We start from the raw sequence: 55,863 nt of genomic DNA, 5'->3' as shown, positions 1-55,863 counted from the left end.
TGCGCAAGGTCCACGCGCACGATGAGGGTGTCGCTCGGGCCGACGGCGACCACGCCCAGCAAGGCTTGTTCGGCTTCCAGGCGCTGGATGCTGGCCTGGGGGGTACGTCGTGCAAGCGCCTTGGCGACGGCAAGACGCGTTTCAGGTGCCAGCAGAGGCAGATGCGCGAGCATCGGCTGCCCGAGCTCCGATCTGCTCAGGCTGGCGCGAATCTGTCCGTTGGCGTCGACCAGCCAGGCGTGGCTCAGACCACGGTGCAGTGCAAGGCTGCTCACGAGTCGGCGGATCTGCAGCGGCGTTCCATGTTCGGACTGGCTCTCCAGCCTGGTCTGTTCCAGGGTCAGGCGTTCGGCAAGGCGCAGGCGCTCGGCGTGCTCGACCTCTCTTTCCAGGACGCCCATCTGCACCCAATAGAGTATGCCCAGCGCGATGACGGCAAGCAGGGACAGCACGATAGGCAGAACCAGTCGGGCGGGGAATGCGAGCAGGGGGTTGCCGATCCTCACCGTGCGGCTCCGGTGTCAGTGGTCAGGGCCACCCAGTCGGGCGGGCGCTGGAGCAGGCCAAGCCCTTGAAGATGGCCTGCAAGCGGGCCTGCAGACAGTGCGAGCGCTTCGGCGTCCAGTCGCTGAGCGCTCTCGGCGGCAGGAATGAAGCGGAGCCCGTCCAAGGTGGCGAGGTATTGTTCGACCGTCAGGTCCGCGGCGGGAGAGAGTAGGGCGGCCGCTGCGGGCAGGTCGGCCTCGAGAGCGGCCAGCCCGGTCCGCCAGGCGGCCCGTAGCTGCTGAACGCGATGTTCGACGAGGTCTGCGCGGACGACGAGCACGTCCACGATTTCTCCCGGCAGCTCGGCGCTGTCGAAGATCACCCTCAAGCCTGCGGCAAGCAATTGGCTCCTGATGGGTTCGAAGGTGATGACCACGTCTGCCCCGCCGTCCTGCACCATGGCGGCGTGTTGCGAGGCTTCGCCGTGCACGGTGTGAACGTCATCTCGCGTGAGACCCGCAGCGGTCAGCAAGCGTGCCAGCATCAGGCTGCCAAGCGCGCTTTCTTCGAGGGCGATACGTTTGCCGCGGAGTTCCGCCAGGCTCGAGATGCCGGGGCGTGCGAGCACGGCGTCGGCGCCTCTGGAGTCGCTCAGCAGGGTGACGATGCGAAGTTCCGTGCCTTCGTCGGCCAGGCGCAGTGCTTCGTCCAGGGTCAGTGCGGCGGCGTCGGCGAGCCCGTTGCGCAGGGCGCGCTTGCATTCGGTTGCCGATGGCAGTTCGATGACCTGAAGCGTGGCCGGGTCGATCAGCCCGCGCTCGCGGGCGAGCACCAGTGGGTCGTAGCCGACCCAGGGATTGACGGCCACGCGGAGGGGCGGCTCGGGTACTTTCGCGCACGCCAGGGCGAGCACGGAGACGAGCAGGGCAAGCAGCAGGCGTGTGGTCATCGGCCATGGCTCCGCAGCCATGTCTCGAGTTCGGCTGGCGGTAGCGGGCGTGCGTAGAGGTAGCCTTGATGTTCGACGCAGCCGAGCGAGGCGAGGATGCTCGCTTGTGCGTCCGTCTCCACGCCCTCGGCCAGTACCTCCAGGCGTAGCGTACGTGCCATGGCGACGATGGTGGCGACGATGGCCTTGTCGTCGGCCGAGCGCTCGAGGCTGCGGACGAAGCTCTGATCGATCTTCAGTTTGTCGATGGAAAAGCGCTTGATATAGGCGAGCGATGAATAGCCGGTGCCGAAGTCATCGATCGCCAGGCGCAAGCCCAACTGTTTCAGTGCGCTGAGCGTTGCAATCGTGCGCGGGGCTTGCTCCATGAGCAGGCTCTCGGTGAGTTCGAGTTCGAGGCAGTGCGGGGGCAGGCCGGAGATCGCCAGTGCAGTCTTCACTTCCTCGACCAGGCCGTCGTCCATGAACTGGCGAGCGGATAGGTTCACCGCCACCGTGCCGAGCGCCAGGCCCTGCTCACGCCACGCCTGGGCCTGCACGCAGGCCGCCCGCAACACGAAGGCACCGAGTCGAACGATGAGGCCGGTCTCTTCGGTAAGCGGGATGAAGCGCCCTGGGGGCACCAGATCCTCCCCCGGGGGCTGCCAGCGTACCAGTGCCTCGACGCCCAGCGCCTTGCCTGTCGTCGCGTCGACGAGCGGTTGGTAGTGGAGCAGGAACTCGCCGCGGTCCAGCCCATGGCGCAGCCGTGTTTCGAGCGACAGGCGTTCGGCCGCAGCGCGGGTCAGTGCGTGGGTGTGGAAGCGGTAGGTGTTGCGCCCCTGCTGCTTGGCCAGATACATCGCCGCATCCGCATGCTGGACGAGCTCGGTTGCGGTCAGGGCGTCGTCCGGGTAAAGGCTGATGCCGATGCTAAGGCCGATGAACACCTCATGGCCCGATGGCAGTGCGAAGGGGGTGTGGAGCAGTTCGATGAGCGATTGCGCAACGGCGACTGCGTGGCCGGGCTGGGTCACGGATTCGACCAGGAGCAGGAATTCGTCGCCACCGAGGCGTGCAAGGGTATCTTCGTCGCGCAGCCGGCTCGACAGGCGTTGGGTCAACTGCACAAGCAGTTCGTCACCGACCGGGTGGCCGAGGCTGTCATTGACGGTCTTGAAACGGTCAAGGTCGAGGTAGAGCACGGCGACCTTGTTGCCGTGTCGTTCGGCACGATCGATGGCGTTCTGCAGCCGTGACTGCATCAGCAGTCGGTTGGGCAGGTCGGTAAGCGGGTCATGGTGTGCGAGATGCTCGAGCCGCGCTTCGAAGGATTTCAGCTCGCCGATGTCGGTGAACACGCCCACGTAACGATGCGGCTCGCCCTTGTCGTCCTTGACGGTGCTGATCGACAGCCACTGCGGGTAGATCTCGCCACTCTTGCGCCGGTTCCAGACCTCGCCGTGCCAGTGGCCGGTTTCGCCGAGCGTCTTCCACAAGGACTGGAAAAAGCTGCGCTCGTGGCGCCCGGACTGCAGCATCGATGGGTTGCGGCCCAGGGCCTCTGTCTCTGCGTAACCGGTGATCTCTGAGAATGCGCGGTTGACTGCGACGATGCGGGGTTGCAGGTCGGTGATGAAAACGCCGTCGCGGGTGGCAGAAAAAACCGCAGCAGCCTGCTTGAGCGCCTCGCGGTCCCTGACCTTGATGATCGCCAGCGACGTCAGACGGCCGAACTCTTCCATCAGCGCGAGTTCGGCAGCCCCCGGCGCGCGCGGCCTGCGGTGGTAGATGCCGAAGGTGCCGATCACCCTGCCGGTGTCGTCCTTGAGCGGTATCGACCAGCAGGCGGCCAGGCCCGCCTTGCGTGCAATTGCGAGATAGGGCTGCCAGTAAGGGTGGTGCTCTATCTCGCTGACGATCACCGGCTTGCCCAGCCAGGCCGCGGTGCCGCAGGAGCCGTCGCCTTCGCCAGGCGTCAGGCCATCGACTGCTGCGTTGTAGTCTGCCGGCAGCGAGGGCGCTGCGGCGGTGTGGAGCTTGCCGTCGGTGTCGATCAGCAGGATCGACACCAGCATGTCCTGGTCGAGCTCTTCGAGGCGGCGAGCCAGGTCGGCGAGGATGTCCGCGAGTGCGCGCCCGGAGAGGACCTCGTCGAGCACGGCGACGCGTGCGCGTTGCAGGACCTCGTCGCGTTTTTCCGTGGTTACGTCCAGCCAGACGCCGACAGCCTCCTGCGGCTGACCGTCGGCCGCACGTACGAGCCGCAACTGGTCGCGGATCCAGCGTGTCTGGCCGTGGGCGTCGGCGAACCGGTACTCGTGCACCAGGCTCTCGATGGCGGACAGTGAGGCCGAGCGGGCAATTGCGGCAGCGCGGTCGTCTGCATGCAGCTTGCTCGCCCACCATCCGGGCTGCAGCGCCTCGCTGACGGTATAACCCAAGTGGCGGGTGATGTTCTCGCTGACCCAGGTCGCACGCGGAATGCCGGCGTCAAGCGACAGGCTGTAGAGGATCGTCGGGCTGGCATCGATCAACCGGCTGAGGCGATCGCTGGTTGCGCGCAGGGTTTCGCGCTCGCGCTTGAGTTCGGCCTGGCGCTGCACCTTCTCCAGGATGGCCGCCACCTCGAACAGGTAGCCTTCATGCTTGGCGAGGTAGTCGTCTATGCCCATGCCGAGGGCTTTGGCAGCGAGGTCTTCACTGCCCTGGCCGGTTATGAGCACGATCGGGAGGTCGAGCCGCCGGACTCTGCGCAGGGTGCGTACGAGCTCGAGCCCGTCCATGCCCGGTAGCCGGTAGTCGGTAAGGATGACGTCGAACGCCGTGGATTCGTCCGGTCCCGCCGGCAGCAGATCGAGGGCTTCGTCCGCCGTGCTCGATACCGTCAGCCGGATGTGGGGTGCGTGCTCGGCAAGATGGCGGGCGAGCAGGTCGGCATCGAAGCCGTTGTGTTCGACATAGAGCACGCGTAGCCCGCGCCCTTGCCAGTCCGCCGCGCCGCGGCGACGGGCGAGGGCCGCATCGATGCTGTCAGCAAGGTGGTCGAGATAGTCGTTGCGTTTGACGAGGTAGTCGTCGGCACCCGCCTTGAGGGCGGCAACCGCCGAATCCTGATCACCCGAGCCGGTCAGCATGACGACCGCGATCGGCAAGCCGTTCTCACGCACGTGTGAAAGCACTTCCAGGCCGGAGCCGTCGGGGAGGGCGAGGTCGCAGAGGACGAGGTCGAACGGCTCCGATTCGGCCAGGTATTCGAGCCCGCGTGCCAATGTGTCGGCGTGGGTCAGTTCGACCTGGGGCGCCGAGCGTGCGAGCACGCGGCGGGCCAGGTCGGCATCGGCGCTGGAGTCCTCGATGTAGAGCACCCGCATGTCGATCACTTTGGTCGTTCGTTGAGGACGCACCAGTACAGCTCGATCTGCTGCGCAACCTCCATGAAGTTGCCGAAATCGACCGGCTTGACGATGTAGGAGTTGGCGCCCAGTGCGTAGGCGGCGGTGAGGTCGCGGTCCTCGCGCGAGGTGGTGAGGATGACGACCGGGATACGCTGCAGCGCCGAATGCGCCTTGATCTCCTTGAGCACGGTAAGGCCATCCACGCGCGGCATGTTGAGATCGAGCAGGATCACTGCCGGCTTCTGCTCGCCTGCCAGCCAGCGCGGGATCCATTCGAGCGCTTCCTCGCCGTCGCGGGCGACAAGCACGGTGTTGGCGAGCTTGCGCCGAGCGAACGCCCGCAACGTCAGGTCGACATCGATCGGGCTGTCCTCCACGAGCAGGATGGGCGGAAATTCCGAAGTCATCGTTTGCTGTCTCCCCTCTTGTGCGGTCTCCACACGGTCCTCGCGGTGCATGACGTGGGCGTGATGCAGGCGATTATAGACAGGGCGGCCGGCTGCATGGTGCCCCGGCGCCGCGTCATCGGTTATCTTTCGCGCATGAACATTCATGCCCATCCTTCCATGCTGCGTCTCGCCTGCTTCGGCGCTGGCCCGATCTTCGATACCTTGAGTCTCGTTCTCCTTGCGGGCGGAGGCAAGGGGTGATGCCGGGCCTGGCATACTGGATCGGCGTGATGCGCCGTACGGTGCGACTGTGGCTTGACGCACAGGTGTTCGTTCATGCCGCCGCGCTGGCCTTCTTCACGCTGTTCTCGATTGCGCCGGTGGTGATCATCGCGGTCACCATTGTCGGACTGGTGCTTGGTGAGAGCGCAGCGCAAGGCGAGGTGGCGGCGCAACTCGAGGCCGCCATCGGCGCCCAGGCCGCCTCGGCGATACAGTCGGCGGTGAGCAACAGCCGTATCGAGCAGAGCGGCCTGCTGCCGTCGGTGGCGGGCTTTGCCGCCATCCTGTTTGGCGCGACCACGGTCTTTTCGCAGATGCAGACGTCGCTCAATGCGATCTGGGGGGTGGCGCCAAGGCCGACACGCAACAGCGTGTTCATCTACGTCAAGACACGCCTGCTGTCGCTGGCCGTGGTGCTGGGCATCGGCTTCGTGCTGCTCGTGTCGCTTACGGCCAGCGTCCTCGTGCGTGCGCTGATCGCTTTCGCACAGGACTGGCTGCCGGTACCTGCCGCGCTCGTGCTGGGCATGGACTGGGCCGTCTCCCTGGTGGTCATCACCTTGCTGTTCGCCACCATCTTCAGGGTCTTGCCCGACGTCGTGCTGTTGTGGCGCGACGTGCTCCTCGGCGCTTTCGCAACCGCGCTGCTGTTTGCGGTCGGGCGTTCGCTGATCGCGCTGTATCTGGCCACGACGGCGACTGCCTCCACCTATGGTGCGGCGGGGTCCTTGGTGATGCTGCTGCTATGGGTGAACTATTCGGCGCTGATCCTGTTGCTGGGAGCGGCTTTCACACGGGCGCATGTCGAAGCGCGCGGACGTATCGTACGTCCGCGCGCTTCGGCCGTCTGTGTGCACAGGCAGCTCGTGGAGGACTGAGGACGCTCCTCAGTGCCGCAGCAGATGCAGCTTGAAGTGGTGCTTGATGAAGGCCTGAAACTTTGTGACGCCCTCGAGCGCGAGGCGGAACTCGCCTTGCTCCATCGCGTTGAGCTGGTCGAGCGCGATGTAGTTGCTTGGCTCGACGCCCTGGCGCAGTGCATCGACATGGCCGCGCAGGCGCATCAGCACGAGGAAGTCGAAGGCCGCGCGCAGGTCCGCGGCGGCGTCTTCCTTGAGCGCGCCCCCGGCGACCAGCGCCTCCATGCGGTCGTGGGTGCTGCCATCCAGCTTGCGTGCCTCGATGGCGAGCGCCTTGATGCCGTCCGTGATGGCGAAGATGCCGGCCTTCTTGACGTCCACCTTGCCGCTATACGGTCCGGACTTCTCGACCTTGATGCGGCCGAACCAGCCTAGTGGAGGCAGGAAGTTCGTCATGTTCTGCGCCATGCGCATCAGGAAGCCCTGGTCGTTGCTCATGTGACGGAAGGCATGCTGGCGCAAGGCCTCGACCAGGTCGGCGCGGCCGTACAGCGCGCGCAGGTCCATGAACATGCTGCCGGTCATCACGTTCTCGGGTGTCGGGGTGGACAGCCAGCGGTTGAGCTCTTGCTTCCAAGCCCCGAGGCTGCGCCGCCAGGCGGGGTTGCGCGCCATGATGCCGCCCGAGCAAGGCGGGACGCCGATCGAAATGAGGGCGTCGATGAGCTCGTGCGAAAACGCTTCCAGACGAGCGACCTGCGCCGGATCCAGGCCGTCGTCGTAGATGATTGCGTTGTCCTGGTCGGTCGACAGGGTCTGCTCGCTACGGCCTTCGGAGCCCATCACGACGAAGGCGAAGTCCTCGGTGAGGTCGGGGAAGCGGGTGCCGCGCAGCAGGTGGATCAGGCGGATCAGCACCTGGTCGTTGAGGTTCGCGATCAGCTTGACCATGTCGCGGATCGGAATCCCGGTGCCGGACAGGTGTACAACCAGCTTCTGGATGCGTTCGTGCAGCAGGCGCAGGCTGTCGATCGAGTCCGCTTTTTCGATGTCCAGCACCAGTTGGTGCGGCGAGTGCGCCTGAAGGCGGAGGATATCGGTGTCGGTGATGATGCCTGCCAGCTCGCCCCCGGGTGTCACCACCACCAGGCGGTGGATCTTCAGCCTCGACATGCGGTAGAGCGCTTCGTACAGCACGTCGTCCTCGCCGATTACCGCCAGCGGGGCATTCATGATGTCGGCAACGTGGAGCGTATTGGGGTCGCGACCCTGGGCGACAACCTTGTTGCGCAGGTCGCGGTCGGTCAGGATGCCCAGCGGGCGGCCATCGCCGACGACGACGACACTCGAGATATTGCGCTCGCGCATGCGCGCGACGACATCGACGACGCCGTCGGCCGCGGCACAGGTCACCACGTTGCGCTGGCAGAAATCCCTGATCGGACGGAAAAACTGGTTTTCTTCGGCCATGCGCGGGCGGTCCTGATTGCAGTCGATAGGGTTGTCATTATAACCCCACCCGCATCATGGAGACCCCGCCGCGCTTGTGCTTGTATCAGGCGGTGGTTGCAAGCGTCTGGGTGAGCAGCATGCCCGGGTCGATGGAGATGACCTCGCCGACCATGATCAGTGCCGGCGCGCGAATGCCGCGCTCGCGAACGTCATTGGGCAGGTCGGCAAGGGTGCTATGCACACCGCACTGGGCTGGGGTGGTGGCGGCGTGGATCACCGCGGCGGGTGTCGTTGCCGGCAGCCCGTGGGCAATCAGTTGCGTGCAGATCGCCTCGAGCGCGCCCAGCCCCATGTAGATCACCAGCGTCTGACGCGGGCGCGCAAGCGCTGGCCAGTCGAGATCGACCGTGCCGTCCTTGAGGTGGCCGGTCGCGAACACCAGCGTCTGGGCGTGTTCACGGTGGGTAAGAGGAATCCCCGTACAGGATGCCGCACCTGCTGCCGCGGTGATTCCAGGCACGATTTCGCAGCGGATTCCGGCCGCCTGTACTGCCTGCATCTCCTCGCCGCCACGACCGAAAATGAAGGGGTCGCCTCCTTTGAGACGCACGACGTCCAGGCCCTCGCGTGCCAGGTCGACGAGCAACTGGTTGATTGCATGCTGCGGCAGTGCATGGTTGCCGGCTTCCTTCCCGGCATAGACACGGCGTGCCGCAGGCGGGATGAGGGCCACGATGGCGTCGCCGACGAGGTGGTCATATACGACCGCCTTGGCGTTGGCGATCAGGCGGGCAGCCCGGAGCGTGAGCAGCTCGGGGTCGCCGGGGCCTGCGCCCACCAGATGCACCTTGCCGACTGCCGGTGGCGCCTGGTCCAGGGATGCGGGTGCCGCACCCGACGAGTCGCCGCCGCGGCTTCGTGCCGGGGTGTCGCCGGGTGCCCGGGATGAGCGGCTCGTGCGACGGCTTGCCAGCGCGGCGGTGGGAGTGTGGTGAGCTGCATACATGGTTGTGACTCCGGCGAGGCGTGTATTAGGGGCAGTCTGTGCTTGCGAGATCGGTGCCGGAGCGGCTTTCCGGGCACCTGCCCGTGTCATGCAACGGGCTTTCTTCGGACCATAAACCCCCTGTACAGGAAGGGTTTCGACCGTGTCGCAACTTTATCCTTACGCCTCATGTGGAAAATTAATTCACATCAAGGATCACGAACTGCCTCGAAAACCATACTGCCGTCACCGTGTTGTTTCACATCCCGTGTCGTAAAGGAGAGGGAAATGCAAAACAAGAGCTTGATCGGTAAAACGCTCGCCATGGCAATCCTGCCGCTGGCGATGAGCAGCGCCTGGGCGCAGGAAGCGCCCAAGCTGACTGCCGAGGAAATGGAGCAGGGCAAGCTGATCTACTTCGAGCGCTGTGCCGGCTGCCACGGCGTGCTGCGCAAGGGCGCCACCGGCAAGAACCTCGAGCCGGCGTGGAGCAAGACCATGCCCGACGGCACGAAGATGGAAGGCGGCACCCTCAAGCTGGGTACCGACCGTCTCGAGAAGATCATCGCCTACGGTACCGAAGGCGGCATGGTCAACTACGACGACATCCTCACGCCGGAAGAAATCAACCTGATGGCGCGCTACATCCAGGTCGAGCCGCCGATCCCGCCCGAGTTCTCGCTCAAGGACATGAGGGATAGCTGGAAGCTTCTGATTCCGGTTGATCAGCGTCCGACCAAGCAGATGAACAAGATCAACCTGAAGAACGTGTTCGCAGTCACGCTGCGCGACGCGGGCAAGCTGGCGCTGATCGACGGTGACACGCACCAGATCTGGAAGATTCTCGACACCGGCTACGCGGTGCACATCTCGCGCCTGTCGGCCTCGGGTCGCTATGTGTATACGGTTGGTCGCGACGGCCTGACCACCATCATCGACATGTGGTTCGAAGAGCCGACCACCGTGGCGACCATCCGCCTCGGTTCGGACGCGCGCTCGGTTGATACCTCGAAGTTCAAGGGCTACGAAGACAAGTACCTGATCGGTGGTACCTACTGGCCGCCCCAGTACTCGATCATGGACGGCGAGACGCTTGAGCCGTACAAGATCGTCTCGACCCGCGGCCAGACCGTCGATGGCGACTACCACCCCGAGCCGCGCGTGGCTTCGATCGTGTCCTCGCACATCAAGCCCGAGTGGGTTGTGAACGTGAAGGAAACCGGCATGATCCTGCTGGTCGACTACACCGACATCAACAACCTGAAGACCACCACGATCAACTCCGCCAAGTTCCTGCACGACGGCGGCTGGGACATGAGCAAGCGCTACTTCCTGGTTGCTGCCAACGCCTCCAACAAGGTGGCCGCGGTCGATACCAAGGATGGCAAGCTGGCTGCGCTGGTTGATACCGCGAAGATCCCGCACCCGGGTCGCGGCGCCAACTTCGTGCATCCGCAGTTCGGTCCGGTGTGGGCAACGGGTCACCTGGGTGATGACGTGGTCTCGCTGATCTCGACCGCGCACGACGACAAGAAGTTCGCCAAGTTCAAGGAGCACAACTGGAAGGTCGTCCAGGAGCTCAAGATGCCGGGCGCTGGCAACCTGTTCGTCAAGACGCACCCGAAGTCGAAGAACCTGTGGGCCGACGCACCGATGAACCCGGAGCGTGAGATCGCCGAATCGGTCTATGTGTATGACCTGACCGACCTGTCGAAGGAGCCGAAGCGTCTGGACGTCGCCAAGGATTCCGGCCTGCCGGAAAGCAAGGCGATCCGTCGCGCCACCCACCCCGAGTACAACGAGGCCGGTGACGAAGTGTGGATCTCGCTGTGGGGCGGCAAGACCGACCAGTCGGCCATCGTGATCTACGACGACAAGACGCTCCAGCTGAAGAAGGTCATCACCTCGCCCGAGATGGTGACGCCGACCGGCAAGTTCAACGTCTATAACACGCAGTTCGACATCTACTGATCGACCGGTTCGATCGTAGCCTGAAAACCCCCCGCGCTTCGGCGCGGGGGTCCGAAGGGTAAAAGCTCCATGTCAGATCGAGACAGCAACACCAAACAAGAACAATCCGGCGGCCTCATGGCCCGCCTGCGCCGCCCCTCGAAGAAGTCGCTGGGCGGTCTGCTCGCTGTCGGTATTGTCGTAGGCATCCTGTTCTGGGGCGGCTTCAACACCGCCATGGAGGCCACCAACACCGAGAAGTTCTGTATCTCCTGCCACGAAATGCATGACAACGTGTACATGGAGTACAAGGAGACCATCCACTACAGCAACCGGACCGGCGTGCGCGCCGTATGTTCCGATTGCCACGTGCCGAAGGACTGGACCTACAAGATGATCCGCAAGATCCAGGCTTCGCGCGAAGTCTGGGGCAAGATCACCGGCACCATCGACACCCGCGAGAAGTTCGAGGCCAAGCGCCTGGAGCTAGCACGCCGCGAATGGGCGCGCATGAAGGCGAGCGATTCGCGCGAATGCCGCAACTGCCACAGCTTCGACAGCATGAACAAGGAGTCCCAGAAGCAGCGTGCGCGCAAGCAGCACGAGATGGCGCTCGAGGACAAGATGACCTGCATCGACTGCCACAAGGGTATCGCGCACCACAAGCCCGAAGGCATGACCGAGGAAGACGAGGAGTGAGCCTCCTCGTGCAGCACAGGCCAACCCAAGCACAGTGAGGGAATGACGATGAAGAAGACGATGATTGCCGGCGCCGTGGGCGCACTCCTTGCCCTTGGCGCTGGCGGCGCCTTTGCCGCCGCACCGGACTGGGGCAAGGTCGAGGCCAAGGACATCACCCTGTTCTACCCCGGCGTGTCGGCGCTCGAGTGGATTCAGACGGGCAAGGATCACGGCGGCGCGCGCGCGCTGCGCAAGGGTGAGACCTGTGCCGACTGCCACAGCGACGAAACAGCCGACATGGGCAAGAAGATCGCCAGCGGTCAGAAGCTCGAGCCAAACCCGATTCCGGGCAAGGCACCGGCCATCCCGGTCAAGGTCCAGGCTGCGCATGACGGCGAGAACCTCTACCTGCGCTTCTCCTGGAAGCAGCCTGCCGCCTCCGGCGCGGCCAAGATGGACGAGGCCAACCCGGTCAAGATCGCCTTCATGCTCGAGTCGGGCGGCAAGGTCGAGCTTGCCGACCAGAGCGGCTGCTGGGCCACCTGCCACCAGGATTCGCGCACCATGCCGGGTGCGGATGACGCCAAGAAGAAGTACGTCAAGGGTGGCTCGGTTGCCGAAGGCAAGTTCTACGACCTCTACCAGTGGCGCAGCGGCGAGAACAAGGGCTTCAATGGCCACGTCGCCGACACCCGCGTGATGGAAGGCGGTACGGCGCTGGTGAGCGCCGAGGGCAAGCAGGACGGCGATACCTGGTCGGTGGTGTTCACCCGCAAGCTCGCGGGCGGCGAGGGCGACGTCACGCTCGAGTCCGGCAAGAGCTACAACTTCGGCTTTGCCATCCACAACGACAACTCGGCTGGTCGCTACCATCACGTCTCGCTCGGCTACAAGCTGGGTGTGGATGCCGATGGCGATGTAAAGGCGGCCAAGCAGTAAGGCTCGACCCTCGGTACTGCGCCGAGGTAGTACAGGCCATGGCTCAGGCGGAAATCCGGGGGTGCCCGGGTTTCCGCCTGTTTGTTGGTGAGCCCGGACGCGCATCGCTTGCCGCCACGGGTTTTTGATCAAGGAGTGGTGATCATGATGATGCGTTCATGGCGGGCGGTGGCGGGCGCAGTGCTGTTTGCGCTCGGTATCTCGGCGCCGGCGATGGCAGCCGAGCACGAAGTCCTGATCGAGAGCTACGCGTTCACGCCGATGGAGTTGCGCGTGAAGACGGGCGACACCGTGGTCTGGGTGAATCAGGAGAAGCGCGTCAGCCACTCGGTGTACTTCATCGCTGCGAACCAGGAGTCCGAGCGCTTCTTCCCCGGTGAGCGCTGGTCGCACCGCTTCGAGCAGGCTGGGCGCTTCGAGTACCGCTGTGGGCCGCATCCGGAGATGCTCGGCGTGGTCATCGTCGAGGACTGAGGCGCGCCGCAGGGACACGACAACCTCACATCCCGTGGGGTTGATTCGAGTCAAGGTTAATGAAGGGGCGAAGGTTCATCCTGTTTCCGACTGATCGACCGTCGGAAGAACGAGATGAAACTACCGCCCCTTGTCGCCCATGTTGCCGTGTTCATCGGCGCCGCGTTGGTCTCCGCGTTTGCTGCGGCCAACGAGTCTCAGCCGGCGCCGCCCGATGCCGAGCGTGCCCGCGAACTCGTGCACATCGTCCGCCAGGACTGTGGGTCCTGTCATGGCCTGACCCTCAATGGCGGGCTGGGGCCCGCACTTACGATCGAAGCCATGGCGGACAAGCCTGCCGAGAGCATGGTGGCCACGATCATCGGTGGGCGCCCGGGCACCCCCATGCCACCGTTCCGAGGCATCGTGACCGAGTCCGAGGCCGAGTGGATCGTCGATCAGTTGATGCGCGGATTCCCGCCTGACACCGGTTTGCCGCCCGTTCAGGCGCGGAACTGATCCACTCGCAGAGCGCCGGCGCAGTGCCTTCGTCAGTCGGCCGGGGCAGCTCTTCAAGGCCGCTCGCCCATTTCGTTTTCTCCAGCTTCCTCAACATTCCAATTCCACCCTCGTTCGCGTATCGCGCCCGAGCTTGATTGACGGAGTCCGCATGTCATCGCAGAAACCTCGCCTCGCACCGCCCGTCCTGTGGGGTGTCGTGCTCTCCGCAATGGTGTTCCTCCTTTCAGCCTGTGCGTCGACGCCGCCCGCTGCGCTGCGCGGCACGGGCGACCTCGGCGTCGTCATCGAGCGCGCGGACGGACGGGTCAAGATCGTCGAGACAAGCGGGCGCAGCGTACTCGCCACCGTAGAGGGCCTTGGCGACCTGTCGCACGCCTCGGTGGTGTTCTCGCGCGATGCGCGTTATGCGTATGTCTTCGGTCGCGACGGTGGCCTGACGAAGGTCGACCTGCTCGAGGCCAGGATCGCCGGCCGCGTCGTCCAGGCGGGCAACGCCATCGGCGGTTCGATCTCGCACGACGGCAGCCTCGTGGTGGTGCAGAACTATGAGCCTGGCGGGATCAAGGCCTTCGATGCACATACGCTCGAATTGGTCGCCGACGTGCCAGCCACGACCGAGGACGGTCGTCGCTCCAAGGTGGTGGGCCTTGCCGACCTGTCGGGCAAGCGCTTCATCTATGCGCTGTTCGAGGCGGGAGAGATCCGCATCACCGACTTCGCCGATCCGCGCAATCCGGTCACGCAACGCTTCGCGGGTGGTAACCAGCCCTACGATGCGCTGGTGACGCCCAACGGCCGCCATTACATCGCTGGCCTGTTCGGGGAGGACGGCCTGGCCTTGGTCGATCTGTGGAACCTGGACAAGGGCAGCAGCAAGATCCTCGACGGCTATGGCCGGGGTGAGCAGCCGCTGCCGGTCTTCAAGATGCCGCACCTGCGTGGGTGGTCGGTGGCAGGAGGGCGTGCCTACCTGCCCGCGATCGGGCGTCATGAGGTGCTGGTGGTCGACACCACGACCTGGCAGGAAGTCGGGCGCATCCCGGTCAAGAGCCAGCCGGTGTTCGCAATGGCACGCCCCGACGGTCGCGAGATCTGGGTCAACTTCGCGTTTCCCGACAATGGCTGGGTGCAGGTGATCGACACCGTCAGCGGCCAGGTCACCCATACCCTCCAGCCCGGGCGCGGCATTCTGCATATGGAGTTCCTCTCCAAAGGGCACGAAGTGTGGCTGTCCGCGCGCGATGACAATCGCGTGGTGATCTACGACACGGCCACCAAGACGCCCATCGGCGGCTTCGATTCGTTGAGCCCGAGCGGCATTTTCTTCACGACGCGCGCGGCGCGCACGGGGTTCTGATGCCGCGCAAGCTTTGCCTGCCCGCGGGCGTCGGCGACATCGGACTGCGCCTGCTCAACGACTGGCAGCGCGACTTCCCGCTCGAGAGCCGGCCGTTCGCACGGATCGCTGCGGCCGTCGGCATGGACGAGGGGGATGTGATCGATGCCTACGGTGAGTTGCGTACCAAGGGCGTGGTGAGCCGCATTGGCGCCGTGTTTGCGCCCCGACGCTTGGGCGCGAGCGCACTTGCCGCGATGGCGGTGCCGCCCTCGCGGCTCGAGGCGGTTGCAGCGCGTGTCAGCGCCGAGGCGGCGATCAACCACAACTACCAGCGCGAGCATCGTTACAACCTCTGGTTCGTGGTGACGGCGTCGTCCGCTGCGCGCCTGCAGCAGGTCGTGGCCGGCCTCGAGCGTGATACCGGCTGCGCGGTGATCGTGTTGCCCTTGGAGGAAGAGTTCCATATCGACCTGGGTTTCGATCTACGCGAACCGGCGGGCGAGGGCGCGTGCAACAGCCCGGCGGGGCGTCGCCGCGAACGCGCGTCGATCGTGCTCGACGGCGACGCTGCCTGCGCGCTACCCGCCATCGAGCGCGAGTTGGTCACTGCCTTGCAGGGGGGGCTGGCGCTGGAGGCTCGTCCATTCGAGTCCCTTGGCAAGAAGGTCGGGCTGAGCGAGGCGATGACGCTGGAGTTCATCGTGCGTTGGGTGTGTGAAGGCCTGATTCGGCGCTTTGGTGTGGTGGTGCGCCACCACGAGCTCGGCATGGAGGCCAATGCGATGTGCGTTTGGGATGTCCCCGAGCAGGACGTTTCCGCGCTGGGGCGAAGCCTCGCACGCGAGCATGCGGTGACGCTGTGCTATCGTCGCCGACGGGCCTTGCCCGACTGGCCCTACAACCTGTTCTGCATGATCCATGGCAGTGCCCGCGAGGACGTGCTGGCGGCGCGTGCAGACCTCGCACAGCGCCTGGGCCTGGATGCCTATCCGAGCGCGACCCTGTTCAGTTGCCGCCGCTTCAAGCAAACCGGTGCGCACTATCTCTCCCCCGGAGCCCTTGCCCATGCCTGAAGCTCGAGAACGCCCGTCTGGCAGCAAGGCCGCCGGACGCCAGGGCATCGCCGCACGCCGCGCGCCCGACGACGTCGATCGCCGGCTGATCAATGCCTTGCAGGGTGACTTCCCGCTGGTGGAGCGCCCCTTCGCGCAGGTAGCCGATGCCGTGGGCTTGAGCGAGGAGGCGCTCATTGCCCGTCTGCAGAGTCTGCTCGACGACCGTGTATTGACACGCTTCGGCCCCATGTTCCAGATCGAGCGCATGGGCGGGGCTTTCTGCCTGGCCGCAATGGCCGTGCCTGAGGCGCGTTGGGGCGAGGTTGTCGAGGCCGTCAATGCCTTTACCGAAGTGGCGCACAACTACCGCCGTGAACATGCCTTGAACATGTGGTTCGTGCTCGCGACCGAGACCCCGGGAGGCATCGCCGACTGTGCTGCGCGCATGGAAGCCGCGACCGGTTTGCCGGTGCACCTGTTCCCCAAGGAGCGCGAGTACTTTGTCGAGATGAAGCTGGAGGCGTGACGGTGAGCGATCCGATTGATTTTGCGGTGGGCGGTGCCGGGGTGCCGAGCGGCAAGCTGGGCGATGTGCAGGCAGCTGCCGACCTCGACCGTCGGCTCGTCCTCGCTACCCAGGGTGGGCTGGCCTTGGTCGCGCGCCCCTATGCCTTGCTCGCCGAGCAATTGGGCACGAGCGAAGCGTTGGTGCGTGAGCGCCTGGCGGTCATGCTGGCCGATGGTCGCATCCGGCGCATCGGTGCGGTCCCGAACCATTACGCCATCGGCTACCCTGCAAACGGCATGAGCGTCTGGGATATCGATGACGACTGCATCGATGCGGTCGGCGAGCGGGTCGGGGGCTTGCCCTTCGTCACCCACTGCTATCGGCGTCCGCGCCACCTGCCGGACTGGCCCTACAACCTGTTTGCGATGGTGCATGCGGCGACGCGCGAAGCAGCGCTCGAGCGCGTTGGCGAGATCGCAGCAGCGATCGAGCGTGACTTCCCGGGTGTCTGCCGTAGCCGCGACGTGCTGTTTTCGGCCGGGATCCTGAAGAAAACAGGCTTGCGCATCGGCGCTTGAGGAACTCGCCGAAGGGCGCAGCAGCGCGATTTGCTGCGCCAGGCCGGCCCCTTGACCGGCGTCATTTTTCCCGCCACCAAGGTCGGCTGTAATCGCGGCAACAAGGAGGCTTCCATGTTCCGCATCTCCCAATTCATCCGCGAACTCGACCACCCGACCCCCGCCGGCCCGCGCCGTAACCCGCCCGGGCCGGTGGTCATCTGGAACCTGATCCGGCGCTGCAACCTCACCTGCGAGCACTGCTATTCCATCTCTGCAGACAAGGACTTCCCGGGCGAGCTGAACACCGCCGAGATCTTCAAGGTCATGGATGATCTCAAGGCAGCGCGCGTGCCGGTGCTGATCCTGTCGGGCGGCGAGCCGCTGTTGCGGCCGGACATCTTCGACATTGCCCGTCGTGCCAAGGGCATGGGCTTTTATGTCGGCCTGTCGTCCAATGGCACCTTGATCGACGAATCGAACATCGACGCCATAGACGAGATCGGCTTCGACTACGTTGGCGTGAGCCTGGACGGAATCGGCGCCACCCACGACCACTTCCGCCGCAAGCAGGGGGCCTTCGAGGCCTCGATGCACGGCATCCGCCTGTGCCGGGACCGTGGCATCAAGGTCGGCGTGCGCTACACCATGACAGAGGGAAACGCCCACGATCTGCCCGCGCTGTTGAAGCTGGTCGAGGACGAGCGCATCGACAAGTTCTACTTCTCGCACCTGAACTACGCCGGCCGCGGCAACAAGAACCGCGCAGGCGATGCTCGCCACCGCACCACGCGTGAGGCGATGGAACTGCTGTTCGAGACCTGTCTGGACCTGCACCGGCGCGGCATCGAAAAGGACTTCGTCACCGGCAACAACGACGCCGATGGCCCCTTCCTGCTGCACTGGGTGCAGCGCCGATTCCCTGACAAGGCCGCACACGTTGAGGCCAGGCTGCGCCAATGGGGCGGCAATGCGAGCGGGGTGAATGTCTCGAATATCGACAACCTCGGCATCGTGCACCCCGACACCATGTGGTGGCATGTGCCGCTGGGCAACGTTCGCCAGCGTGCCTTCGGCGAGATCTGGAACGACCTGAGCAATCCGCTGCTCGCCGGCCTCAAGCAGCACCCACGCAAGCTCGAGGGGCGCTGCGGCGCCTGCCGTTATCTGGACATCTGCAATGGCAGTTCGCGGGTGCGTGCCGAGCAGGTGACTGGCAACCCCTGGGCGGAGGATCCGGCCTGTTATCTGGATGACGAAGAGATCGGCGTCAGCGCCGATGACTACGGCGCCGAGCGCGTCGTCACCACGCCCTGGGTCCGCCTCAACAAGGTGTCCGCATGAAGCCGCTCCGTTCCGTCGCCGCCGTTGTGGCGGGTCTCGCCCTTGCCTTCCCTGCGGCGCAGTCCGTTGTTGCCGCTTCGCCCGCAGCCGTTACGCCGGTTGTCGATGTTGCCGCACTCTATGAGCAGCACTGTGCCGCTTGCCACGCCTCGAGCCGATTGGGCGGGATGGGGCCGGCGCTGCTGCCCGAGAACCTGTCGCGTCTGCGCAAGGGCGAAGCGCTCAAGGTGATCGCAGAGGGGCGTACGGCCACCCAGATGCCTGGCTTCGCGGCCCAACTCGGCCAACATGAGATCGCCGCGATTGCCGACTGGATCTACACACCGGTGGTGCCCGAGCCGCGCTGGTCGGATGCCGACATCACCGCCTCGCGCATCGAGCATGTCGCCCCGGCCACCTTGTCGGACAAGCCGGTGTTCGACGCCGACCCGCTCAACCTTTTCCTCGTCGTCGAGGCAGGGGACCACCACGTCAGCGTGCTCGACGGCGACAAGCTAGAGCCGATCTTCCGCTTCCAGTCGCGCTTTGCGCTGCACGGCGGTCCCAAGTTCGCAGCCGAAGGGCGGTATGTGTTCTTCGGTTCGCGCGACGGCTGGATCACCAAGTTCGACCTGTGGAACCTGAAGGTGGTGGCCGAGGTGCGTGCCGGCATCAATACCCGTAACGTCGCGGCCTCGCCCGATGGCAAGCACGTCGCGGTGGCCAACTACCTGCCGCACACGCTGGTGTTGCTCGATGGCGATCTGAACCTGATCAAGACGCTCCCCGCGATGGATCGGGATGGCAAGCAGAGTTCGCGCGTCTCGGCGGTGTACGACGCCACCCCGCGCCAGTCCTTCATCGCCGCGCTCAAGGATGTCGGCGAGGTGTGGGAGATCAGCTACACCAAGGCGGTCGAGGACATCCCGACCAGCTACATCCACGACTACACCCAGCGCGAGGGGACCTTCATCCCCGGCTATCTCAATCCGCGCCGCACCATCCTCGCCGAGGTGCTCGACGACTTCTTCTTCACCCAGGACTACTCCGAGCTGATGGGCGCATCGCGTGAGGGTGTCGGCCAGGTGGTGAACCTGGATGTGCGCAAGAAGATCGCCAACCTGCCGCTGGACGGCATGCCCCACCTGGGTTCGGGCATCACCTGGGAGTGGACCGACCCTGCCGCAGGACCTGACGCGAAGCCGCGCACGGTCATGGCGAGCACCAACCTCAAGGCGGGCGAGGTCACGGTCATCGACATGAAGACCTGGGAAGTCATCAAGCGCATCCAGACCCGCGGCCCGGGCTTCTTCCTGCGCAGCCACGGCAACAGCCGCTATGCCTTCGTCGATTCGATGATGAGTCCGGAGGCCAAGCACATCCTGCAGGTGATCGACAAGCAGACGCTGGAGGTGGTCAGGGAGATTGTCGGCGAGCCTGGCAAGACGCTTGCCCACATCGAGTTCACCCGCGATGGCCGCTATGCGCTGGCCAGCCTGTGGGAGGATGAGGGGGCGGTCATCGTTCTCGACGCGCAGACCCTCGAAGAGGTCAAGCGTCTGCCGATGAGAAAACCCGTCGGCAAGTACAACGTCTGGAACAAGATCACGCGCGAGGAAGGCACCAGCCACTGAGTGCAGCCGGCATCCGCGCAGGTGCGCGGGCGCCAGGTATGCCGCGGGTGCCTTCGCTGCAGCTGACTTCATCAACCCCAAGAGCATTACAGAGAAAATAGACATGCCGCTGATTCGCATCGACGAACCCACCACCCGCCGTATTCCGCCCGATACCTTCTCGCTCTGGGCGCTTGGTTTCAGGCCTTTCTACCTGCTTGCGGCGCTGTTTGCCGCCATCGCCGTGCCGGTATGGGCGGTGGCCTACTCGGGTGGAATCGAACTGCCGATTCCCGGGATGTGGTGGCACGCACACGAGATGATCTTCGGTTTCGCGGTGGCGGTGATCATCGGTTTCCTGTTTACCGCTGGGCGCAACTGGACCGGGCTCGATACGCCCGCGGGCCCGCCGCTTGCAGCGCTGGCGGCCCTGTGGCTGGCTGGACGGCTGGCGATGGCATTCGGCAGTGGTGCCTGGGTGGCGATCGTCGACATGGCTTTTCTGCCCGTCGCGGCAGCCCTGTTGTTGCGTGTGCTGATCAAGGCCAAGAGCAGGCGCAATTACTTTGTCGGCGTCCTGCCGGCCCTGCTCGCGCTGGCGAACCTGGTCTTCCATCTCGCCGTACTCGGCGTGCTTGCGGTCGATCCGCTGATGGCGATGCATCTGGCGCTCGGGCTGATCGTGGTACTCGAAACGATCGTCGGCGGGCGCGTGATCCCGATGTTCACCTTCAACGCCGTGCGCGGCATCAAGCAGTGGCGCGATCCGCGCCTGGACTGGGCGGCGGCGATTGCGACGGGTGTCGCGCTGTTGCTGTGGGCACTCGGGGCCGGCATGTGGGCGGGCGCGGTGTCGCTGGTCGCCGCCTTGTTGCAGGCGCTGCGGCTGGGCGGCTGGAACCCGTGGGCGACGCGAGGCGCCCCCCTGCTGTGGGTGCTGCATCTGGCCTACCTGTGGATTCCGCTCGGTCTGGCGCTGATCGCGCTCACCCAGTTCGGCATACTGCCGCGTTCGGCGGGCATTCATGCGCTTGCGATTGGCGCGACAGGTGGATTGATCATCGGCATGATCACCCGTACTGCGCTTGGACACACTGGACGCATGCTCGTGGCGGGGCCGGTGGAGACCGCCGCCTACGCGCTGGTGCTGCTGGCGGCGCTGGTTCGCGTGTTGAGCGTGGCGCTCTTTCCCGCCGCGCTGGTGGGCGGTGTGCATGCCGCGGCGACGCTATGGGCGCTTGGCTTTGCCCTCTATCTGTGGCGCTATGCGCCTTTCCTGCTCAAGGCGCGGGTTGATGGCAAGGAGGGTTGAGACCCTCGTGCCGATCGCCCCTGTGCGTGCGGTGGGGCAGGGGCGATCAGCTGCCAAGCAGTGCTGCCAGTACCCCCGGGTCGGCAACGGGCAGCGCTTCGAAGCCCGGGCGGGCGTATAGATAGCCCTGCTGCAGCCTGATTCCCATGCCGGCGAGACAGCGCGCCTCGTCGAGCGTTTCCACGCCTTCTGCAATCAGTGTGCACGGCAGTTCAGCGGCGAGGCTGACCAGGTGGCGAACGATCAATTGCCGACGGCGGTCCTGATCGATGTTGCGAATCAGGTTCATGTCGAGCTTCAACACGTCGGGCTGGAAGTATGTCAGCAGGTTGAGCCCCGCGTAGCCGGCGCCGAAATCGTCGATCGCAGTGCCAAAGCCGATTGCACGGTATTCCTCTACGATGCGGCGCAGGTGGCCGTCATTGCGCACTTCCTCGACCTCGGTGATTTCGAACTGAAGCCGCTCGAGCGGAAATCCGACCCGGTTTGCAGCCTCGATGGTGGCGCGGATGCAGGCTCGCGGTTCGTACACCGCATTAGGCAGGAAGTTGATGCTAAGCCGTGACGACAAGCCGAGCTGGTGAGCGAGTTCGATCGCCTTCGTCCGGCAACGCTGGTCGAACTGATAGCGGTTTTCGTCCGTGAGCTTGGCCAATACGCTGGCTGCACTCTCGCCATTGGGGCCGCGGACCAATGCCTCCCACGCCCACGACGAACCGCTGTCGAGGTCGATGATCGGCTGGAAGGCCATCGTAAAGTCGAAGGGCAGGGGCGGAAGTGCGCGGCAACGGCCGCAGTCGGGGAGTAAGGACTCACTTCGTGGCGCGTGCAGCGGGAATTCCGTGTTGGTCATGTGCGCTGCCTGGGTTGGGTTGTAAGTGCGACAGTAATGATGTCAAACAGGCCTCGTCAAGGTCGGGTACATGTACGAAGTGCGATAGCGGCGTCTCAGTGGGCGGCTGCACCCGAGCGAGCTGACAGGGCCGCCTCAGCCCAGGCTTCGCCTGAGTTTGCCGATGTCGGGGATATGGATCGTGCGGCCCTCGACTTCGATCAGGCCGGAGTCTGTGAGCTCGTGCAGGATGCGTGAGAAGTGCTCCTGGGTGAGGTTCAGGCGCGAGGCGATCGTGCCCTTGCTGGTCGGCAGGCGAATTGACACCCGCCCGTTGGCAATGCCGTCGCCCTCGCGCTCTTCCTCGCGCAGCAGGTAGCCAATGATGCGTTCGCGCCCCGAGCGCAGCGAGTAGCTCTCGACGTCGGCCATCAGGTGGTGCAGGCGCTGGGCCAGGCCGGCGATGATCTTGCGGCAGAACACCGGGTCGCCCGCCATTTCATCGAAGAACACCTGCTTGGCGATGTGGAGAAGACTGGCATCGGTCAGGGCCTGGGCCATCACCACGTAGGGTTTGTCCATGAACATCACGGCTTCGCCGAAGCTCTGCCCAGGACGCAGGATGTCGACGACCTTCTCGTTGCCCTCCGCAGAGGTGAACGCGAGCTTGACCTGGCCGCTGAGGATGAAGTGAAAGCCGGAGCAGGTATCGCCGCGGTGGAAAAGAATGTCGCCCCGCCCGACCTTGAGCTCGCGCACGCCACGCGCGAAGCGGGCGATGTCGTGGCAACCCAGGCCATTGAAGAGCGAGGCCTGGCTCAGCAGGCGGCACAGGCGCTCGATCTCGGGCGAAGGCTGGTCGGCGGGCGGCGTGTCGCGCAGTGCTTCGGTGCAGGGGAGGTCGCGGTAGTTCATGGCTTCACCGAGTGAGCTGGGCATAGAACATGGGCAGGCGGGCGGGGAGTTCATCGGGCTGGCGGATCACTGCGAAGCCCGCCGGACCGAACAGGTGTGGCAGGTAGCTTGCGCCCTCGCGGTCGATGGTGACGCAGAAGGGAACGATGCCATGGCTGCGGGCCTCGACGATCGCGACCCGGGTGTCCTCGATGCCGTAGCGGCCGTCGTAAAGGTCGAGGTCGTTCGGTTTGCCATCGGAGAGGATGAGCAGAATGCGGCGCGCTGCGGTCTGCTTTTCGAGGATGGTAGTGGCGTGGCGGATGGCGGCACCCAGGCGGGTGTAGTAGCCGGGCTTGATCGCCATGATGCGGCCGCGGGCGCGGTCGTCGAAGCGCTGGTCGAAGTCCTTGAGACGATGAAAGCGCACGTTGCTGCGCTTGACCGAGGAGAAGCCACACAGTGCGAAGCGGTCGCCGGTCGCCATCAGCGCTTCACCGAACAGCAGCAAGGAGTCGCGGATGACGTCGATCACGCGTGCTTCGGAGGACACCCAGGCGTCGGTTGACAAGGAAAGGTCGGCGAGTGCGAGGCAAGCCAGATCGCGCTCGCGCTTCTCCAGCGACAGGTAGAGCTGGTCGGATGGGTGGTGACCGCAGGCACGGTCGGTGGTGGCGCGTACCACAGCGTCGACGTCGAGCTCGGTGCCGTCGACCTGTCCCTTGAGCCAGCGCCGGCCCGGTGTCAGCGCGGCGAACTGACGGTGCAGGCGGCGGGCGGTGCGGCGCAGGTGTTCGGGTAGCGCGCAGGGTGCCGCACGAGGATCGTTGATCGACGGCGTCAGTTCGTTGAGGCGGACATGATCCTCGCGCAGCAGGTTCTTGCGGTAGTCCCACTCCGGCAGCGGGATGCCGTCGCCGAGGACGACGTCGTCCTCGGCGGCCGAGGGCAGGTCGAGGTCGAAGCGGACCTTGGAAGCAACACGCTCGTTGTCGCGGGTGATCGACAGGTGGTCGAGGTTGGCTGCGGCATCGGCGGCGTTGTCGTCCGGGTCGTCGTCGGTGCTGCGCTTGACCTTGATGAATTCGGCAACCGATAGCAGGCTTTCGGCGCGGAAGGGAATGATCATGCCGTGCTTCTCGGGCGCGTTCTCCTGGCGCTCGACACGGTGGGCCTGCTGGCTGGCGTCGCGACCCGGCTTGGTGCTGCCGCCCTCGGCAGCCTCGGCGCCGCTGCCGCTGCCGGCGAGGCCTGCTGCGGGCTTGGCACGGAAGTCGCTCAGCCACAGCAGCACCGGTTGCGTGGGCTGTGCCTTGACCGGCAATGCCGGTAAGGCGGCAACGCTGCCCGGTGCATGCATTGCCTGGCGCAGCAGGCGTTCGCGCTCGGCTTCGGCTGCAGGTAGCTTGGCGGGGTTGCGGCGCTGGGCGATCACGGCGTCCACCAGTCGGCGATAGCGCGGCTCGATACCTGGCCAGCGTTGTAGCGCGCGCAGGGTGGCACGCTGGTTCTCGCGCAGTTCACGACTGGCCTCGGTATCGAAGGTGCCGGTCGGCAGGGGGGCGAGTGCGGCCTCCACCTGTGCGTCACGGGTGGCATCGCCGTTGCCATGACCCGCGGCCAGTGCGGCCAGCCACAGATAGAGGTCGCGGTTGAGGCTGCGTTCTGGCAGGGCGTCGATCTCCGGCGGCAGGCGCAGGGTGGCGATGTCCATGCGGCCGCGGGCAATGCGTTCGTCTGCGCCGGCGATGCGCTGTAGCAGGCTGCGCCGCGCGCCATGGGTATCAACGGTGGCAGCGGCCACGCGCAAGCCCGGGTCGCCGCCGAGCGCGCGGAAGAACACCCCCGCGACCTTCTCGATGTCCTTGAGCCTGACCGCGGCCTTGGGGAAGTGCCCGCCCGCTGCGCGGGTGATCAGACGGTGCCAGAATAGTCCGACGTGTTCTTCCATGGTTCAGCGTTCCCTCGGTTCAGCGTTCCTTGAACGCGCGGAAACCCGCTTCGTTCTGGCGCGCGGCTTCGCCCGTCACCCAGCTCAGTAGCGGGCCTTCGGGGTTGTCGCGCTGGGTCTCGCCACAGGCGTCGATGCACTGCCGGCATTGCGTGCAGGTGAACATGTGGCGCTTGATGTTGCGCGGGCGCAGCCGCATCGGGCATACCGCGTCACAGGCCGACTGGCGCTCGGGGAGGCAGCTCGAGCAGTCGGTGGCACGAGCGCGCGCAAAGCCCACCACCATCGCGTCGCGGTTGCCCATCCAGGCCAGGCTCTGGAACAGGCCGACTGCACAGACGAAGCGGCAGAACAGGTGGCGTGCGAACAGGAACTCCAGGCTCAGCACGACCGTTGCGGCGGTGATGAAGATGAACTGGTTGCGCGTCAGTTCGCCAGCGATGAGGTTTCCATACACCTCGGCAGGTGGCAGCAGGTAGGTCAGCAGTACCACCGCCCACAGGAAGGCGAAGGCGACGGCTGCAGGTACGACGAGGCCCCACCAGCGTGCATCGACCTTGGCGCGTGAACCGTCCGGCTTCCAGGCCGGCAGGCGGTGTTTTTCCCACACGCTGGGTTTGCCCGAGGCGCGCGCCATGAGCTTGTTGATGGATTCGACCACCGAGAAGTGCGGGCATAGCCAACCGCAATACATACGCCCCCACTTCCAGGCCACCCAGAGCACCACTGCAGCGACCGTCAGCAGCGGCACGAACAGGCGCAGCATGATGCTGCCGGCGGCCTCGAGCGCGCTTGCCTGGCCGGCAAGAAATGGGTCAAGCCCGAGCCGCCACTCCATGCCCAGCAACCACGCATGGTCGGCGTTGAGATCGTAGCGAAAGAGGTCGAACACCGGTGCGAGCACGAAGAGTGCAAAAAAACCGACCTGAAAGGCCAGCCGCAAGCCCTGGCGCGGGCTGTGCGCTCCATCGTCCGTACCTGCCCGGGCGATGGGGATGATTCGGCGTGCCGGCGCGGGTGTGCTCATCACGGGCTCGCGGTACTCAGACGGGTTCGCGCGGTCCGAACACCGGGTAGCGCCAGCTGCGGCCGTTGATGGCGCGCGACAGCCCCATGACGCCAAGCAGGATCAGACCCGCATGGACGAGCAAGAAATACAGGATTCCGATGACCCAGGTCCATGGGTTGTCGAAGCCGCCGAGCAGTAGGATCGCGATGCTTGTGCACACGAGTATCAGACCGCCCCAGATGCAGGTCCAACCGGTCTGGCGCAGGTGGTTGCGCACCAGTGGGTCTTCGTGGTCGTGGAACTTGGCCCACAGCACCATCAGCACCAGGAAGGCCAGGACGGGCAGCAGCATCAGGTTGATGATGAACAGGGCCTCGGCCATCACGGCGAGTTGCGGCCCCGGCATGAGGTGCTTGAGCGGGTCCTGGCGTTGGATGTTCATGGTTTCCTTGTGACGCGTGGGATGGTGTTCAGCGGCCGAAGGTGGCGGATACCACCTCCATGAGTCCCTCTGCGATGTCGGCGTCGTCGGTCAGGGCTTCGACGATGCCGACGCGGCAGGCTGCCACCGGGTCCATGCCGTCCTTGATGAGCAGTGCGGCATAGACGAGCAAGCGTGTGCTGGCCGATTCCTCGAGGTCGCGGTCCTTGAGCGAGCGCAGCGCACCGGCGATGGCGACCAGGCGGCGAGCGAGATCCGGCGGGCAGGCGGTTTCGCCGATCAGGATCGCCTCTTCCTGTTCGGCGCGAGGGAAGTCGAAGCGCAGGCTGATGAAGCGCTGGCGGGTGGACGGCTTCATGCCCTTGAGCAGGTTCTGGTAGCCCGGGTTGTAGGACACCACCAGCATGAAGCTGGGTGGAGCCTCGATGAGCTCGCCGGTGCGGTCGATGGGCAGGATGCGGCGATCGTCGGCCAGCGGGTGCAGCACGACGGTCGTGTCCTTGCGCGCCTCGACCACTTCGTCCAGGTAGCAGATACCACCCTCGCGCACCGCGCGTGTGAGCGGACCGTCGCACCACATGGTGCGGCCCTCGCCGATCAGGTGGCGACCGACGAGATCGGCTGCGGTGAGATCGTCGTGGCAGGCCACGGTAAACAGCGGCAAGCCGAGGCGCGCGGCCATGTGGGCGACGAAGCGGGTCTTGCCGCAACCGGTGGGGCCCTTGATGAGCAGGGGCAGACGGTTCTTCCAGGCGTGCTGGAAGACCTCGACCTCGTCCGCGGCGGGTTGGTAGAAGGGGATGTCGAGGTTGGGCGTGTCGGGCTTCATTGTCCGAGTCCTTTGAGATAGGCGATGGCGATGACGGCCCACACCAGGATCATCCAGCCCATGGTGATGGCACGCCAAAGGAGGGGCGCGTGGCGCAGGGCCATGAAATCGAGAATGATCACTGCGCCTTTCCAGAAGGAGATGGCGGCGAGGGCAGCGATGGCCCAGGTGCCCGCTGCGCCGTGCGTGCCCATGCCCCAGGTGAGCAAGGTTGCGCCGATCAGCGAGAGCCACAGCCAGGTGGCGCGCTTGGGGGTGCCGTGCATGTGCGTGTCCATGGCCGGGCTCCTCAGTGGATCACGTAGACAAGGGGGAAGAGGATCAGCCACACCAGATCCACCATGTGCCAGTAGGCGGCACCGGTCTCGATCCCGTTCATGTTGCCCGGGCCGTAGCGCCCCTGGCGGGCGTTGTTCCACATCGCCACCAGGATCACGAGCCCGAGGATCACGTGCATGAAGTGAAAGAAGGTGAGCGACAGGTAGAACATGTGGAAGGGGCTGCTCGACAGGCTGATGTCGTGCGCGAAGGCAGCGGCGTACTCGCCGAGCTTGACGACGATAAAGCCCAGGCCGGTGACGATGGCGGCCAGCAGCCAGTTCGCAGCGGCACGTGCGGCACGCAGCTCGGCAGCCTGTACGGCACGAACAACGAAGTAGCTCGAGGTCAGCAGCAGGATCGTGTTGATTGCGCCTGCCGTACGGTCGAGCCCTGCCTGCTCGGCATTGAACAGCTCGATGTTGTTTGCGCGGGTGAAGGCGTAGGCGGCGAAGAAGGCGCCGAAGGCAAGCAGCTCCGCCATGATGAAGACCCAGATCGCCAGGTCGCCGGCAAGGCGTGGCTCGGCTGCCGGTGTGGGGTGACCTGCGGCGCCGTGGGGGAGGGATGTGCTTGTCGTTTCCATGCGCGGCAGTCTAGGCAAGCGCGCATGGTTTGAACTTGATCGTGGTTAACTGGTGCCGGGACCCGCGTCCGCGCGCCTCGTGCGGGCCAGCCAATGGCGAGTCACATCCACCATGCGGCTCGCGAACCCCCACTCGTTGTCGAACCACACCATCAGGTTGACCATGCGCTTGCCGATGCTGCGCGTCTGGCCGCCGTCGACGATTGCGGAGTGGGGATCGTGGTTGAAGTCGATCGAAGCGTGCGGCTCGTCCGAGTAGGCGATCAGATTGCGGTAGCGACCCTGGGCCGCCTCGCGCAGCAAGCGGTTGATCTCGCCTGCGGTGACGTCGCGCGCGAAGCCGAGCACCATGTCGATGGCCGAGACATTGTGCGTCGGGACGCGGATCGCCTTGGCCTGGACCTTGCCCGCGAGCTCGGGCAGCAGGCGCTCCACCCCGCGTGCCAGTCCGGTCGACACCGGGATGATGGATTGCATCGCCGACCGCGTGCGGCGCAGGTCGGTGTGGTGGTAGCCGTCGATCAGCGGCTGATCATTCATGGCGGAGTGCAATGTGCTCAGCAGCACGTTGTCGATGCCGATCTCGCGCTGCAGCAGGTCGAGTACGGGAACCACCGCGTTGGTCGTGCATGAGGCGTTCGATACCAGCCCCTCGCGGCCGTCCAGCGTCTCGTGGTTGATGCCGTACACGATGGTGGCGTCCACGTCCTCGGCGCCGTTGCCGGGGTGGGACAGGAGCAGGCGGGGGCAGCCGGCGTCGATGAAGCGCTGAAGTTCGGCACGACTGCCGTACTGGCCTGAGCACTCCACGATCAGGTCGGGTTCGAGCGCGGCCCAGTCCACGGCCTCGGGGCTGTCGGCATGGCTGATCAGGATCGGATGACCGTCCACCAGCAGGGCTTCATCGCTGCTGTCCACCTGTCCGGGAAAGCGGCCATGCGTGGAGTCGAAGCGGGTCAGGTAGCTGATGCTTGCGAGATCGGCCGGTTCGTTGATGGCGACGACCTTGAAGGTGTCGACCAGACCGGCTTCGTGGAGCGCGCGCAGATAGCAGCGCCCGATGCGGCCGTAGCCGTTGATCACGATGCGAAAAGGGGACGACTGATCGGCGCAGGGCGTCGAGGATACAGGGGAGTGGCTTGCAGCGGGCACGATGTCGACAGTAGGGCTTGGCCTGGCGGGGCCGAGGTGTGGCACCCGCGCGAAGCGCTCATTCTAGCGGCTGGCGCGGCGGCCTCCGGCGCCGGGACGAAAAAAAGGGGCGGCTTTCGCCGCCCCAACCCCTTCCCCTGGATCGCCCAGGAGGTACTACAGAGAGACACCCTTGCTCATCAGGCCTTCGCTGTCTTCGCTTCGCCCTTGATGAAGAAGCTGGCGAGATAGGTCAGCAGACCGATGAAGAACATCACACCTGCCCATTCACGCATCCAGTAGAACAGCATGAGCTGGTCCTGGGTCGCCATGAAGGACATGGGCGTATCGGAGATGCGCTGCAGCCAGACCTGCAGGATGCCGGCGGCGGTCAGGAACAGGGTGATGAAGACCATGGCGATCGTCATCAGCCAGAACGACCACATCTCTACGACCTGAGCCTTCTCGCTGTTGGCGGCACGGCCGCGCAGGATCGGCATCGCGTAGCTGATGATGGTGATGACGACCATCACGTACGCTCCGTAGAAGGCCATGTGACCGTGTGCAGCGGTGATTTGCGAGCCGTGGGTGAAGTAGTTCACCGGAGCCAGAGTGTGCAGGAAGCCCCACACGCCGGCGCCGAGGAAGGCCATCACGCCGGTACCCAGTGCCCACAGCACGGCAGCCTTGTTCGGGTGCTCGCGGCGGCGGCGGTTCACCATGTTGAAGGCGAACACGGTCATGGCGAAGAACGGGATCGGCTCCAGTGCGGAGAAGATCGAGCCCCACCACTGCCAGTACTCCGGCGTACCGATCCAGAAGTAGTGGTGGCCGGTGCCGATGATGCCGGTGCAAAGCGCCAGGGTGATGATCACGTACAGCCACTTCTCGATCACTTCGCGGTCGACGCCGGTCACCTTGATCAGCACGAAGGCGAGCATCGCAGCCATGATCAGTTCCCACACGCCTTCCACCCAAAGGTGCACAACCCACCACCAGTAGAACTTGTCGCGGACGAGGTTGACCGGGTTGTAGAAGGCGAACAGGAAGAAGATCGCCAGGCCCCACAGGCCGAGCAGCAGCACGATGCTGATGACGGTCTTGCGGCCCTTGAGCACGGTCATGGTGACGTTGAACAGGAACGCGAGCGCGACGACAACGATGCCGATCTTCGTCAGCAGGGGCTGCTCGAGGAACTCGCGGCCCATGGTGGCGAGGAGGTCGTTGCCGGTCATCGATGCGAGCGTGGCGTAATCCACCAGCAGGTAGCCGAGGATGGTGGCCGCACCGGCGACGAGGAAGACCCAGAACAGGATCAGCGCCAGCTTCGGGCTGTACAGTTCGGTCTCGGTTTCCTCAGGGATGAGGTAGTAGGCTGCGCCCATGAAGCCAAACAGCAGCCACACGATCAGCAGGTTGGTGTGCACCATCCGGGCGACGTTGAACGGGATTTCCGGGAACAGGAAGTCGCCGACGACATACTGCATGCCCAGGATCAGGCCGAAGATGATTTGCCCCACGAATAGCCCGATCGCCGCTATGAAGTAGGGCATGGCGACCGCTTGTGATTTGTATTGCATGTGTGATCCCCTTGTGGTCTCCAGGTTTCCGGTCAACCTTCGATGTTGGGCGGCCAGTTGGCAGTGTTGATGCCAGCTGTGTACTTGAAGAACGCCACGAGCTGGTCGAGCTCTTCATCGGTGAGGTGGAAGTTCGGCATCTGGCGACGACCCGGGGCGCCCGTGGGCTGGGACATCATCCACGCCTTGATGAACTCCGGTCCGCGGCGGGTATAGACGTTGCCGAGTTCCGGAGCGAAGTAGGCGCCTTCACCCAGCAGGGTGTGGCAGCCCAGACAGTTGCGCGTTTCCCAGATGTGCTTGCCGGCGGCGACTTCGGGGGTGAGGTTTTGCCGGTTGTCGCGATTCGGCAGTTCGCGTTCGGTGTCGAAGGTGAGCGCCAGGAACAGGAGGAAGAAGAACACCGTTCCCCCGTAGAAGATGTTCCGCGCCATGGATTTTGTGAAGATACCGCTCATGGAGTACTCCTCATCGCTAGTCTCGTTTTGTCTGGATTGGTGTCAGGTTGGCTGGGTGGTTCAGGGGTTGCACCGGAACAGGGATGAACCGATGGTGGCCGAATTGTCGGATCGGCGTCCCCGGGCCTCCATGATTTGAATCAAGATTGCCCGGAAGGCGCGTCGGCGCGGCCCGCAGCGTGCCTTGCGGCGGTGCGGGAACGAGGTCCTGGCATTCACGGGGCATGACCTGCGGATGTCAGGCAACACTGGAGTGTCGATACGATGTGGCGAGATTTGGCAGATGTGCGCCGCGGCCTGTTGGCGGTGGGCGCTGCGGCCGTGCTGGCCTTACCTGCTGCGGTAAGCGGTGAGGGCTGGATTGCGGTGGATGTCGGGCACACGCTGGTGGCGCCAGGGGCCATCAGTGCGCGCGGGCGAAGCGAGTTCGAATTCAATCTCGACCTGGCGCGTGCGCTCGTCGATGTCCTTTCCGCACGGGGCATGGAGGCCAGGCTGATCAACGCCGACGGCCGTATCGAGAGTCTGCAGGCACGCCCTCGTGCCGCCGAGGGGGCGCGTTTGCTGGTGTCCATCCACCACGACTCGGTCAATGCATTCGAACTGAGGCCCTGGCAATGGGCGGGCAGGGCCCTCGACTACAACGACGACTTTGCAGGCCACTCGCTGTTCGTGTCACGCGACAATCCGGACACCGCGATGAGCATATTGTGCGCGCGGGTGATAGGTGCGCGCCTGCAGCGCATGGGCTTCGAGCCTACGCACAAGAATGGCCGCCGGCGTGAGTACGTGGACTTCGAGCATGCCGTGCACTATTTCGATGGGCTGGCCGTGTTGCGCCACGCGCGCATGCCGGCCGTGCTGTTCGAGGCCGGCGTGCTGAAGAACCGGGATGAGGAGTTGCTGCTGCAGGATCCGCAGCGTCAGGCACGCATGGCTGACGGTATCGCGACCGCGTTGGCGGCGTGCCTGGGCCACGGTGTGCCGGCTGACGATGAGGCGACGGCGGATCGACGGTCGCCTTGAGTGCCGGCGGCCCAGGGCTGTCCAGGGCCGCCTTGGCGATCAGCGCGAGCTGGGCAGGCGCGACGAGACGCCCTGGACGAAATAGTCCATGCGCCCGAGCGTGGCATCGTCCATTACTGCGCCAGCGGCGAGGCGTTCCGTTCCCGCCTGGTCGACCACTGGGCCGGTGAAGGGGTGGAAGCTGCCGTCGCGGATGCGCCCTTCCAGGTCGCGGACCATGGCCTGCACGTCCTCCGGCACTGCGGGGTTCATCGGGGCGAGTTTGATCATGCCGTCCTTGATGCCGCCCCAGACGCTCTCCGGCTTCCAGGTGCCGGCAAGCACGTCGTTCACGGTGCGCGTGTAGAACTCGCCCCAGTGATGGGTGGTGGCGGTGAGTTGTGCCTTGGGGCCGTACTTGGACATGTCCGAGTGGTAACCGAAGGCGTATACGCCGCGTTCTTCCGCGGCCTGCACGGTGGCGGTCGAGTCGGTGTGATGGGTAACCACGTCCGCACCCTGGGAGATCAGTGTCATCGCGGCTTCGCGTTCCTTGCCCGGGTCGTACCAGCTGTTGGCCCAGATGACGCGGACTTCGATGTCCGGGTTGACGCTGCGCGCGCCCATCGTGAAGGCGTTGATACCCTGCAGTACCTCGGGAATGGGGAAGGCGCCGACGTAGCCCAGCACCTTGGACTTGGTCATCTTGCCGGCGATCACGCCATTGAGGTAGCGGCCCTCGTAGAAGCGGGCGTTGTACGGTGCGAAGTTCTTCGCTGACTTGTAGCCCGTGGCATGCAGGAAAGTGACATTGGGGAACTGGCGCGCCACGCGCTCGACATAGTTCATGTAGCCGAAGCTGGTGGCGAACACGATCTTGCTGCCGCTCGCTGCAAACTCGCGTATCACGCGTTCGGCGTCGGCACCTTCCGCCACGCTCTCGACGTAGCGTGTCTCGATCTTGTTGCCAAGGGCTGCCTCCATTTCCTTGCGTCCCTCGTCGTGCTGGTATGTCCAGCCGGCATCGCCGATCGGGCTCACATAGACGAAGCCGATCTTGGCGGGCGCCTCGGCGGCAGCGCTGAGCGGAAGAGATGCGGCGACCGCGAGCGCGGCAGCGGACAGGATGAACTGACGACGATGGCGCATCGGAAATCTCCTTGTTGGGTGGTATGCGATGGTGCGGAGTGTTGCCGCGAGGTGGCCGCTTGCAGTGATCAGGCCATGTTTGTGTCGGTGGCCCGAACGCATTCGCGGACCAGTCCTGGCCCGCGGTAGATGAGGCCGCTGTAGAGCTGGACGAGGCTTGCCCCAGCGTCGAGCTTGGCGCGTGCGCCGGCACCGTCGAGGACGCCGCCGGCGGCAATGATGGGCAACTCGCCGCCCAGCGTTGCAGCGAGCTTGCGCACTACGGCAGTGGAGGCCTCAAAGACCGGTGCGCCGGATAGTCCGCCCTGTTCGTTGCCGTGACGCATGCCTTCGACCTTGTCACGCGCGATCGTCGTATTGGTGGCAATCACGCCGTCGATACGGTGACGTCGAAGCGCATCGGCGATGTTCGTCACCTGGGCGTCATCGAGATCGGGTGCGATCTTGAGTGTCAGCGGCACGTAGCGGCCATGGCTGTCGGCGAGCCGTGTCTGGGCCTGCTTGAGGCGCCCGAGCAACTCATCGAGTTCGGACTCGCCTTGCAGTTGGCGCAGATTCTTCGTGTTCGGTGAGGAGATGTTCACGGTGACGTAGCTCGCCAGCGCGTACACCTTCTGCAGGCATGCAAGGTAATCGTCGACGGCTTGTTCGATTGGCGTGTCGAAGTTCTTGCCGATATTGATGCCCAGGATGCCCTGGTAGCGTGCCGACCGCACGTGCGCCAGCAGCGCATCGACGCCATGGTTGTTGAAACCCATGCGGTTGATGATGGCGCGGGCCTCGGGCAGGCGAAACATGCGCGGGCGCGGATTGCCGGGTTGCGCACGCGGTGTGACGGTGCCGATCTCGATGAAGCCGAATCCCATGCGTGCCAAGCCGTCGATGGCCTCGCCGTTCTTGTCGAGACCTGCAGCGAGACCGATTCGGTTCGGAAAGCTCAAGCCCATGACCTCGACCGGTGTTGCCGGTTCGGGTGTTCCGGCCGGCAGCAGCTTGCCGGCGTAGTGCAGGGCGTGGAGAGCGAATTCGTGGGCGTTTTCGGCGTCGAGCGAAAACAGCAGCGGGCGAGCGAGATCGTAGAGCATCGCACGATTGTAGCGATTCGTGCGGGTCGCGGCGAGGTGCACCGCGCGCCGGGTCGCCACCTCAGCGTATTCGTCTCAGACGTCCGCCCTGAAGGGGCGCCACTCGCCTTCCTGAAGGATCTCGAGCGCGGCAAAGCGGGACTTGTAGGCCATCTTCGGGCTTTGCGCGATCCAGTAGCCGAGATAGACATGGGCGAGATCGAGCCGGCGGCAGGCCTCGATCTGCCAAAGGATGCCGTAGGTGCCCAGAGCGCCACGTGGCAGGTCAGGCTCGTAGAAGGTGTAGACGCTGGACAGCCCGTCTGCCAGTCGGTCGATGATGCTCACCATGCGCAGGGTGTCGCCGTCGCGGAATTCCACGAGCCGGGTGTCGACATGGCTTTGCAGCAGGAAGTGGCTGTACTGCTCGCGATTGTCCAGGTCCATGCCGCCGCCGCAATGCCGAGCGGCCTGATAGCGCTGATAGAGCAGGTAGTGCTCTTCGCGGAACTCCAGCGCATGCTCGCTTGCGCGCAGGCCGGCGTGCTGCTTCCAGGCGCGGCGTTGGCTGCGGCTGGGGTGGAAGCCCGAGGCGACAATGCGAACAGGAACGCAGGCGCGACAATGGTCGCAGTAGGGGCGGTAGGTGAATACGCCGCTGCGGCGAAAGCCACGACGCACGAGTTCGCTATAGACCTGAGGGTCGATCAGATGACCGGGCGTTGCTACCTGTGAACGCGCGCTGCGATCGCTCAGGTAGGAGCAGGCGTAGGGCGCCGTGGCGTAGAACTGGATCAGGGCGTAGGGGTAGTCCTGCTGCATCGCGTGATCTGCCGAGTGAGCGTTCGGTTCAGGTCCAGTCGAAGTCGGAAGCGGCGTCTGCCGCCCAGCGTTGGGGTGAGGGGCCCTCGGCGGTCCAGCGTTCGAGAGCAGCGGAGAAGACCTTTCGTGGCAGTTCGCAAGCCCCCATCGAAAGTAGGTGCGGTGTCGTCATCTGGCAGTCGATCATGCCATAAGCACGTAAGCCGAGCAGCCGGCAAAGATGCGCGAGCGCCACCTTGGACGCATCTGTCTCGTGTGCAAACATCGACTCGCCGTAAAACACCCTTCCAAGTGCAATTCCGTAAAGCCCGCCCACCAGCCTTCCGTCTCGCCAGCATTCGACACTGTGCGCGTAACCCAGTTCATGCATGTGCAGGTAGGCGCCCTGCATCTCGGCGGTGATCCAGGTCCCGGAGGCGTTCGCACGGGGTGCGGCGCAGGCCTGCATCACGGCGGCGAAGGCGGTGTCCAGCCTGACCTCGAAACGGCGCCTGCGCAGCACCTTGCGCAGCGAGTGGCTGATGTGCACGCGCTCGGGGATGAGGACGAGCCGGGGGTCCGGACTCCACCACAGGATGGGTTCTCCTGCGCTGAACCACGGGAATACGCCCCGGCGGTATGCGGCCAGGAGCCACTCGGGTGAAAGGGCGCCGCCGGCGGCGAGCAAGCCATTCGGTTCAGCGAGGGCGCGCTCGAGCGGTGGAAAGGTGGGCGCGTCCAGCCAGGGGATCATGCCGTCAAGGCGAGTGGGTGGGCGACCATGTTCAAGCCCGTGCTTTCGTCCTGAAAGGTCACCACGTGATCGACGCCGAGGCGTATGCCGATGTGTTCGCCAATGGCATGGTTGTGATGGCTCTGCACCAATGAAAGCACGCGTGCGCCACTGCCGAGGCGCAGGGTGTACAGGATGTCGGCGCCTCGGAAGGCCTTGTGCACGACTTCGGCCTTGAGCGGACTGTCGTCGTCATGGACGATGTCGTCCGGGCGCAGCAGCACGTCGACGTCGCTGCCGTGTGCGCAGCCACCGCAGTCCTCTCCGCAAACAAGCGGCAGCGCGCTGTTGAGGATGCCGAGTTCGACGCGCACCTGGCGGTCATTCAGAACGCGGCCACGCAGGAATACGCCCTGGCCGATGAAGTCCGCGACGAAACGGTTAACCGGCTTGTGATAAAGGTTGTAAGGCGTGTCCCACTGCTGGATGCGTCCTTCGTGCATGATGCCGATCTCGTCGGCAACAGCGAAGGCTTCGTGCTGGTCATGCGTGACCAGGATGGCCGTGGTGTTGGTGGCCTTGATGATGTCGCGGACTTCGTAGGACAGGCGCTCGCGCAGTTCGACGTCCAGGTTCGAGAACGGCTCATCGAGCAGCAGCAGGCTCGGGCGTGGTGCGAGTGCACGCGCGAGCGCTACACGTTGCTGCTGTCCGCCCGAAATCTCGTGTGGATACTTGGTGCCGTGCTCGGCCAGACCGACCAGTCCGAGCAGTTCCGTAACGCGCTCACGACGGCTCGCAGCGTTCTCGCCGCGCAGTCCGAAGGCGATGTTGTCAGCGACCGACAGGTGGGGGAAGAGGGCGTAGTCCTGGAACACCATGCCGATGCGCCTGCGCTCGGGGGCAAGGCTGTGCTCGGGCGTGCTGACGATGTTGCCGTCGAGCAGGATCTGACCGCCGGCCAGGCGTTCGAACCCTGCAATGCAGCGCAGGACCGTGGTCTTGCCGCAGCCGGAGGGGCCCAGCAGGCAGCCGATACTGCCTTTTTCAAGGCGAAGCGACAGCTTGCGCACGACCGAGTGCTTGCCGAAGGCGAGATCAATGTCGTCGAGTTGCAGATGTGACATGGCTTTTACGGCTGCCGAGATTTTTTGTACGGGCGATTATTGCACCGGGGCGTTCCAAATGCGATCAATTATAATTTGCCCCGACAAGCGGGCGTGCTCGATCCTCGGCGCCCCACAACAATGGATACGGAATGAACGGAATGGGAGGGCAGGGCGCCGCGCGCCTGGAGTGGTCGACACTGACCCTGAGTGCGGTGCTGATTGCGACGCTCATCGCGGCGCCCGTGCTGTCGGTGTTCTCCAACGTCTTCATCGGCGGTACCAGCGATACCTGGGGGCACCTGGCCGACACCGTACTGGGCGAGTTCGTTGTCAATACGGTCATTCTCTGTGTCGGCGTCGGCTTGGGCGTGGCTTCGATCGGCGTGACCACGGCGTGGCTCACCACGATGCTGGACTTCCCGGGGCGCCGCTTCTTCGAGTGGGCGCTGGTGCTGCCCTTGGCGATGCCTGCGTATGTGATGGCGTACGTGTACACCGATTTCCTGCAGTTCGTCGGCCCGGTGCAGAGCTTCCTGCGCGAGACCTTCGGCTGGCGGCGCGGAGACTACTGGTTTCCGGACGTGCGCACGGTGGGTGGTGCAGTTGCGATGTTCATGTTCGTGCTCTATCCCTACGTATACATGATTGCACGCGCGGCTTTTCTGGAGCGTGCCGGGGGCATGCTCGAGGCCGGGCGCTCGCTCGGGCTCGGCCCCTGGGGCTCTTTCTTTCGCGTGTCTCTGCCGCTGGCGCGTCCGGCGGTTGTCGCCGGTACGGCGCTGGCCTTGATGGAGACGCTGGCCGACTTCGGCACGGTCTCCTATTTCGGCGTACAGACCTTCACCACCGGGATCTATCGGGCCTGGTTCTCGCTTGGTGACCGCATTGCCGCTGCGCAACTGTCGGCGGCCCTGCTTGCCTTCGTGATCCTCGTCCTCACGCTCGAGCGCATCTCACGCGGCCGGGCGCGTTTCAACAACACTTCGCGTCAGAGCAAGCTGCCGGTGCGGCATCGCCTCGCCTTGCTGCCCGGGCTGCTTGCCGCATTCGCGTGCTTCATGCCCCTGCTGCTCGGCTTCCTGCTGCCCGCAGGGCTGCTGCTGCAGATGGCGTTCGCGGAGGGTGATGCCCAGTTCGGACCGCGCTTCGTTCAGCTCGCGCGCAACAGCTTCGTGCTTGCCTCGGTCACAGCCGTCATTGCGGTGCTGCTTGCCGTATTGCTGGCCTATGCCGCGCGGCTGGCGCGATCGCGTCTGCCGCAGGCGCTCAACCGTGTCGTCGGCATGGGCTATGCGGTGCCAGGCTCGGTGATCGCGGTGGGGGTGCTGATCCCGCTGACTCGCCTCGACAACTGGCTGGCGCAGGTGTGGACGGCGGTCTCGGGCAGCAACCCCGGACTCATCCTCACCGGCGGCATCGCCGCGCTTGTGTATGCCTACCTTGCGCGTTTCCTGGCGGTTGCCTTGCAGACGGTCGATTCGAGTCTGGGCAAGATCACGCCGAGCATGGACGACGCGTCGCGCAGTCTGGGCTATGGCAAGTGGGCGACGCTGGCCCGCGTGCATGTGCCGATGCTCAGGGGCAGCCTGCTCACGGCCGGCCTGCTGGTCTTCGTCGACGTGATGAAGGAGCTGCCCGCCACACTGGTGATACGCCCCTTCAACTTCGATACGCTGGCAACTCAGGCGCATACGCTGGCCGCAGACGAACGGCTTGCGGAAGCTTCGACTGCGGCGCTGATCATCGTTGCGGTGGGCTTGTTGCCGATGATCGTGATCTCGAGGCAGATCCTGGCCGCCCGACGGCGTTAGCAGCGCGCTTGCGCAGCGGTTGCGGTGCTGGAAGCCGTGAGTGCGGAAATGGCGGTGGAAAGTGGGTCTTACGTGGTCCCATGCCATGGGCACGGTGGGAGATAATCCGGGTAGCTAAACCGCACTCAGTTCTCGCATACGAGCGTCCCGTGTCGATCAAGTCCGTCAGCAAACCCGTCAGTTGGTCGATCGTGCTCGGTGTCGTGTTCATCCTCAGCGGCTTCATGCCGCCAGGCAGGCTGTTCTCGGACCCGGAGCACTATCTCGCATTGCATACGGCGCTCGAGTTCTTCTCGATCGCGGTGGCGGCCATGGTGTTCGCGCTCGGCTGGAATCTGCGCCACACCACGCGGGGCGGACGTCTGGTCTGGCTGGGGGCAGTGTTCCTGGGCGTCGGTCTGATCGACTTTGCCCACACCTTGTCATACGCAGGCATGCCTGTGTTCGTTACCCCAAGCGGGGCCGACAAGGCCATACAGTTCTGGCTTGCAGCGCGCCTGCTGTTGGTGGTTGGCTTGCTTGTGTTTGCACTGCTGCCCGAACGGCGCTGGCCACCTGCATGTGCGGACGGGGTGACGGCTGCCGCGCTCGGCATTGCGCTGCTGACGATGTGGGTCGTGCTGTGGCATCAGGACTGGCTCCCGGTCAGCTTCATCCCCGGTGAAGGGGTCACCCCCTTCAAGGTCGGCGCCGAGTACGTTCTTGCGGCGCTCTATGTGCTGGCCGCCCTGATGCTTTGGCAACGGGCGCTGCGCGATCGGGATGCCTCTGCTCGATGGCTGGCCGCCGCTGCCTGGGTACTCGCGCTCGCTGAGCTGTATTTCACCCTGTACGTCGATGTGAGCGACCTCTTCAATGTGGCTGGGCATCTCTACAAGTTCGCAGCCTACGCCATGATCTACCGCGCCGTGTTCGTGTCCGGCGTGCGTGAACCTCAGCAGGCGCTCAGGCGTGAGCAGGCGCTGCTGCGTGCCTTGATCGATTCGGTGCCGGACCTGATTGCCTTCAAGGATCCGCAGGGGCGCTACCTGGGCTGCAACAAGGCGTACGCAAAGGCTTATGGCGTGCGCGAGTGCGATCTCGTCGGCCTGCGCGAGGAGACGGCCATGCGTGCTGCGGGCAATCTCGACGGAGCGGGGGCTGACGGAGGTGTGGTCAGTACCCCCGAGCATCACGAGGAATGGCTGGAGACGGTCGATGGCGGACTTCGCCTGCTTGACACCCTGCGCACGCCTTATCGTGACGAGAATGGCGTCACCCTTGGCGAGATCCGCATCAGTCGCGATTTCACCGAGCGCCGCAAGATGCGAGAGCAGATCGCCGAGCGCGAGCAGCGTGTGATGCTTGCCGTGGAGAGCGCCGGGCTGGGCGTATGGGACTGGGACCTGCGCAGCGGGCGCTGCGTGTTCAGCCCCACCTGGTGCGAGATGATCGGTTTCCGTGCGGACGAGCTCCCGGCGCACGTGTCGGCCTGGGAGGAGCGCGTACATCCCGAAGACTGGGGTGACATCCGCGCTGCGCTCGAGCCCCACCTTGGAGGTGCGACCGAGAGCTACCGGGTGGAGTATCGCATCCGCCATCAAGACGGCCACTGGGTGTGGGTGATGGCTGCCGGGCGCGTGCTCGATCGTGACGAGCAAGGTGCAGCAGCGCGCGTGGTCGGGATCCATCAGGACATATCGCAGCGCAAGACGATGGAGGAGAGCTTGCTGCAGTTGGCGACGAGCGACCCGCTGACGGGGTTGTGGAATCGGCGCCACTTCACCGAGATGATGCGCGGAGAGCTTGGTCGCGTCCGTCGTGGCCAATCGCAGGCCGCGCTGCTTCTGCTCGACCTCGACCACTTCAAGCGGGTCAACGACACTCACGGCCATGCAGCGGGCGATATCGTCCTGCGGCACTTCGTTAACGTGGTCGACGTGCAGCTGCGCGAGGCCGATGTGTTCGCGCGCATGGGGGGGGAGGAGTTTGCCGTCCTGCTGCCCTGCATTGATGCGCTCGGCGCGATGCGGGTGGCGGAGCGGCTTTGCCGCGTGGTAGCCGCGAGCCCGGCAATGGTCGACGGCCAGCCGCTGTCATTCACGGTCAGTGTGGGGGTGGCGATGCTGCATGAGGCTGACCAGGCCCATGACGAGGCGTATTCGCGTGCCGATGAGGCGCTCTATGCAGCAAAGCATGGTGGGCGCAATCGCGCCGTCCTGGCGCGTGAACGTGACACGGCCCCGCCGTCTTTCGAAGGCGGGGCCGTGTCGGTCAGCCCGGGTTGATGGGCTCCCGTCGCATGCGGCGACGGGCCATCGGGCTCAGCGGTAGCCAGCGCGGTCGAAGATGCGCTGTGCTTCGGCAACGGTTGCAGCCAGCTCGCCGATCGGCAAAGTGTCGGCCTTGAACTCGCCGAGCGTGTTGAGCGCGGCATTGTCGATCTTGAACGTCGTCACCACCGGCCACTCGTTGTTGCCGTTGGCAAAGTAGGCCTGGGCTTCGTCGGAGGCCAGGTATTCCAGGAACTTGACCGCTGCTTCCTTGTTGGGCGCGTTCTTGAGCATGCCGGCGCCCGACACGTTGATGTGCGTACCCCAGCTGTCCTGGTTGGGCCATACGGCCTTGATGTTGGCAACCGCGGCCTGGTCTTCGGGCTTCGTCGAGTTCATCAGACGCGCGAGGTAGTAGCTGTTGGCAATGGCGACGCCGCATTCGCCCGCCGCTACCGCGCGGATCTGATCGGTATCGCCACCCTTCGGAGCGCGAGCGAAATTGGCGACGATGCCCTTGGCCCAGTTCTCGGTCGCTTCGGCGCCGTTGTGCTTGATCATGGCCGCGCCGAGCGACAGGTTGTAGGGGTGGCTGCCCGAACGCGTGCACACCTGGCCCTTGAGGGCGGGGTCGGCGAGCTGCTCGTAGGTCTTGACCTGCTCTTCCTTCACCATCGTCGGGTTGAACACGATGATGCGCGCGCGAGTGGAGTAGGACACCCAGTTGTCGGCACGCAGGTGGGCCGGGACGCGAGCCTCGATCTCGGCCGACTTCACCGGCGCGAAGATGCCCATCTCATCGGCCTTGCCAAGGCGAGAAGCGTCGACGGTGATGAAGATGTCTGCCGGGCTGTTGGCGCCTTCGGTGCGGATGCGCTCGAGCAGTTCGTCTTCCTTGGCCTCGATGCGGTTGATCTTGATGCCGGTCTGCTTGGTGAAGTTGCCATACAGTTGCTCGTCCGTCTGGTAGTGGCGGGCCGAGTAGATGTTGAGTTCGGCCGCGTGAGCCGTTGCAGCCAGGCCGAGGGCGGAAAGAAGGGAGGCGAGGACGACTTTCTTCATGATGCTCGAGGGCCCCTGAGGGTTGTTATGGGTGAGCGGATAATAACGATAAAGATTCGCAGTTGCAAATTGGTCTCATTGCGTGCACTATTGTTGCGAATCATTCGCAACAAGGAAATGTCATGGATGCACTGCTGGTGGGCGCCGATCGTCTCGGAAACATACCTGATGTACTCGACCGCTACGGTATTCGCATCGCGAGCCATGTCAGTGGTCGCGATACCAGCCATCAAAGGCGATCGGCGTCTCTGCCGAGCGGGATCGGCATGGTGATCCTCTTCACTGATTTCCTCGGTCATAACGTGATGCAGCGCTTCCGTGAGGCGGCAACGCGGGAGGGCGTGATGTTCGTGTGCTGCCGGCGATCGACCTGCGCCCTGCAGCAAGCCCTGGGCAAGCGGTTCGATGAGCGCTGTCAGCAGTGTCCGGCGCACGCAAAGGGGGCATGTCGCAAGACGCACTGAGCGCAGCTGGCATCACCCGGGCTGTAAACGTTCGATGCCCCGCATCGGAGCGGGGCATCGAACGTTGTGTGTAGCAGGAGGGGTATCAGCGCATCGCCGAGAGCGAAGGCATGAAGTCGGTGGTGGCGTCGTCGTCCACCAGGCGGCGGGCACCGTTGAAGCGTTGCGCCCAATAGCGAGTGGCGATGCTCTCGACCCTCACCTTGCCGCCTGTCGAAGGCGCATGGACGAACTTGCCGTCGCCGAGGTAGATGCCCACGTGGGAGAAGGTGCGGCGCATGGTATTGAAGAACACCAGATCGCCGGGCTTCAATTCCTGGCGGCTGACCTTGTCACCCAGATTGGCCATTTCGCGTGCCGTGCGGGGCAGGTCGAGTCCGATCGCATTCCGGAACACGTTGAGCACGAGCCCGCTGCAGTCCAGTCCCGTTTCTGGTGAAGTGCCACCACGGCGATAGCGGATGCCCAGGTAAGACAACGCTTCATCGACGAGCTGTTCGGCAGTGCTCGCATATTCTTCCAGCGCCGACCGTTGCGCTTGGGTGGCGGTTGCGACAGGCCGCTCGGCCGTGTGGGCGGCCAAGGGCGCAAGCGCAAGGGCCGCGACAAGAGTGAGAGTGAGTCGGCGCAAAAACATTCGACGGAATATACGCATGCGAATGGCGCTTGTAAATAGGTAAACCCTAGGTCGAGGAACCGGAGAGGTCGAGACGTGTCACAGCAAGCTGTTCGATGCAGCACCCGAGACCGACGGGATGCCGATGGAGCCCCGACCGGCGTTGCGGGCTGCGTTGTGGTCCTGTCGTACCTGGCGGGCTCGCGAGTTGCGTGCTGTCGCCGCAGTTGAGCGGCCCCTGGGCAGGCTCAGATCTTGAGACGCTGCTGGTATGCGCGCTCTTGTTCAACGAGCGCGGGTGCGGTGCTCAGGCCCATCGACAGGGCGCGTGCTTCCGCAGCGAGGAATAGCTGCGCTATCGCCCAGGCGTCGCCCAGCGCGTGATGGCGCTGGAAGGTCTCGATACCGAAGCTCGCCATCCATTCGGCGAGGCGGACGGGGCGTTCGAAGCGCTCTGGAAACAGCGCCGGCATCAAAAGGTAGAGATCGATCCAGGTAAAGGCATGACTCAGGCCCAGGTGCTGCAACAGGGCTTGCTCGATCATGCCGCGGTTGAAGGGCGCGTTGAATACGATCAGGGGCCCTTTGCCGGCGAGGCCGAGCAGGGCGCTCAGGGCCTCCGCCGGAACAGGATCGAGCTTCTCATAGCAGGCCGCGTCGAGGTGGATGAGGCCGCAGTCTACGGCGATGCCCCCCACAGCGAGCAAGCGGTCACGTTCCAGGTCCAGCCCCGTGGCCTCGGTGTTGACCACGGTGTAGCGCGTCTCGTAATGCGCGCGCGCAAGATCGACGTCGGGCAGGGACTGCCACTGTTCCATGGTGGCGGCGGCGCGCGCGCTCAGAGGCTGTGGGCCGCTGCGCGAGGGTATGAGCCGGGAGAGCCAGCCAGTCATAGTTGGTAATCCAGTTTCAGGCGCAGCTGGAGTTTTCTCGCCTGGCGGAAGGCTTCCTTGAGAATGCGGCGATCGAGCTCGTTGAGAGAGTCGGGATTCACCCGGTTGTCGCCTGGCGCGTCGTGTTCGGTCTCGAGGTGCTGCGAGCGCAGGCGCAGCAACTGTATGAAGTTGAAGCCGTCGATGATGGCGGACACCTCCTCGGCCGGTACCCCCATCCGCGCCGCCGCCTGGCGCAGGCGCTGAACCGTGCTGCTCGAATCGACCCCGGTGCGCAGGGCAAGGATGCGAGCGACGTCGACGAAAAGGCGGGCGCCGGATTTCTTGAGATCGATACTGCCGTCGTCCTCAAGCACGAAGTCGCGGATTCGGCCGAGCGGGGGCATGACTTGCAGGGCATTGACCGCCATCATGCGCAGGAAGGTGGAGTTGCCCTTGACGGTCTTGTTCAGCCAGGTGCGCAGCTGGCTTGCCGGGCGCTCGCTGCCATACAAGACGCGGAAGTCGAAGAAGATCGAGGCGTTGAGCAGGGCCTGGGGGTCGGGTTCGCGGATCCAGGACCCGAAGCGCGCTTTCCACTCCTCGAGCGTAAGGCACAGCTCCGGATTGCTTGCCATGATGTTGCCCTTGCAGAGCGGGAAACCGCAGGCGGCAAGATGGCTGTTCACCACGCCTGCAAAGGCGAGCAGACGCTTCTTGACCTGTTCGCCATTGGCCATCTCGGGTGCGCGCCAGATGATGCCGTTGTCCTGGTCTGTGGATAGTGTCTGCTCGTGGCGGCCTTCCGAACCAAAGGCGACCCAGCTGAAGTCGATGCCTGCGAGGTCGTGTTGTGCCAGCGCCAGCTCGATGATTCTGCGGGTGAGGGCGTCGTTCAGTGCCGAAATGAACTGGGTGAGCTGTTCGGCACCGATGCCCTGTGCGATGAGGTTCAGCGCCAGCTGGCGGATGTCCTTGCTTGCACGCTGCAGCGCCTCGATATCGGCGGCGCTCTCGATGCCGGCGCGGATCTGGCGCAGGCTGATGCGTTGCAGGGAGAACAGATCGCGCTCGGACACCACACCTTCGAGACGCCCCTCGGCATCCACGACGAGCAGGTGACGCACCCCATGGGTTGCCATCTCGAGCGCGGCATCGTAGGCCGAGGCGCTGGCTCCGAGCTGGTGCGGGTTGGCTGTCATGACTTCGCCGATCGGGCGATCGAGATCGAAAGCGGCGAGGATGACGCGAGGAAGCAGGTCGCTCTGGGTCAGCACGCCGACCGGATGGCGCTCGCTGTCGACCACGACAACGCAGCCGAGCTGGAGCTCGTTCATGCGCTCGAGGGCTTCACGCGTCGTGCTCTCGGCACTCACCGCGAAGGGGGATTGCTTGATGAGCTTGCCCAGCGAGGTGGTCATCGTCTGCTGTTCGGCTGCGCGCTGGGTGAACGTGGTCTGCAGCTGCTGGCGCGATTGGTTGAGCAGGCTCGCGATGTACTGGGTGCAAAAGAGGTGGAAGGCCGGGCTCATCTGCATGAGCTGCAGGAAGTCGTCCGCCGCGATCCGGAAGCAGAAGCTGTCTTCGCTCGCGACGTAGGCATTGGTCGATGGCCTGCGCGCTGAAATGGCGCCGATCGGGAAGCACTCGCCAGGGCCGATTGCCAGGCTGGCATACTCCGTGACGACGGCCGCGCCTGTCTGGCGGGCCTGGACCTTGCCCCGCTGCACGATGTAGAAATGCGCGGGCACCCCCATTTCTGGGGTCAGGATCTCGCTGCCGCGAGGATGAAAACCGAGGACTGCACGCTCTGCCAGGAAGGAGAGCGCCTCGGGCTCCATGCGATTGAAGGGCGAGTGATTGCGCAGGAAATCGGTGCTGGCCCCCTGCAGGAGGGCGGCGGCGGTTGCGGTCATGACGGGCTTGTCGTCGGTGAAGTGGCGCGATTATACGGCCGCGCCCGCCAGACCGCCTTATTGCACGCAAAAGCCCGTTTATGAACAGGCTCTTGCGTTCTTGCGCGCGCTCAGAGCACCTCTGCCGCGTGGTCGGCCAGGCGCGAACGCTCGCCGCGCTGAAGGGTGATATGCCCCGAGTGCTCCCAGCCCTTGAAGCGGTCGACGACGAAGGTCAGGCCCGAAGAACCTTCCGTGAGGTAGGGCGTATCGATTTGCGCGATGTTGCCCATGCAGATCACCTTGGTGCCGGGGCCGGCGCGGGTGATGAGGGTCTTCATCTGCTTGGGCGTGAGGTTCTGCGCCTCGTCGATGATGAGGTACTTGTTGAGGAAGGTCCGCCCACGCATGAAGTTCAGGCTCTTGATCTTGATGCGGCTGCGGATCAGGTCGCGGGTGGCGGCACGGCCCCAGTCGCCGCCTTCACCTGCCGTGCCGTTGAGTACTTCGAGGTTGTCCTCGAGAGCGCCCATCCAGGGTGCCATCTTTTCTTCCTCCGTGCCGGGCAGGAAGCCGATGTCCTCGCCGACGGGCACGGTCACCCGCGTCATGATGATTTCGCTGTAGCGCTTGCTCTCCAGCACCTGGGTGAGTCCCGCAGCGAGCGTGAGCAAGGTCTTGCCGGTACCTGCCTGGCCAAGCAGTGTCACGAAGTCGATGTCGGGGTTCATCAGCAGGTTGAGGGCGAAGTTCTGCTCGCGATTGCGCGCGGTGATGCCCCAAACGTTGTTCTTCTGGTGGCCGTAGTCGACCAGGGTCTCGAGTACGACGCTACGGCCGCGCTTCTCGCGTACCCAGGCCTGCAGGGGGCTGTCGCCATCCTGGTAGACGAACTCGTTGATCAGCATGTCCGGAGCGAGCGGGCCGCTGATGCGGTAGTAGGTCTGTCCCTCTTCCTTCCACGATTCCATGCCCTTGCCGTGCGTATCCCAGAAATCGGCGGGCAGCTCGCGTATGCCGGTGTACAGCAGGTCGCTGTCCTCGAGCACCTTGTCGTTGAAGTAGTCCTGCGCTGCCAGGCCGAGTGCACGCGCCTTGATGCGCATGTTGATGTCTTTGGACACCAGGATGACTTCGCGCCCAGGGTGCTTGTCCGCGAGGTACATCACCACTGCGAGAATCTGGTTGTCGCCGCGCGCGGTGGGCAGGGCCGCAGGCAGGCGGACATCGATGGCTTCGGTCTGCAGGTAAAGCCGACCGGTGGCCATCCCCCGCGAGGCTTGATCGAGGGCGATGCCAGCGTCGATTCCGTTCGGCGCCGCACTGACGATCTCGTCGAGCAGACGGCTGGCCTGGCGGGTGTTGCGTGCGAGTTCGGTTGTGCCCTTCTTGTTGTTGTCGAGTTCCTCCAGCGTCATGATCGGCACGTAGAGGTCGTGCTCCTCGAAGCGGAACAGGCTGGTGGGATCGTGCATCAGCACGTTGGTATCGAGAACGAACAGCTTGCGGCTCACGCCCTTGGGCGCGCTGCGGCGGGTAGCGCGTCGGGGGGCGGCGGGCTTGATGGTGGCTGCGCCGGCGGGCTGGTCATTGGTCGAGTCTTTGCGGGTGGCGGGCATCTTGTCGGGCCTGAGGTAGGGAGGCGTTGGCTTCGGGTGTGATTGCGTCGCGTGCGCAGGGTGGGGTCAGAGCCCACGCGCTGCGGCAAGCACCTCTTCGGCGTGGCCCGCCACCTTTACCCCGCGCCACTCGCGGGCGATGTTGCCTGCGCTGTCGATCAGGAAGGTGCTGCGTTCGATACCGCGCACCTGCTTGCCGTACATGTTCTTGAGCTTCATCACGCCAAATGCTTCGCAGGCTGCTTCGTCGGGGTCCGAGATCAGCTCGAAGGGCAGGGCCAGCTTGGCCTTGAAGTTCTCGTGGCTCTTCAGGCTGTCGCGACTGATGCCGAAGATCTCGCAGGAGGCCTCGGCGAACGCGGCATGCAGGGTGGCGAAATCACGCGTTTCGTTGGTGCAGCCCGGCGTGTTGTCCTTGGGATAGAAGTAGATCACCACCTTGCGTCCGCGCAACGCGGACAGGGTGATGCTCTGGTTGCCGGTTGCCGATAGCGTGAAATCCGGTGCGGGGCGTTCGCTCATGCCTTCTCCTGCTGTCGTGGTGGATGGGGTGGCCCAACGATCCAGGAATGCGCGACTCGCCGCAGTGTGCGTGCAAGCGCCTGCTGCGGTCGGCATTTCGTGGCCTCATTTCGTGGCCTCTGCGGCCGGCCTCAGGGTAGCCGATGGGCGGCGGTGGCTGCAATCGCGGGCTGTGTCGGGGCCGGTTGTGCGACCGCAAGTCGGGGTAGGCTCGATCAGCCCTCGTAGATGAGGGCGAGTGCGACGGCGCGGCTTTCGCCAACCAGGATGTTGTAGGTGCGACAGGCTGCCGCAAAGTCCATGAACTCGAACCCGATGCGGGCTTCGATGAGCGGCCTCAGCAAGGTCGGCTGCGGAAAGCGCTGGCGCTTGCCCGTACCGACGATGAGGATTTCGGCCCCGAGTCCGGTGGCCTCTGCAAGGTCTTCGGCACGCAGGCCTTCCAGACTGCCGCGTGCCTCAGGTGCCCAGCCGGTGACGATGCGATTGGCCGAGAGCAGTAGGTTGCCCTCGTGGCGTTCCTTGCCGACCATCACATGGTCTTCGCCGTAGCCGCTGATGACGTTGATGCTGGAGAGGTTGTCGAGGTAGAGCTTCATGCTGATGTCAGGCTCATCGGGAGGTTTGCACAGGGAGGCTGCCGCCCGCCTGCATGGCGAAATTGCCGCAGTGCGGCAGCGGGGCTAAGATAACAATCTTTTGGCAGTGGCGGACAGGCCGCCCTGCGCCATTTCCTTGCCAGGACAGACGAAGATGAAAGCGGTGAAGACCCTCGAGCTTGCGACGCCCCCCTCCGAACCGACCGTGAAGGCCGAGGCGGGCGCTGCCGGCGCGCGGCCGATCCGCAAGTCTGCCAAGCTTGCCGAAGTCTGCTACGACATCCGCGGACCGGTGCTGGTGCGCGCGAAGCAGATGGAGGACGAGGGCCACAAGATCATCAAGCTCAACATCGGCAACCTTGCCGCGTTCGGCTTCGATTCGCCCGAAGAGATCCAGATGGACATGATCCGCAACCTGCCCAACGCGGCGGGCTACTCGGACTCGAAGGGGATCTTCTCGGCGCGCAAGGCGGTGATGCACTACACGCAGCAGAAGGGCATCAAGGGCGTGGATATCGAGGATATCTACATTGGCAACGGTGTCTCCGAACTCATCGTGATGGCGATGAACGCCTTGCTCGATGCGGGTGACGAGGTGCTGGTGCCGGCGCCCGACTACCCGCTGTGGACTGCGGCAGTGAGTCTGTCCGGCGGCAAGCCGGTGCACTATCTGTGCGACGAGTCCAAGGGCTGGTTGCCCGACATCGAGGACATGCGCGCGAAGATCACCCCTAACACGCGCGCGATCGTGGTCATCAACCCGAACAACCCGACCGGCGCCGTGTACCCGGAAGAAACCTTGCGGCAGATCGTCGCGCTCGCCCGCGAGCACGACCTCATCCTGTACGCGGACGAGGTCTACGACAAGGTCCTGTACGACGGTATCACCCATACCTCGATGGCTGCATTGTCCGAGGACGTGCTGACCATCATCTTCAACGGCCTGTCGAAGAACTACCGTTCCTGCGGCTACCGCGCCGGCTGGATGGTGGTGTGCGGCGACAAGCGCCGCGCCGTGGATTACATCGAAGGTCTCAACATGCTGGCCTCAATGCGTCTGTGCGCCAACGTGCCGGGGCAGTACGCCATCCAGACCGCGCTTGGCGGCTACCAGAGCATCGACGACCTGGTCGCCGAGGGCGGGCGCATGCGCCGCCAGCGCGACCTGGCGTGGGCGCTGATCAACCAGATTCCGGGCGTGAGCTGCGTCAAGCCGCAGGCCACCCTGTACATGTTCCCGAGGCTCGATCCCAAGGTGTACCCGATCGAGGACGATCAGGCCTTCATCGCCGAGTTGCTCGAGGAGGAGCGCGTGCTGCTCGTCCAGGGCTCGGGCTTCAACTGGCCCCACCCCGACCACTTCCGTCTCGTCTTCCTGCCGCACGAGGACGACCTGCGCGACGCCATCGGCCGTGTCGCGCGCTTCCTGGAGCACTACCGCCGCCGCCACGGTACCTGAGGCTGTACGCCCGACCCTTGCCCCCGGCACCCGATTTCAACCCACCCTGAATCACGGAACTCACTGCATGAAAGCGATCAATGTTGGCCTCCTCGGCATCGGCACCGTCGGTGGCGGTACCTACACCGTTCTGAAGCGCAACGCGGAAGAGATCAGCCGCCGCGCCGGACGTCCGATCCGCATCACCATGGTGGCCGACAAGAACCTGGAGCTTGCGCGCAGCGTGACCGGGGGCGAAGTCGCCCTTACCGATGACGCCTTCGCCGTCGTGTCCAATCCGGAAATCGATATCGTCGTCGAACTGATCGGTGGTTATGGCATCGCTCGCGAACTGGTCATGAAGGCCATCGAGAACGGCAAGCATGTGGTCACGGCCAACAAGGCGCTGCTTGCGGTGCATGGCAACGAGATCTTTTCGGCAGCGCAGAAGAAGGGCGTCATGGTGGCCTTCGAGGCTGCGGTGGCAGGGGGCATCCCGATCATCAAGGCGCTGCGTGAGGGCCTTACCGCCAATCGCATCGAGTGGCTGGCCGGCATCATCAACGGCACGACCAACTTCATTCTGTCCGAGATGCGGGACAAGGGCCTGCCGTTTGCCGAAGTGCTCAAGGAGGCGCAGGCGCTCGGCTACGCCGAGGCCGATCCGACCTTCGACATCGAAGGCGTCGACGCTGCCCACAAGGCGACGATCATGAGCGCGATTGCCTTCGGCATCCCGATGCAGTTCGACAAGGCCTACGTCGAAGGCATCAGCAAGCTCGACGCGGTGGACATCGCCTACGCCGAACAGCTGGGCTACCGCATCAAGCTGCTCGGCATTGCGCGCAAGCGCGACACCGGCGTCGAACTGCGCGTGCACCCGACGCTGATCCCGGCCAAGCGTCTGATCGCCAACGTCGAAGGCGCGATGAACGCGGTACTGGTACAGGCAGATGCCGTCGGTGCGACGCTCTATTACGGCAAGGGCGCAGGTGCCGAGCCGACGGCTTCCGCGGTCATCGCCGACCTCGTCGATGTGACCCGCCTGCACACGGCCGACCCGGAGCACCGCGTACCGCACCTCGCTTTCCAGCCCGATCAGGTGCAGGCGCTGCCGGTACTGCCGATCGAGGAGGTCATCACCTCCTACTACCTGCGCATGCGCGTAGCGGACAAGCCTGGCGTGCTCGCCGACATCACCCGCATCCTCGCCGACAGCGACATCTCGATCGAGGCCCTGATCCAGAAGGAAGCGGCCGAGGGCGAGAGCCACACCGACATCATCATGCTCACCCATCAGACCGTTGAGCGTGACGCGAATGCAGCCATCGGTCGCATCGAGGCGCTGCCGGTGGTACAGGGACAGGTGACCAAGCTGCGCATGGAGAGCCTCTGATCGCGGTGCTTGCAGAAGAAAAGGCCGTGCCTCGGGGCGCGGCCTTTTGACATCTGGGGTGGGGCAGCTCGTACCTCGGTATGGGAATGGGTTTGGGATGGAGCCATGAAGACCACGATCGACCAACTGTTCATCGGCCGTGTGCGGCCGCTATTGCCCGAGTGCGAGCCCACAGGGATCTACAAGACGGCAGTGGATCGTCCGCTGCGCCTGGGTGCGACGGGTCTCGAAGGCGATGAGCAAGCCGACCTGCGCCATCACGGCGGCCCGTGGAAAGCCCTGCACCACTACCCGGCCGAGCACTATGCCGTGCTGGCTCAGGAGTGGCCGCAGGCCGCCGATCTGCTGGCCGCCGGCGTGCTGGGCGAGAACGTCAGTACCCATGGACTGACCGAGCACGACCTGTGCATCGGCGACATCCTGCGCATGGGCAGTGCGCGTGTGCAGGTTTCGCAACCGCGCGCGCCGTGCTGGAAGATCGACCGCCGCATCAAGGTGGATGGGGCGTCGCGCTTCGTCGAGGCTGCCGGGGTGACGGGCTGGTATTACGCGGTGCTCACGCCGGGCGAACTGGCGCCAGGCGACACCATCGAGCTCGAGGAGCGGCCCAGCCCCGCGTTGACGCTCGCGGACTACTGGGATGCCGTGCTTGCCCACCGTCCCGACCCGCAAGTGCTCAGACGGATCGCTGCTGCGCCCGGGCTTGCTCCGGACAAGGCCGAGCGTTGCCGCGAGCGTGCTGACTGGCTCGAGCGCAACGGCGCGGCGCGCTGATGAGCGCGAAGTCCTGGCGCAGAAGTCGACTGCCTTGCCAAGGCCTCGCGGCAGATCTGTGTGCTGCGAGCTACACTGTAGTTGTCCTTGCGCGTCCCTGCTGACTGCAGCCCGGGTCTTCGGCAACATTCCTTGAGTCCACCCGATGGCATTCAAACTCGTCACCTTCACACTCATCCTGATCATCATAGCCGTGCTCGGCATGCGGGGATACCGCGCTGCGGTACGCCGCTTCGAGGCCGCCGAGTTGCCGCCAACGGCTACGCTGCCCGGGAGATCGACCGACCCCGAACACTAGGGAGAAAGCCATGTCCAGCCACGTCTACAAGATGGTCGAACTCGTCGGCTCGTCAACCTCCGGGACTGACGATGCCATCCGAAACGCGATCGAGACCGCCGCAAGGACGATCCGCCACATCGACTGGTTCGAGGTGATCGAGACCCGCGGCCATGTGGTCGACGGCAAGGTCGCCCATTTCCAGGTCACGCTGAAGGTGGGCTTCCGCCTGGAGACCGATTGAGTCCGGGTTCCGTCCAGAAGGGCGCATCAGGCGCCCCCACCGTCGGTCCGCACATGCCTGGAATCGCACTGCGGGAGCGGCGTCAGCCGTGAGCTTGCGAGGGCGGTGGCGCACCTGACGCCTCAACGGACTTGGCGTTTCAGCAGATTGCGCCGCTGTCTGCTGCCCCGGACCTGCGAAGCCCGGCCCGGATTCGTTAGAATCACGCCTTTCCGCCTCGCCCAGCCGGGCATCTCCGTCCGGCCGTGCCTTCTTCAAGGATTGCGTCGTGAAGTACATCTCCACCCGTGGCCATGCCGGCCAGCCCACGAACCCCGAGTTCTGCGACATCCTGCTCGGGGGCCTGGCGCCCGATGGCGGGCTCTACCTGCCCGAGTCCTACCCCCGTGTCACGCGTGCCGAGCTGGACGCCTGGCGTGCGCTGCCTTATGCGGAACTGGCCTTCGAGATCCTGTCGAAGTTCATCACCGACATCCCTGCAGCCGACCTGCGCGCGATCTGCGCGAAGACCTACACGGCCGAGGTGTATTGCCATGCGCGTGCGGGGGATCGTGCCGCCGACATCACGCCCGTGCATTGGCTCGAGCCTGGGCGGCTCGGCCTGCTCGAGCTCTCCAATGGCCCCACGCTCGCCTTCAAGGACATGGCGATGCAGTTGCTCGGCAACCTGTTCGAGTATGTGCTGGCCAAGCGCGGCGAGAGCATCAATATCCTTGGCGCGACCTCGGGTGATACCGGCTCTGCCGCCGAGTACGCGATGCGCGGTAAGCAGGGCGTGCGCGTGTTCATGCTGTCGCCGCACGGCAAGATGAGTGCCTTCCAGCGTGCGCAGATGTATTCGCTGCAGGACGAGAACATCTTCAACATCGCCGTCACCGGCATGTTCGACGATGCCCAGGACATCGTGAAGGCAGTGTCCAACGACCACGCTTTCAAGGCCGGGCACAAGATCGGTGCGGTCAACTCGATCAACTGGGCGCGCGTCGCCGCCCAGGTCGTTTATTACTTCAAGGGCTATTTCGCCGCCACGTCGTCGAACGACCAGGAGGTCGCGTTCTGCGTGCCCTCGGGCAATTTCGGCAACATCTGTGCTGGCCACATCGCGCGCCAGATGGGGCTCCCGGTCGCGAAGCTGCTGCTTGCGACCAACGAGAACGACGTGCTCGACGAGTTCTTCCGCACCGGCGTCTACCGTCCGCGCAAGGCGGCCGAGACCCATGTCACCTCGAGCCCGTCGATGGACATCTCCAAGGCGTCCAACTTCGAGCGCTTCGTCTACGACCTGGTTGGTCGCGACCCGCAGAAGGTCGCCGCCCTGTGGGCCGAGGTCGATGCTGGCCGTGCCTTCGACCTGTCGGCCTCGGCTGAATTCGCGCGTATTGCCGAGTTTGGTTTCCTCTCCGGTGCGAGCAGCCATGCCGACCGCCTGGCGACCATCCGCAAGGTGTTTGAGCAGTATGGCGTGATGATCGACACCCACACCGCCGACGGCGTGAAGGTGGCTTGGGAGCTTGCCGGCGCGGTGCCGGCCGGTGTGCCGCTGCTGGTGCTGGAAACGGCGCTGCCGGTGAAGTTCTCGGAGACCATCGTCGAGGCCCTCGGCCGTGAGCCCGAGCGTCCCGCCGACCTTGCCGGCATCGAGGCGTTGCCACAGCGTGTCGAGGTGATGGCGCCCGACGTCGACGCGATCAAGCGCTTCATCACCGAGCGCGTCCGAGGCTGACCTGGCCGCCCAGGCGTCCGGCAATGGCGCCTGTGTGCAGACCGAACGCGAGAACGCCCGCGGGCCACGACGGCCCGCGGGCGTTCTCGCTTCGGCAGCTGCGTTTACGGGGCGATGGCCTCGAGGGCGATGTCGATGGTGACCTCGTCGCTGACGTGGGGGGCGTACTTGCCGGCGTTGAAGTCGCTGCGCTTCACGGTCACGCTGGCATTGGCGCCGATGGCCTGCTTGGGCACCATCGGGTGCTGCATGGCGGTAAACGAGCTCAGGCTCAGGGTGACGGGGCGCGTCACGCCCTTGATGGTGAGCTCGCCGTCGACTGCAACCGGCTTGTCGCCCTCGAACACCACGCGCGTCGACTTGAAGGTTGCGGTCGGGTACTGCGCGGTGTGGAAGAAGTCTTCGCCCTGGATGTGCTCGTTGAAGGTCGCAAAGCCGGTGTCGACCGAGCGCATGTCGATTTCGATGTCCACCGAGCCGGTGCGCGCTTCCTGGTCGAGCACCACGGTGCCGGTGGTGGTGTTGAAGCGGCTCATCTGGGTCGATAGCCCGAAGTGGCTGTAGGAGAAGCGCGGGAAGGTGTGCGAGCCGTCGACCACGTAGGTCTGCGGCGCGGCAAGCGCCGGCAGGGCGAGGGAGGCGCCGGCGACGAGGCTGAGGCTGGCAGCGAACTTGCGGAAAGTGGAATGCATGGTGTAGCTCCTGTTGAGGGTGATCGTGCTTTGGTGGTGGATGGGACGATTGCGCCGAGGCCTTTAGGCGCCGCCGGGATTACTGCGTCGCGCTGATCTGGTAACGCACGCGCACTTCATTGGCGACCACGTCGAAGTGCGCCCAGGCGCCCTCGCCAACCGCGAAGTCGCCGCGACGGATGACGAACTCGCCCTCGAACACGCCGACGCCGTCGCGCACCGCGAAGCTGGCCGGTACGACGACGGGCAGGCTGCGGCCCTTGATGGTGAGTGCGCCGCTGACCTCGAAGCGCTCGCCGCCCAGGGCCTTGACGCTGCTCGATTCGAAGCGCGCCCTGGGGAACTCGCCAATGTTGAACCAACTGCGGCCGGCGACCTCGGTATCGGCATCCGGCATGCCGGTGCGGATGCTTGCCAGTTCGACTTCGACGACGGCGCGCGCGGACTCCGGGGCGGCGGGATCGAAGCGCAGTTCGCCGTCGAAGCGTTCGAAGTGACCGTCCAGGGTTACGCCCATCTGGGTGAAGCTGAAGCCGACCTTGCTGCGCGCGGTCTGCAGCTGTGTGTAGTCGGCTGCGTGAGCGGCGAGGGGCATAGCGGCGGCAAGCGCTGCGGCGGCAAGCAGGGTTCTCATGTTCTGTCCTTGCGGTTGATGGTGGGCAGCATGCGGGTCAGGATGTCGTC

At 64.8% G+C, this 55,863-nt stretch carries 56 protein-coding genes (2 of these 56 running past the window's edge); 24 read left to right on the top strand and 32 right to left on the bottom strand.

Annotation, left to right across the window (positions count from 1 at the left end):
* The 4 genes in view from LQF09_RS11795 to LQF09_RS11780 are tightly spaced (at most 5 nt apart) and all read right to left on the bottom strand, a layout consistent with a single transcriptional unit that may run on beyond the window.
* Positions 1-506 carry the 5' portion of a PAS domain-containing protein gene (locus LQF09_RS11795; RefSeq protein WP_270068031.1) on the bottom strand. Its footprint begins 1,792 nt before the window's first position, so only the first 506 of its 2,298 coding nucleotides appear in the window; its start codon is at positions 504-506; the stop codon falls past the left edge of the window.
* Complete coding sequence (locus tag LQF09_RS11790) at positions 503-1,435, bottom strand: ABC transporter substrate-binding protein (RefSeq protein WP_002927234.1); 933 nt, start codon at positions 1,433-1,435, stop codon at positions 503-505. Before LQF09_RS11790 ends, LQF09_RS11795 begins: the two co-directional genes overlap by 4 nt.
* Positions 1,432-4,788: an EAL domain-containing protein gene (locus LQF09_RS11785; RefSeq protein ID WP_270069881.1), complete on the bottom strand. Its 3,357-nt coding sequence runs from the start codon at positions 4,786-4,788 to the stop codon at positions 1,432-1,434. The genes LQF09_RS11790 and LQF09_RS11785 overlap by 4 nt, the downstream gene beginning before the upstream one ends.
* Positions 4,789-4,793: 5 nt before the next feature.
* Positions 4,794-5,219, bottom strand: a complete 426-nt coding sequence (locus LQF09_RS11780) for a response regulator (protein ID WP_002927230.1) — start codon at positions 5,217-5,219, stop codon at positions 4,794-4,796.
* A 54-nt stretch (positions 5,220-5,273) separates the two neighbouring features.
* Between LQF09_RS11780 and LQF09_RS11775 the strand changes: the two genes are divergently transcribed.
* On the top strand, positions 5,274-5,462 hold the full coding sequence (locus LQF09_RS11775) for a hypothetical protein (protein ID WP_270068030.1): 189 nt from the start codon (positions 5,274-5,276) through the stop codon (positions 5,460-5,462).
* On the top strand, positions 5,462-6,361 hold the full coding sequence (locus LQF09_RS11770; RefSeq protein WP_270068029.1) for a YihY/virulence factor BrkB family protein: 900 nt from the start codon (positions 5,462-5,464) through the stop codon (positions 6,359-6,361). Before LQF09_RS11775 ends, LQF09_RS11770 begins: the two co-directional genes overlap by 1 nt.
* Positions 6,362-6,370: 9 nt before the next feature.
* On the opposite strand, the gene LQF09_RS11765 is transcribed toward LQF09_RS11770, so the two are convergent.
* On the bottom strand, positions 6,371-7,813 hold the full coding sequence (locus tag LQF09_RS11765; protein WP_270068028.1) for a DUF294 nucleotidyltransferase-like domain-containing protein: 1,443 nt from the start codon (positions 7,811-7,813) through the stop codon (positions 6,371-6,373).
* Positions 7,814-7,898: 85 nt separating this feature from the next.
* A complete protein-coding gene (gene cobA, locus LQF09_RS11760) occupies positions 7,899-8,801 on the bottom strand; it encodes a uroporphyrinogen-III C-methyltransferase (RefSeq protein WP_270068027.1) in 903 nt (300 codons plus the stop codon).
* Positions 8,802-9,068: 267 nt separating this feature from the next.
* Between cobA and LQF09_RS11755 the strand changes: the two genes are divergently transcribed.
* The 12 genes from LQF09_RS11755 (at position 9,069) to LQF09_RS11700 (ending at position 21,032) form a co-directional block, all read left to right on the top strand.
* Positions 9,069-10,751, top strand: coding sequence for a nitrite reductase (locus LQF09_RS11755; protein WP_270068026.1), 1,683 nt, complete (start codon positions 9,069-9,071; stop codon positions 10,749-10,751).
* A 117-nt stretch (positions 10,752-10,868) separates the two neighbouring features.
* Complete coding sequence (locus LQF09_RS11750; RefSeq protein ID WP_270068025.1) at positions 10,869-11,429, top strand: NapC/NirT family cytochrome c; 561 nt, start codon at positions 10,869-10,871, stop codon at positions 11,427-11,429.
* Between the two features lie 42 nt (positions 11,430-11,471).
* Positions 11,472-12,350 (top strand): ethylbenzene dehydrogenase-related protein, encoded by an 879-nt coding sequence (locus LQF09_RS11745; protein ID WP_270068024.1) that lies wholly within the window; start codon positions 11,472-11,474, stop codon positions 12,348-12,350.
* 144 nt (positions 12,351-12,494) lie between these two features.
* Positions 12,495-12,824 (top strand): cupredoxin domain-containing protein, encoded by a 330-nt coding sequence (locus LQF09_RS11740; protein ID WP_002927212.1) that lies wholly within the window; start codon positions 12,495-12,497, stop codon positions 12,822-12,824.
* Between the two features lie 114 nt (positions 12,825-12,938).
* Complete coding sequence (locus LQF09_RS11735) at positions 12,939-13,322, top strand: c-type cytochrome (protein ID WP_002935592.1); 384 nt, start codon at positions 12,939-12,941, stop codon at positions 13,320-13,322.
* Between the two features lie 151 nt (positions 13,323-13,473).
* Positions 13,474-14,682 carry a cytochrome D1 domain-containing protein gene (locus LQF09_RS11730; protein ID WP_002927208.1) on the top strand — a complete coding sequence of 403 codons (1,209 nt, stop codon included), beginning with the start codon at positions 13,474-13,476 and terminating at the stop codon, positions 14,680-14,682.
* Positions 14,682-15,737 (top strand): siroheme decarboxylase subunit beta, encoded by a 1,056-nt coding sequence (gene ahbB, locus LQF09_RS11725; protein WP_270068023.1) that lies wholly within the window; start codon positions 14,682-14,684, stop codon positions 15,735-15,737. Before LQF09_RS11730 ends, ahbB (LQF09_RS11725) begins: the two co-directional genes overlap by 1 nt.
* The gene (locus LQF09_RS11720) at positions 15,730-16,245 is read left to right on the top strand and encodes an Lrp/AsnC family transcriptional regulator (protein ID WP_270068022.1); all 516 of its coding nucleotides are present in this window, start codon (positions 15,730-15,732) and stop codon (positions 16,243-16,245) included. The genes ahbB (LQF09_RS11725) and LQF09_RS11720 overlap by 8 nt, the downstream gene beginning before the upstream one ends.
* Entirely contained in the window at positions 16,242-16,805 is a 564-nt protein-coding gene (gene ahbB, locus LQF09_RS11715; protein ID WP_270068021.1) for a siroheme decarboxylase subunit beta, read from the top strand. The genes LQF09_RS11720 and ahbB (LQF09_RS11715) overlap by 4 nt, the downstream gene beginning before the upstream one ends.
* A gap of 114 nt (positions 16,806-16,919) precedes the next feature.
* Positions 16,920-18,128, top strand: a complete 1,209-nt coding sequence (gene nirJ, locus LQF09_RS11710; RefSeq protein ID WP_037982148.1) for a heme d1 biosynthesis radical SAM protein NirJ — start codon at positions 16,920-16,922, stop codon at positions 18,126-18,128.
* Positions 18,125-19,741 (top strand): cytochrome D1 domain-containing protein, encoded by a 1,617-nt coding sequence (locus LQF09_RS11705; RefSeq protein ID WP_270068020.1) that lies wholly within the window; start codon positions 18,125-18,127, stop codon positions 19,739-19,741. The genes nirJ and LQF09_RS11705 overlap by 4 nt, the downstream gene beginning before the upstream one ends.
* Positions 19,742-19,844: 103 nt before the next feature.
* Positions 19,845-21,032, top strand: a complete 1,188-nt coding sequence (locus LQF09_RS11700; RefSeq protein WP_002935601.1) for an NnrS family protein — start codon at positions 19,845-19,847, stop codon at positions 21,030-21,032.
* 46 nt (positions 21,033-21,078) lie between these two features.
* On the opposite strand, the gene LQF09_RS11695 is transcribed toward LQF09_RS11700, so the two are convergent.
* The 11 genes from LQF09_RS11695 to LQF09_RS11645 all read right to left on the bottom strand — a co-directional run bounded on the left by LQF09_RS11695 (position 21,079) and on the right by LQF09_RS11645 (position 31,062).
* A complete protein-coding gene (locus LQF09_RS11695) occupies positions 21,079-21,783 on the bottom strand; it encodes an EAL domain-containing protein (protein ID WP_002935603.1) in 705 nt (234 codons plus the stop codon).
* A 237-nt stretch (positions 21,784-22,020) separates the two neighbouring features.
* A complete protein-coding gene (locus LQF09_RS11690) occupies positions 22,021-22,779 on the bottom strand; it encodes a Crp/Fnr family transcriptional regulator (RefSeq protein ID WP_002927189.1) in 759 nt (252 codons plus the stop codon).
* A 4-nt stretch (positions 22,780-22,783) separates the two neighbouring features.
* Complete coding sequence (locus tag LQF09_RS11685; protein WP_270068019.1) at positions 22,784-24,709, bottom strand: nitric oxide reductase activation protein NorD; 1,926 nt, start codon at positions 24,707-24,709, stop codon at positions 22,784-22,786.
* Between the two features lie 19 nt (positions 24,710-24,728).
* Positions 24,729-25,736, bottom strand: a complete 1,008-nt coding sequence (locus LQF09_RS11680) for a 4Fe-4S binding protein (protein WP_002935604.1) — start codon at positions 25,734-25,736, stop codon at positions 24,729-24,731.
* A 16-nt stretch (positions 25,737-25,752) separates the two neighbouring features.
* Positions 25,753-26,160: a hypothetical protein gene (locus tag LQF09_RS11675; protein WP_002935605.1), complete on the bottom strand. Its 408-nt coding sequence runs from the start codon at positions 26,158-26,160 to the stop codon at positions 25,753-25,755.
* Positions 26,161-26,188: 28 nt separating this feature from the next.
* Positions 26,189-26,989, bottom strand: a complete 801-nt coding sequence (locus tag LQF09_RS11670; RefSeq protein WP_270068018.1) for a CbbQ/NirQ/NorQ/GpvN family protein — start codon at positions 26,987-26,989, stop codon at positions 26,189-26,191.
* Complete coding sequence (locus tag LQF09_RS11665; protein WP_002927180.1) at positions 26,986-27,267, bottom strand: cytochrome C oxidase subunit IV family protein; 282 nt, start codon at positions 27,265-27,267, stop codon at positions 26,986-26,988. The genes LQF09_RS11670 and LQF09_RS11665 overlap by 4 nt, the downstream gene beginning before the upstream one ends.
* 11 nt (positions 27,268-27,278) lie before the next feature.
* Entirely contained in the window at positions 27,279-27,893 is a 615-nt protein-coding gene (locus LQF09_RS11660; protein ID WP_002927174.1) for a cytochrome c oxidase subunit 3, read from the bottom strand.
* A 45-nt stretch (positions 27,894-27,938) separates the two neighbouring features.
* On the bottom strand, positions 27,939-28,976 hold the full coding sequence (locus LQF09_RS11655; protein WP_270068017.1) for a type I glyceraldehyde-3-phosphate dehydrogenase: 1,038 nt from the start codon (positions 28,974-28,976) through the stop codon (positions 27,939-27,941).
* Positions 28,977-29,224: 248 nt separating this feature from the next.
* Positions 29,225-30,604, bottom strand: coding sequence for a cbb3-type cytochrome c oxidase subunit I (locus LQF09_RS11650; RefSeq protein WP_002935607.1), 1,380 nt, complete (start codon positions 30,602-30,604; stop codon positions 29,225-29,227).
* A 32-nt stretch (positions 30,605-30,636) separates the two neighbouring features.
* Positions 30,637-31,062 carry a c-type cytochrome gene (locus LQF09_RS11645; RefSeq protein WP_002935609.1) on the bottom strand — a complete coding sequence of 142 codons (426 nt, stop codon included), beginning with the start codon at positions 31,060-31,062 and terminating at the stop codon, positions 30,637-30,639.
* Between the two features lie 264 nt (positions 31,063-31,326).
* Between LQF09_RS11645 and LQF09_RS11640 the strand changes: the two genes are divergently transcribed.
* Positions 31,327-32,088, top strand: coding sequence for an N-acetylmuramoyl-L-alanine amidase family protein (locus LQF09_RS11640; protein ID WP_270068016.1), 762 nt, complete (start codon positions 31,327-31,329; stop codon positions 32,086-32,088).
* 39 nt (positions 32,089-32,127) lie between these two features.
* Here LQF09_RS11640 and LQF09_RS11635 read toward each other — a convergent pair whose 3' ends face one another.
* From LQF09_RS11635 to LQF09_RS11615, 5 genes are all read right to left on the bottom strand, one after another.
* The gene (locus LQF09_RS11635) at positions 32,128-33,216 is read right to left on the bottom strand and encodes a BMP family ABC transporter substrate-binding protein (protein WP_002927158.1); all 1,089 of its coding nucleotides are present in this window, start codon (positions 33,214-33,216) and stop codon (positions 32,128-32,130) included.
* A 68-nt stretch (positions 33,217-33,284) separates the two neighbouring features.
* Entirely contained in the window at positions 33,285-34,301 is a 1,017-nt protein-coding gene (locus LQF09_RS11630; RefSeq protein ID WP_037982151.1) for a quinone-dependent dihydroorotate dehydrogenase, read from the bottom strand.
* Between the two features lie 75 nt (positions 34,302-34,376).
* Complete coding sequence (locus tag LQF09_RS11625) at positions 34,377-35,102, bottom strand: arginyltransferase (RefSeq protein ID WP_002927151.1); 726 nt, start codon at positions 35,100-35,102, stop codon at positions 34,377-34,379.
* Between the two features lie 28 nt (positions 35,103-35,130).
* Positions 35,131-35,835 carry a leucyl/phenylalanyl-tRNA--protein transferase gene (gene aat / locus LQF09_RS11620; RefSeq protein WP_002927150.1) on the bottom strand — a complete coding sequence of 235 codons (705 nt, stop codon included), beginning with the start codon at positions 35,833-35,835 and terminating at the stop codon, positions 35,131-35,133.
* Entirely contained in the window at positions 35,832-36,941 is a 1,110-nt protein-coding gene (locus LQF09_RS11615) for an ABC transporter ATP-binding protein (protein WP_002927149.1), read from the bottom strand. Before LQF09_RS11615 ends, aat begins: the two co-directional genes overlap by 4 nt.
* A 140-nt stretch (positions 36,942-37,081) precedes the next feature.
* Between LQF09_RS11615 and LQF09_RS11610 the strand changes: the two genes are divergently transcribed.
* Positions 37,082-38,734, top strand: coding sequence for an ABC transporter permease (locus tag LQF09_RS11610; protein WP_002935615.1), 1,653 nt, complete (start codon positions 37,082-37,084; stop codon positions 38,732-38,734).
* A gap of 149 nt (positions 38,735-38,883) precedes the next feature.
* Positions 38,884-41,001 carry a sensor domain-containing diguanylate cyclase gene (locus tag LQF09_RS11605; RefSeq protein WP_002927147.1) on the top strand — a complete coding sequence of 706 codons (2,118 nt, stop codon included), beginning with the start codon at positions 38,884-38,886 and terminating at the stop codon, positions 40,999-41,001.
* A 36-nt stretch (positions 41,002-41,037) separates the two neighbouring features.
* On the opposite strand, the gene LQF09_RS11600 is transcribed toward LQF09_RS11605, so the two are convergent.
* A complete protein-coding gene (locus tag LQF09_RS11600) occupies positions 41,038-42,048 on the bottom strand; it encodes a Fe(3+) ABC transporter substrate-binding protein (protein ID WP_002927143.1) in 1,011 nt (336 codons plus the stop codon).
* A gap of 122 nt (positions 42,049-42,170) precedes the next feature.
* Here LQF09_RS11600 and LQF09_RS11595 point away from each other — a divergent pair, with 122 nt between their 5' ends.
* Positions 42,171-42,512, top strand: coding sequence for a DUF2325 domain-containing protein (locus LQF09_RS11595; RefSeq protein WP_002927134.1), 342 nt, complete (start codon positions 42,171-42,173; stop codon positions 42,510-42,512).
* Positions 42,513-42,597: 85 nt separating this feature from the next.
* On the opposite strand, the gene LQF09_RS11590 is transcribed toward LQF09_RS11595, so the two are convergent.
* From LQF09_RS11590 to LQF09_RS11565, 6 genes are all read right to left on the bottom strand, one after another.
* A complete protein-coding gene (locus tag LQF09_RS11590; protein WP_002927133.1) occupies positions 42,598-43,149 on the bottom strand; it encodes a C40 family peptidase in 552 nt (183 codons plus the stop codon).
* 227 nt (positions 43,150-43,376) lie between these two features.
* Complete coding sequence (locus LQF09_RS11585) at positions 43,377-44,021, bottom strand: 3'-5' exonuclease (protein ID WP_002927131.1); 645 nt, start codon at positions 44,019-44,021, stop codon at positions 43,377-43,379.
* Positions 44,018-45,916 carry a DUF294 nucleotidyltransferase-like domain-containing protein gene (locus tag LQF09_RS11580; RefSeq protein ID WP_270068015.1) on the bottom strand — a complete coding sequence of 633 codons (1,899 nt, stop codon included), beginning with the start codon at positions 45,914-45,916 and terminating at the stop codon, positions 44,018-44,020. Before LQF09_RS11580 ends, LQF09_RS11585 begins: the two co-directional genes overlap by 4 nt.
* A 110-nt stretch (positions 45,917-46,026) precedes the next feature.
* Positions 46,027-47,514: a PhoH family protein gene (locus LQF09_RS11575; protein ID WP_270068014.1), complete on the bottom strand. Its 1,488-nt coding sequence runs from the start codon at positions 47,512-47,514 to the stop codon at positions 46,027-46,029.
* Positions 47,515-47,580: 66 nt separating this feature from the next.
* On the bottom strand, positions 47,581-48,036 hold the full coding sequence (locus tag LQF09_RS11570; RefSeq protein ID WP_002927123.1) for a peroxiredoxin: 456 nt from the start codon (positions 48,034-48,036) through the stop codon (positions 47,581-47,583).
* 215 nt (positions 48,037-48,251) lie between these two features.
* Positions 48,252-48,635 carry an Mth938-like domain-containing protein gene (locus LQF09_RS11565; protein WP_002927121.1) on the bottom strand — a complete coding sequence of 128 codons (384 nt, stop codon included), beginning with the start codon at positions 48,633-48,635 and terminating at the stop codon, positions 48,252-48,254.
* Positions 48,636-48,789: 154 nt separating this feature from the next.
* Between LQF09_RS11565 and LQF09_RS11560 the strand changes: the two genes are divergently transcribed.
* The 6 genes from LQF09_RS11560 to thrC all read left to right on the top strand — a co-directional run bounded on the left by LQF09_RS11560 (position 48,790) and on the right by thrC (position 54,487).
* Positions 48,790-50,094 (top strand): pyridoxal phosphate-dependent aminotransferase, encoded by a 1,305-nt coding sequence (locus LQF09_RS11560; RefSeq protein WP_270068013.1) that lies wholly within the window; start codon positions 48,790-48,792, stop codon positions 50,092-50,094.
* Positions 50,095-50,161: 67 nt separating this feature from the next.
* Complete coding sequence (locus LQF09_RS11555; RefSeq protein ID WP_002935623.1) at positions 50,162-51,469, top strand: homoserine dehydrogenase; 1,308 nt, start codon at positions 50,162-50,164, stop codon at positions 51,467-51,469.
* Positions 51,470-51,574: 105 nt separating this feature from the next.
* Positions 51,575-52,243: an MOSC domain-containing protein gene (locus LQF09_RS11550; protein ID WP_002927116.1), complete on the top strand. Its 669-nt coding sequence runs from the start codon at positions 51,575-51,577 to the stop codon at positions 52,241-52,243.
* A 145-nt stretch (positions 52,244-52,388) separates the two neighbouring features.
* A complete protein-coding gene (locus LQF09_RS11545) occupies positions 52,389-52,541 on the top strand; it encodes a hypothetical protein (protein WP_002927115.1) in 153 nt (50 codons plus the stop codon).
* A gap of 10 nt (positions 52,542-52,551) precedes the next feature.
* On the top strand, positions 52,552-52,764 hold the full coding sequence (locus tag LQF09_RS11540; protein ID WP_002935625.1) for a dodecin: 213 nt from the start codon (positions 52,552-52,554) through the stop codon (positions 52,762-52,764).
* A gap of 268 nt (positions 52,765-53,032) precedes the next feature.
* A complete protein-coding gene (thrC, locus tag LQF09_RS11535) occupies positions 53,033-54,487 on the top strand; it encodes a threonine synthase (RefSeq protein WP_002927113.1) in 1,455 nt (484 codons plus the stop codon).
* 104 nt (positions 54,488-54,591) lie between these two features.
* Here the strand turns inward: thrC and LQF09_RS11530 are convergent, their stop codons facing one another.
* The 3 genes from LQF09_RS11530 to LQF09_RS11520 form a co-directional block, all read right to left on the bottom strand.
* A complete protein-coding gene (locus LQF09_RS11530) occupies positions 54,592-55,179 on the bottom strand; it encodes a YceI family protein (protein ID WP_002935627.1) in 588 nt (195 codons plus the stop codon).
* A gap of 79 nt (positions 55,180-55,258) precedes the next feature.
* A complete protein-coding gene (locus tag LQF09_RS11525) occupies positions 55,259-55,813 on the bottom strand; it encodes a YceI family protein (protein WP_270068012.1) in 555 nt (184 codons plus the stop codon).
* On the bottom strand, positions 55,810-55,863 hold the 3' end of the coding sequence (locus LQF09_RS11520; protein ID WP_270068011.1) for a cytochrome b. The gene runs 540 nt beyond the window's last position; 54 of the gene's 594 nt are visible here — the last part of the coding sequence; its start codon lies beyond the right edge, outside the window; its stop codon occupies positions 55,810-55,812. Before LQF09_RS11520 ends, LQF09_RS11525 begins: the two co-directional genes overlap by 4 nt.

This window comes from Thauera sp. WB-2, from assembly GCF_027594845.1.
Lineage (GTDB): Bacteria > Pseudomonadota > Gammaproteobacteria > Burkholderiales > Rhodocyclaceae > Thauera > Thauera mechernichensis.
Note: the sequence above shows the minus strand (reverse complement) of the source record. Positions and strands in the feature narration are given on the sequence as shown.

Bases quoted from the DNA above. Each gene is read 5' to 3' on its own strand.
- LQF09_RS11790 (WP_002927234.1), bottom strand. From the start codon at position 1,435: ATGACCACACGCCTGCTGCTTGCCCTGCTCGTCTCCGTGCTCGCCCTG.
- LQF09_RS11785 (WP_270069881.1), bottom strand. From the start codon at position 4,788: ATGCGGGTGCTCTACATCGAGGACTCCAGCGCCGATGCCGACCTGGCC.
- LQF09_RS11780 (WP_002927230.1), bottom strand. From the start codon at position 5,219: ATGACTTCGGAATTTCCGCCCATCCTGCTCGTGGAGGACAGCCCGATC.
- LQF09_RS11770 (WP_270068029.1), top strand. From the start codon at position 5,462: ATGCCGGGCCTGGCATACTGGATCGGCGTGATGCGCCGTACGGTGCGA.
- LQF09_RS11765 (WP_270068028.1), bottom strand. From the start codon at position 7,813: ATGGCCGAAGAAAACCAGTTTTTCCGTCCGATCAGGGATTTCTGCCAG.
- cobA (WP_270068027.1), bottom strand. From the start codon at position 8,801: ATGTATGCAGCTCACCACACTCCCACCGCCGCGCTGGCAAGCCGTCGC.
- LQF09_RS11755 (WP_270068026.1), top strand. From the start codon at position 9,069: ATGCAAAACAAGAGCTTGATCGGTAAAACGCTCGCCATGGCAATCCTG.
- LQF09_RS11750 (WP_270068025.1), top strand. From the start codon at position 10,869: ATGGCCCGCCTGCGCCGCCCCTCGAAGAAGTCGCTGGGCGGTCTGCTC.
- LQF09_RS11745 (WP_270068024.1), top strand. From the start codon at position 11,472: ATGACGATGAAGAAGACGATGATTGCCGGCGCCGTGGGCGCACTCCTT.
- LQF09_RS11740 (WP_002927212.1), top strand. From the start codon at position 12,495: ATGATGATGCGTTCATGGCGGGCGGTGGCGGGCGCAGTGCTGTTTGCG.
- LQF09_RS11735 (WP_002935592.1), top strand. From the start codon at position 12,939: ATGAAACTACCGCCCCTTGTCGCCCATGTTGCCGTGTTCATCGGCGCC.
- LQF09_RS11730 (WP_002927208.1), top strand. From the start codon at position 13,474: ATGTCATCGCAGAAACCTCGCCTCGCACCGCCCGTCCTGTGGGGTGTC.
- ahbB (WP_270068023.1), top strand. From the start codon at position 14,682: ATGCCGCGCAAGCTTTGCCTGCCCGCGGGCGTCGGCGACATCGGACTG.
- LQF09_RS11720 (WP_270068022.1), top strand. From the start codon at position 15,730: ATGCCTGAAGCTCGAGAACGCCCGTCTGGCAGCAAGGCCGCCGGACGC.
- nirJ (WP_037982148.1), top strand. From the start codon at position 16,920: ATGTTCCGCATCTCCCAATTCATCCGCGAACTCGACCACCCGACCCCC.
- LQF09_RS11705 (WP_270068020.1), top strand. From the start codon at position 18,125: ATGAAGCCGCTCCGTTCCGTCGCCGCCGTTGTGGCGGGTCTCGCCCTT.
- LQF09_RS11700 (WP_002935601.1), top strand. From the start codon at position 19,845: ATGCCGCTGATTCGCATCGACGAACCCACCACCCGCCGTATTCCGCCC.
- LQF09_RS11695 (WP_002935603.1), bottom strand. From the start codon at position 21,783: ATGGCCTTCCAGCCGATCATCGACCTCGACAGCGGTTCGTCGTGGGCG.
- LQF09_RS11690 (WP_002927189.1), bottom strand. From the start codon at position 22,779: ATGAACTACCGCGACCTCCCCTGCACCGAAGCACTGCGCGACACGCCG.
- LQF09_RS11685 (WP_270068019.1), bottom strand. From the start codon at position 24,709: ATGGAAGAACACGTCGGACTATTCTGGCACCGTCTGATCACCCGCGCA.
- LQF09_RS11680 (WP_002935604.1), bottom strand. From the start codon at position 25,736: ATGAGCACACCCGCGCCGGCACGCCGAATCATCCCCATCGCCCGGGCA.
- LQF09_RS11675 (WP_002935605.1), bottom strand. From the start codon at position 26,160: ATGAACATCCAACGCCAGGACCCGCTCAAGCACCTCATGCCGGGGCCG.
- LQF09_RS11670 (WP_270068018.1), bottom strand. From the start codon at position 26,989: ATGAAGCCCGACACGCCCAACCTCGACATCCCCTTCTACCAACCCGCC.
- LQF09_RS11665 (WP_002927180.1), bottom strand. From the start codon at position 27,267: ATGGACACGCACATGCACGGCACCCCCAAGCGCGCCACCTGGCTGTGG.
- LQF09_RS11660 (WP_002927174.1), bottom strand. From the start codon at position 27,893: ATGGAAACGACAAGCACATCCCTCCCCCACGGCGCCGCAGGTCACCCC.
- LQF09_RS11650 (WP_002935607.1), bottom strand. From the start codon at position 30,604: ATGCAATACAAATCACAAGCGGTCGCCATGCCCTACTTCATAGCGGCG.
- LQF09_RS11645 (WP_002935609.1), bottom strand. From the start codon at position 31,062: ATGAGCGGTATCTTCACAAAATCCATGGCGCGGAACATCTTCTACGGG.
- LQF09_RS11640 (WP_270068016.1), top strand. From the start codon at position 31,327: ATGTGGCGAGATTTGGCAGATGTGCGCCGCGGCCTGTTGGCGGTGGGC.
- LQF09_RS11635 (WP_002927158.1), bottom strand. From the start codon at position 33,216: ATGCGCCATCGTCGTCAGTTCATCCTGTCCGCTGCCGCGCTCGCGGTC.
- LQF09_RS11630 (WP_037982151.1), bottom strand. From the start codon at position 34,301: ATGCTCTACGATCTCGCTCGCCCGCTGCTGTTTTCGCTCGACGCCGAA.
- LQF09_RS11625 (WP_002927151.1), bottom strand. From the start codon at position 35,102: ATGCAGCAGGACTACCCCTACGCCCTGATCCAGTTCTACGCCACGGCG.
- aat (WP_002927150.1), bottom strand. From the start codon at position 35,835: ATGATCCCCTGGCTGGACGCGCCCACCTTTCCACCGCTCGAGCGCGCC.
- LQF09_RS11615 (WP_002927149.1), bottom strand. From the start codon at position 36,941: ATGTCACATCTGCAACTCGACGACATTGATCTCGCCTTCGGCAAGCAC.
- LQF09_RS11610 (WP_002935615.1), top strand. From the start codon at position 37,082: ATGGGAGGGCAGGGCGCCGCGCGCCTGGAGTGGTCGACACTGACCCTG.
- LQF09_RS11600 (WP_002927143.1), bottom strand. From the start codon at position 42,048: ATGAAGAAAGTCGTCCTCGCCTCCCTTCTTTCCGCCCTCGGCCTGGCT.
- LQF09_RS11595 (WP_002927134.1), top strand. From the start codon at position 42,171: ATGGATGCACTGCTGGTGGGCGCCGATCGTCTCGGAAACATACCTGAT.
- LQF09_RS11590 (WP_002927133.1), bottom strand. From the start codon at position 43,149: ATGTTTTTGCGCCGACTCACTCTCACTCTTGTCGCGGCCCTTGCGCTT.
- LQF09_RS11585 (WP_002927131.1), bottom strand. From the start codon at position 44,021: ATGACTGGCTGGCTCTCCCGGCTCATACCCTCGCGCAGCGGCCCACAG.
- LQF09_RS11580 (WP_270068015.1), bottom strand. From the start codon at position 45,916: ATGACCGCAACCGCCGCCGCCCTCCTGCAGGGGGCCAGCACCGATTTC.
- LQF09_RS11575 (WP_270068014.1), bottom strand. From the start codon at position 47,514: ATGCCCGCCACCCGCAAAGACTCGACCAATGACCAGCCCGCCGGCGCA.
- LQF09_RS11570 (WP_002927123.1), bottom strand. From the start codon at position 48,036: ATGAGCGAACGCCCCGCACCGGATTTCACGCTATCGGCAACCGGCAAC.
- LQF09_RS11565 (WP_002927121.1), bottom strand. From the start codon at position 48,635: ATGAAGCTCTACCTCGACAACCTCTCCAGCATCAACGTCATCAGCGGC.
- LQF09_RS11560 (WP_270068013.1), top strand. From the start codon at position 48,790: ATGAAAGCGGTGAAGACCCTCGAGCTTGCGACGCCCCCCTCCGAACCG.
- LQF09_RS11555 (WP_002935623.1), top strand. From the start codon at position 50,162: ATGAAAGCGATCAATGTTGGCCTCCTCGGCATCGGCACCGTCGGTGGC.
- LQF09_RS11550 (WP_002927116.1), top strand. From the start codon at position 51,575: ATGAAGACCACGATCGACCAACTGTTCATCGGCCGTGTGCGGCCGCTA.
- LQF09_RS11545 (WP_002927115.1), top strand. From the start codon at position 52,389: ATGGCATTCAAACTCGTCACCTTCACACTCATCCTGATCATCATAGCC.
- LQF09_RS11540 (WP_002935625.1), top strand. From the start codon at position 52,552: ATGTCCAGCCACGTCTACAAGATGGTCGAACTCGTCGGCTCGTCAACC.
- LQF09_RS11530 (WP_002935627.1), bottom strand. From the start codon at position 55,179: ATGCATTCCACTTTCCGCAAGTTCGCTGCCAGCCTCAGCCTCGTCGCC.
- LQF09_RS11525 (WP_270068012.1), bottom strand. From the start codon at position 55,813: ATGAGAACCCTGCTTGCCGCCGCAGCGCTTGCCGCCGCTATGCCCCTC.